The 44,151-nt window shown below is 68.7% G+C and carries 25 protein-coding genes and 2 pseudogenes; 6 read left to right on the top strand and 21 right to left on the bottom strand.

Features of this window, described 5'->3' with window-relative positions:
* Positions 1-525, bottom strand: a pseudogene (locus NM2_RS09125) (hypothetical protein); the annotation flags it as partial.
* A gap of 1,078 nt (positions 526-1,603) precedes the next feature.
* Between NM2_RS09125 and NM2_RS09115 the strand changes: the two are divergent.
* Complete coding sequence (locus NM2_RS09115; RefSeq protein ID WP_169816144.1) at positions 1,604-2,500, top strand: DMT family transporter; 897 nt, start codon at positions 1,604-1,606, stop codon at positions 2,498-2,500.
* A gap of 2 nt (positions 2,501-2,502) precedes the next feature.
* On the opposite strand, the gene NM2_RS09110 is transcribed toward NM2_RS09115, so the two are convergent.
* The 10 genes from NM2_RS09110 to NM2_RS09065 all read right to left on the bottom strand — a co-directional run bounded on the left by NM2_RS09110 (position 2,503) and on the right by NM2_RS09065 (position 16,152).
* A complete protein-coding gene (locus NM2_RS09110) occupies positions 2,503-3,246 on the bottom strand; it encodes an SDR family NAD(P)-dependent oxidoreductase (RefSeq protein WP_067666597.1) in 744 nt (247 codons plus the stop codon).
* Positions 3,247-3,300: 54 nt separating this feature from the next.
* Positions 3,301-5,706 carry a RelA/SpoT family protein gene (locus tag NM2_RS09105; RefSeq protein ID WP_067666595.1) on the bottom strand — a complete coding sequence of 802 codons (2,406 nt, stop codon included), beginning with the start codon at positions 5,704-5,706 and terminating at the stop codon, positions 3,301-3,303.
* A 261-nt stretch (positions 5,707-5,967) separates the two neighbouring features.
* On the bottom strand, positions 5,968-7,554 hold the full coding sequence (locus NM2_RS09100; protein WP_067666593.1) for an ABC-F family ATP-binding cassette domain-containing protein: 1,587 nt from the start codon (positions 7,552-7,554) through the stop codon (positions 5,968-5,970).
* A 257-nt stretch (positions 7,555-7,811) separates the two neighbouring features.
* Positions 7,812-8,222: a hypothetical protein gene (locus tag NM2_RS09095; RefSeq protein WP_067666591.1), complete on the bottom strand. Its 411-nt coding sequence runs from the start codon at positions 8,220-8,222 to the stop codon at positions 7,812-7,814.
* Between the two features lie 137 nt (positions 8,223-8,359).
* The gene (locus tag NM2_RS09090) at positions 8,360-8,932 is read right to left on the bottom strand and encodes an adenine phosphoribosyltransferase (RefSeq protein ID WP_067666589.1); all 573 of its coding nucleotides are present in this window, start codon (positions 8,930-8,932) and stop codon (positions 8,360-8,362) included.
* Positions 8,933-8,992: 60 nt separating this feature from the next.
* Positions 8,993-10,732, bottom strand: a complete 1,740-nt coding sequence (locus NM2_RS09085; RefSeq protein ID WP_245717919.1) for an ABC transporter substrate-binding protein — start codon at positions 10,730-10,732, stop codon at positions 8,993-8,995.
* Between the two features lie 74 nt (positions 10,733-10,806).
* Positions 10,807-12,018 carry a protein translocase subunit SecF gene (secF, locus tag NM2_RS09080; protein ID WP_067666587.1) on the bottom strand — a complete coding sequence of 404 codons (1,212 nt, stop codon included), beginning with the start codon at positions 12,016-12,018 and terminating at the stop codon, positions 10,807-10,809.
* On the bottom strand, positions 12,018-13,877 hold the full coding sequence (gene secD, locus NM2_RS09075) for a protein translocase subunit SecD (protein WP_067666604.1): 1,860 nt from the start codon (positions 13,875-13,877) through the stop codon (positions 12,018-12,020). The genes secF and secD overlap by 1 nt, the downstream gene beginning before the upstream one ends.
* A gap of 136 nt (positions 13,878-14,013) precedes the next feature.
* The gene (gene yajC / locus NM2_RS09070) at positions 14,014-14,430 is read right to left on the bottom strand and encodes a preprotein translocase subunit YajC (protein WP_067666585.1); all 417 of its coding nucleotides are present in this window, start codon (positions 14,428-14,430) and stop codon (positions 14,014-14,016) included.
* Positions 14,431-14,664: 234 nt separating this feature from the next.
* The gene (locus NM2_RS09065; RefSeq protein ID WP_067666583.1) at positions 14,665-16,152 is read right to left on the bottom strand and encodes a flavin-containing monooxygenase; all 1,488 of its coding nucleotides are present in this window, start codon (positions 16,150-16,152) and stop codon (positions 14,665-14,667) included.
* Between the two features lie 153 nt (positions 16,153-16,305).
* On the opposite strand from NM2_RS09065, the gene NM2_RS09060 reads away from it, so the two are divergent.
* Positions 16,306-16,863, top strand: a complete 558-nt coding sequence (locus tag NM2_RS09060) for a DivIVA domain-containing protein (RefSeq protein ID WP_169816143.1) — start codon at positions 16,306-16,308, stop codon at positions 16,861-16,863.
* A gap of 44 nt (positions 16,864-16,907) precedes the next feature.
* On the top strand, positions 16,908-17,837 hold the full coding sequence (locus NM2_RS09055) for a hypothetical protein (protein WP_067666579.1): 930 nt from the start codon (positions 16,908-16,910) through the stop codon (positions 17,835-17,837).
* A gap of 81 nt (positions 17,838-17,918) precedes the next feature.
* Here the strand turns inward: NM2_RS09055 and NM2_RS09050 are convergent, their stop codons facing one another.
* Both NM2_RS09050 and NM2_RS09045 read right to left on the bottom strand, forming a co-directional pair.
* Positions 17,919-18,464, bottom strand: coding sequence for a DUF8020 domain-containing protein (locus NM2_RS09050; RefSeq protein ID WP_067666577.1), 546 nt, complete (start codon positions 18,462-18,464; stop codon positions 17,919-17,921).
* A 300-nt stretch (positions 18,465-18,764) separates the two neighbouring features.
* A complete protein-coding gene (locus NM2_RS09045; RefSeq protein WP_067666575.1) occupies positions 18,765-19,202 on the bottom strand; it encodes a DUF1707 SHOCT-like domain-containing protein in 438 nt (145 codons plus the stop codon).
* 404 nt (positions 19,203-19,606) lie between these two features.
* Between NM2_RS09045 and NM2_RS09035 the strand changes: the two genes are divergently transcribed.
* The 3 genes from NM2_RS09035 (at position 19,607) to NM2_RS09025 (ending at position 23,831) form a co-directional block, all read left to right on the top strand.
* The gene (locus tag NM2_RS09035) at positions 19,607-21,001 is read left to right on the top strand and encodes an ATP-binding protein (protein ID WP_067666572.1); all 1,395 of its coding nucleotides are present in this window, start codon (positions 19,607-19,609) and stop codon (positions 20,999-21,001) included.
* Entirely contained in the window at positions 20,998-22,953 is a 1,956-nt protein-coding gene (locus tag NM2_RS09030; RefSeq protein WP_067666570.1) for a vWA domain-containing protein, read from the top strand. Before NM2_RS09035 ends, NM2_RS09030 begins: the two co-directional genes overlap by 4 nt.
* 248 nt (positions 22,954-23,201) lie before the next feature.
* Positions 23,202-23,831: a DUF4352 domain-containing protein gene (locus NM2_RS09025; protein ID WP_245717918.1), complete on the top strand. Its 630-nt coding sequence runs from the start codon at positions 23,202-23,204 to the stop codon at positions 23,829-23,831.
* A gap of 33 nt (positions 23,832-23,864) precedes the next feature.
* Here NM2_RS09025 and ruvB read toward each other — a convergent pair whose 3' ends face one another.
* From ruvB to NM2_RS08985, 8 genes and pseudogenes are all read right to left on the bottom strand, one after another.
* Entirely contained in the window at positions 23,865-24,947 is a 1,083-nt protein-coding gene (ruvB, locus tag NM2_RS09020; protein ID WP_067666566.1) for a Holliday junction branch migration DNA helicase RuvB, read from the bottom strand.
* Between the two features lie 6 nt (positions 24,948-24,953).
* Complete coding sequence (gene ruvA, locus NM2_RS09015; RefSeq protein ID WP_067666564.1) at positions 24,954-25,559, bottom strand: Holliday junction branch migration protein RuvA; 606 nt, start codon at positions 25,557-25,559, stop codon at positions 24,954-24,956.
* Positions 25,556-26,125, bottom strand: a complete 570-nt coding sequence (gene ruvC / locus NM2_RS09010) for a crossover junction endodeoxyribonuclease RuvC (protein WP_067666562.1) — start codon at positions 26,123-26,125, stop codon at positions 25,556-25,558. Before ruvC ends, ruvA begins: the two co-directional genes overlap by 4 nt.
* Before the next feature lie 306 nt (positions 26,126-26,431).
* Complete coding sequence (locus tag NM2_RS09005; RefSeq protein WP_067666603.1) at positions 26,432-27,211, bottom strand: ABC transporter permease; 780 nt, start codon at positions 27,209-27,211, stop codon at positions 26,432-26,434.
* Between the two features lie 92 nt (positions 27,212-27,303).
* On the bottom strand, positions 27,304-28,296 hold the full coding sequence (locus NM2_RS09000) for an ATP-binding cassette domain-containing protein (protein ID WP_067666560.1): 993 nt from the start codon (positions 28,294-28,296) through the stop codon (positions 27,304-27,306).
* Positions 28,293-41,993 (bottom strand): non-ribosomal peptide synthetase, encoded by a 13,701-nt coding sequence (locus tag NM2_RS08995; RefSeq protein ID WP_084530632.1) that lies wholly within the window; start codon positions 41,991-41,993, stop codon positions 28,293-28,295. The genes NM2_RS09000 and NM2_RS08995 overlap by 4 nt, the downstream gene beginning before the upstream one ends.
* 271 nt (positions 41,994-42,264) lie before the next feature.
* Positions 42,265-43,866 carry an apolipoprotein N-acyltransferase gene (lnt, locus tag NM2_RS08990; protein ID WP_067666601.1) on the bottom strand — a complete coding sequence of 534 codons (1,602 nt, stop codon included), beginning with the start codon at positions 43,864-43,866 and terminating at the stop codon, positions 42,265-42,267.
* A 70-nt stretch (positions 43,867-43,936) separates the two neighbouring features.
* Positions 43,937-44,151, bottom strand: a pseudogene (locus NM2_RS08985) (amidohydrolase); the annotation flags it as partial.

Below are 44,151 nucleotides of genomic sequence, written 5' to 3'. Positions count from 1 at the left end.
GAGCCAGTCGGCGGAGTTGCCCGGCCAGTCGTCCTCGTCGAGCGGGGCGGGACGGCGCGAGGAGGACTGGCGGGCACGGGAATCCCCGTCCTGCCGATCAGCATCCTCGGTGCCGGATTCGTCCCGCGCGCGGCGCTCGTACTGTCCGGCCGTATCGTCCGCGGCATCGCCGGAGCGCGTCCGACGGGGGCGGCGGGCCGGCGCGTGCGCCTCCTCGTCCCACGGGAACTGCACAAGCTCGGCGTTGCGCACGGGATAGTCGTCGTCCGGCCCGGGGGCGTGATCGCCCGCGACCCAGTCCGACCAGCCGCCGACGAATTCGGCGCGGCGCGTGCCGGTCTCCCCCGCGAACGGGATGTCGAACGGTTCGGGTTCGGTCTCCTGGATGTAGTGCGGGTACTGGCCCGCGCCCGCTTGGCTCAGCGCCTGCTCCAGCTCGGGATCGGCGGCCTCCCGCGATGCCGCGGGATCCTGCGGCTCGAGGGCCGGGAACCAGTGCTGCACATCTTTGTACGAGTTCAACATTCCCCCGTCCCCGCAGAGCCAGGCACCTCGTGCGACATCGTCGGACCTCTCGGCGATCAGTTCGTGGTGAACGGGCAGTTCGTGGTGAACGGGCATGGAAATTCTCCCGTACCCGACGAATTCGGCGAACTCGACGCGCCGGACACGCCGGCCGAGATTCCGCCGACCAGGCCTTTCACATTCTCATACCGGTGCCCGACGTTGCGATTTCCGCTGGTCGAGGCGGTGCGGCGAAACGCGGATTCGCCGGGCGGCCAGGTCCGATGACGCATCTCACGCCGGAGCGCCGAAAAGTGAAACGCCACCGGGCCAACGACCGTGGCGACAGCACCACGCCGATCCGGTCGAATGTCCAAGGCGGACAACGCCGCAGCGTCGCCGACGGAGCTGGGGAGGGTTACCGGGAGCCGCGGGTACGCCTGCGCTCGCGTGGTGCTCGCCGAGGCGTCACCCGCTATCGCGACCAGCCTGCTCCAGGTTGTGCGCGCGGTCAGCATCGTCCGACCCCCTTAACCAGCTGTGTGCAAGGCGTTCGGAGGGCCGAGAGCCTCGGCGGGCGAGAGTAGTCGGTGATCGGTTCGAGTTGCCGCCGTTGCCGTGTAAGCCCCGAAACGCAATAGACCGTAACAGAATCCGGCGAACTCCGCAGTGCATCCCGCGGGATGCGACCTCGAGACGGGAAGGATCTGTGTCTCTCAGACCGCCGCGCCGGAAGAATTTTCGAGCATCACATCGGCAGCACCGAGCAATCAGCAACAATTAGGCAATCAAACCTGGCCGCCGAACGAGCTGATCACACGCGAATCAACCCGCGCCGCAACCGGATTGCACGCCAGAAAATTGCCATAACTCGAACATTTCTACATATACGGTCGAATTACCGCGTAGATACACATAGTTCGCAATCGCCGATATTTCGCTGACTGCTATTGCGGCATTCGGACCGACGGATACTCGCGGGCCGCCTGCGCGACCCGGACGACGGCCCGACGATGTCGACCACTCCGGGGTCGGTCTCTGATGGCGCTCGCCGGGGGTCTCGAGCGAGTTGCCAGGGTCGTCCGGGCAGACTGTCGGAGTGGCTCAACTACCCCTGGCAGCCGTGGGCTGCGCATTCATCGGCGCGGTGATGTTCGCCGTGTCCGCCGTGGCGCAGCAGCGAGCGGCGGCCGATGTGCCCGAGGGCGACGCCCTGCTCGCCCGGTTGATCCGCAATCCGCGCTGGTGGGCGGGGATCGTCGGCGATGCGGGCGGATTCGGTTTCCAGGTCGCGGCCCTGGCCATGGGGTCGGTGCTGGTCGTCCAGCCGATTCTGGTGACCTCCCTGGTCTTCGCGCTGCCGCTGGCCGCGCACTACAGCGGGCGGCGGGTGACGCCGATGATGTGGGCGCAGGCCGCGGCGCTGTCGGCCGCGCTGGCGGTCTTCCTCGTCATCGGCGACCCGACCGAGGGAAACACCGACGCGCCCTGGCATCGCTGGATCGGCCCGCTGGGCCTGCTGGGCGGCATGATCGTGGTGGGTGTCGTGATCGCCATCACGGTCCGCATTCCCGCCCTGCAGGCGCTGCTGCTGGGCACCGCCGCCGGTCTGCTGTTCGGCATCTCCGCCGCCCTCACCGAACATGTCACCGAGTTGTTCGGCCGCGGACTCGGCCCGGTCCTGACCAGCTGGCAGCCCTACACCCTGGTGGCCGCCGGAATCGCCGGACTCTACCTGCAACAGCGCGGCTACCAGGTGGGCCCGCTGTCCGCCTCGCTACCGGCCTTCACCGTGGCCGAACCGCTCGGGGCGGCGTTCATCGGACTCACCGTCCTGAACGAACGGCTGCGCAGCGGCCCGGTCGGCACGGCCTTCGTGCTGGCCTCGGTGATCGTGATGTGTGTCGGGGCGGTCCTGCTGTCCCGGGCTCAGGCGGCCGAGACCGTCTCGGAGACCGTGGCCGGACAACGCTCGGCCCGGCACCACCCGGCCTGAGTTCAGGTGAAGATCCGGCCCCCGTTGACGGCGATGGCCTGTCCGGTGAGGAAACCGTTCCGCACCACCATCAGCACCGCGTCGGCCACCTCCTCGGGCGTGCCCATCCGCCCGACCGGGAGCGACGCGGCGACACCGGCGGCCTTCAGCGGTGCCGCCATCTCGGTGTCGACGGGTCCGGGTGCGACGGCGTTCACGGTGATCTGCTCGGCCGCGAGCCGGGCAGCGTAACCGCGGGTCAGCCCCTCGAGTCCGGCCTTGGACGCGTTGTAGTGCACGCCCAACGCCCCGCCGCCGCGCGCGGCCACCGATGACATGTTGACGATGCGGCCCCAGCGGCGCGCCCGCATCCCGGGCACGACCGCCTGGGTGCACAGGAACGCCGATTTCAGATTCACCGCCAGGGTGCGGTCGAAATCCTCCTCGGTCAGCTCGTCGATATCCCGGACCGGACCGATCCCCGCATTGTTGATCAGGATGTCGACCGGACCGAGCCCGGCGACCACCTGTCCGACCATCGTGTCCACGTCGGCGGCCACCGAGACGTCGCCGCCCACCGCCGAGCCCCGTCCGCCGGAGCGTTCGATCTCCGCGACAACGGCCTCGGCCTCGTCCTTGCGGCTGCGGTAGTTCACCGCGACCGCGGCCCCGGCTCCGGCCAGGGCCACCGCGATCGCCCGGCCGATCCCCCGGGACCCGCCGGTGACAAGCGCAACGCGACCACTGAGAGTGTTGTGTGCGTCCATGTCATCGACGGTAAAACCTGGAGCACACTCCATGGCAACTCCGCCGAATTGCGATCACGCAGCCGAGGTCACCCGGTAGACGTCGTACACGCCCTCAACGTTGCGGACCACGTTCAGCAGATGGCCGAGGTGTTTGGGATCGCCCATCTCGAAGGTGAACTTGCTGATCGCCACGCGATCACCGGAGGTCATCACCGAGGCCGAGAGGATGTTCACCTTCTCGTCGGCGAGCACCTTGGTGACGTCCGAGAGCAGGCGGGTGCGGTCCAGCGCCTCGATCTGGATGGCGACCAGGAATACCGAGGACGGTGACGGCGCCCAGGTGACCTCGATGATCCGTTCCTGTTGCGACTGAAGCGAATCGGCGTTCGTGCAGTCGGTGCGGTGCACGCTCACCGCGCCGCCGCGGGTGACGAATCCCATGATCTCGTCGCCGGGCACCGGCGTGCAGCACTTCGCGAGCTTCGCGACAGTCCCTGGGGCGCCGGGGATTTCGACACCCGCATCGCCGCCGGATCGCTGACGCAGCGGCAGCGTGGAGGGCGTACTGCGTTCGGCCAGTTCGTTTTCCACGTCGCCGACGCCGCCGAGCTGCGCCATCAGACGCTGCACGACGTGATGCGCGGACACCTGGTTCTCGCCCACCGCCGCGTACAGCGCGGAGATGTCCGAGTAGTGCAGTTCGTGGGCCAGCGCGGTCATCGCGTCGACGCTCATCAACCGCTGCAACGGCAGACCGGACCGGCGGACCTCCTTGGAGATCTGCTCCTTGCCGGCCTCGAGCGCCTCCTCGCGACGCTCTTTGGCGAACCACTGCCGGATCTTGGCCTTCGCCCGCGGCGAGACGACGAAGTTCTGCCAGTCGCGGCTCGGCCCGGCGTTCTGCGCCTTGGAGGTGAAGATCTCGACGACCTCACCGTTCTCCAGCTGCCGTTCCAGCGCGACCAGTCGCCCGTTGACCCGCGCGCCGATGCATTTGTGCCCGACCTCGGTGTGCACCGCGTACGCGAAATCGACCGGAGTCGACTTCTGCGGCAACGTGATCACATCGCCCTTCGGGGTGAACACGAAGATCTCCGGCGACTTGAGGTCGAAGCGCAGCGATTCCAGGAACTCCGCCGGATCCGCGGCCTCCCGCTGCCAGTCCAGCAGCTGACGCATCCAGGCCATATCGTCGACCTCGGCGATATCACCGGAGTGCCTGCCCTTGGTCTCCTTGTAGCGCCAGTGCGCGGCGATGCCGAATTCGGCGGTGCGGTGCATGTCCCGGGTGCGGATCTGCACCTCGAGCGGCTTGCCGTCCGGGCCGACGACGGTGGTGTGCAGCGACTGGTACACCCCGTACCGCGGCTGGGCGATGTAGTCCTTGAACCGGCCCGCCATCGGCTGCCACAGCGAGTGCACCACGCCGACCGCGGCGTAGCAGTCGCGCACCTCCTCGCACAGGATGCGGATGCCGACCAGGTCGTGGATGTCGTCGAAGTCCTTACCCTTGACGATCATCTTCTGGTAGATCGACCAGTAGTGCTTGGGTCGCCCCTCGACGCTGGCGTTGATCCGGCTGGCGGCCAGGGTGTTCACGATCTCCGCGCGAACCTTGGCCAGGTAGGTGTCGCGGGACGGCGCGCGGTCGGCGACCAGTCGCACGATCTCGTCGTACTTCTTCGGGTGCAGGATCGCGAACGCGAGATCCTCCAACTCCCACTTGACCGTGGCCATACCCAGCCGATGTGCCAGCGGCGCAATGACTTCCAGCGTTTCGCGGGCCTTCTTGGCCTGCTTCTCCGGCGGCAGGAAGCGCATCGTGCGCATGTTGTGCAGACGGTCGGCGACCTTGATGACCAGCACGCGTGGATCGCGCGCCATCGCGATGATCATCTTGCGGATGGTCTCGGCCTCGGCGGCCGCACCCAGATTGACCTTGTCCAGTTTGGTGACGCCGTCGACCAGGTGGGCGACCTCCTGGCCGAACTCCTCGGTCAGCTCGTCCAGGGAATAGCCGGTGTCCTCGACCGTATCGTGCAGCAGCGCGGCGACCAGGGTCGTGGTATCCATCCCGAGCTCGGCCAGGATATTGGCCACGGCCAGCGGATGGGTGATGTACGGATCGCCGGACTTGCGGAACTGGTGCGCGTGCTTCTCGTCGGCGACGTCGAAAGCGCGCTGCAGCAGTTGCAGATTGGCCTTCGGATACAGCTCGCGATGCACCGTGGCCAGCGGCTCGAGCACCGGCTTGACGGCCGCGATACCGCGCTGGCCGGTCATCCTGCGGGCCAGCCGGGCGCGCACCCGGCGCGAGGCCGAGGTCGACACGACCGCGGGGCTGCCCGGCTGACGCGGTGGCATGGCGCGCGGGGTCGGCGCCGCCGCGGATTTGGCGGGCGCGGGAGACGACTCGGGCTTGACTCGATCGCCAGCGATCGTTTGCTCGGCATTCGCCTTTTCCAGATGCTGAGTCATGCCACCACCTCTCCCGCCTCGACCGGAACACCCTAACCGATGTTCCGGCGCGGCTCAGACCACCAACTTTAATCCCCGTCACCGGCGACCGCCGCATCCTGGGCGCATACGACATCAGCCGACCATCCGGCCGCCGGGCGATACCGCCATCCTTGCAGAACGCGAACCGCTCCCGGACAGTTCCCGCGAAGATGCCACGAGTTCGCAGACGCCCGGCCAGCAGCCTCACCGGCATGACCGAACTGAGCCACCGCCCGCCCGTCACGGATCCTCGACCAGTCCCTCCTCGGTGAGTTCCAGCCATCGGGTGACCCCGATCTCCTCGAGGAATCGACGATCGTGACCGACCACCATCAGCGCCCCCTCGAAGCCGGTGAGCGCCTCGGTGAGATGGGCGAGGCTGGGCAGGTCGAGATTGTTGGTCGGTTCGTCCAGGAGCAGCAGCCGGGGTGCGGGATCGGCCAGCAGCAGCATCGCCAATGCCGCCCGCAGACGTTCCCCGCCCGAGAGCGCACCCGCCGCGACGTCGGCGTCCGCGCCGCGGAACAGGAAGCGGGCCAGCTGGGCGCGGACCCGCTCGGCGGTCGCGTGCGGCGTTGCGGCCGAGACGTTCTCGAACACCGACCGCCGCTCGTCGAACACATCCAGACGCTGCGGCAGCATCCGCCACGGCACCTTCGGCGGCTCCGCGGCGATGCGGCGCAGCAGCGTGGTCTTACCCGCGCCATTGCGTCCGGTCAGCGCGATCCGCTCCGGGCCGTTCACCCGCAGGGTGACCACCGGACCGTTGGCCAGGCGCACCGCGTCCAGCTCGATGACGTCCTGTCCCGGATACAACCGCGTTCCGGGCAGATCCACCCGGATCTCCCGATCGTCACGCAACTTCTCGCCGGCCCGGTCCAGGGTCTGCCGCGCCTGCTCCACCTTCGCGATGTGGTTGTTGCGCAACTTGCCCGCGGAGACCTGGGCCTGCCGTTTACGTTCGCCCATAACGATTTTCGGCTCGCGCTTCTGCTCGAACATCTTCTGCCCGTACCGCTGGCGGCGATCCAGTTTGATCCGCGCCTCCACCAGTTCGCGCGACTGTTTGCGAACATCGCTGCGCGCGTCGCGAATCGCGGCACGCGCGGCCTCCTGCTCGGCCTCGATGATCTCCTCGTAGACGGCGAAATTCCCGCCGAACGAACGGATCTCGCCGTGCCGCAGCTCGGCGATGACGCCCATGCGATTGAGCAGTTCACGATCGTGGCTGACGATCAGCACGGTGCCGGAGAACTGCTCGACGACCTCGTAGAGTCGTTGTCGCGCATGCAGATCCAGATTGTTGGTGGGTTCGTCGAGCAGCAGGACGTCCGGTTCGGGCAACAGTTCGGCGATCAAGCCGAGCAGGATCGTCTCTCCGCCCGACAGCGTGTCCAGGCGGCGGTCCAGCCGGCACACGTCCCCGGCCAGGTAGTCCAGGCCGAGACGGCCCAGCAGGGCGATCGCGGATTCCTCGACGTCCCAGCGACCGCCGACGACGTCGAAGTCCGCCTCGGTCCCTTCCCCCGATTCGATCCGGTGCAGCGCTCGCCGCACCCGGTCGATACCGAGCACCTCGTCCACGCGCCGACCCGCGGCGAGGCCGAGATCCTGGCGCAGATATCCGAGGCTGCCGCCGACGGTGATGGACCCGCGCGCGGGTCGCAGCTCACCGGCGATCAACCGGAACAGGGTGGACTTCCCGACGCCGTTACTGCCGACCAGTCCGAGGTGACCGGGCCCGAGTACGGCGTCCAGGCCGTCGAAGACCGGGGTGCCATCGGGCCAGGAGAAGGTGAGATCGGACAGCGAAACAGAGGTAGACATGTGCACACTCCTGCAGAGGTCGCGAGAATGCGGCGCGCGGGATGCGGGCCACTCGACGGCTACCTCAGAAGAGCAACGGCACGACTCCGATCAACGGGAATGAGACTCGATCACATTAGCCGAGCGGATGGGTTCACGCAATGAATTCTTCGCACGCGGCGATGCCGGCTATCACCACACGGATCGAGGTGAATTCGACATATCAAGGGGCCCAACGGTTTCAGCGCCCGACACACCGATCGATGCGGCGTGGGTCTCTACTCGCGCGGGGTCAGGAAGTCGAGCCTGTGGTGCTGGAGGAATTCGAAAGCCGGCGCCCACTGCCCGGTGAACACGTCCTGCTCATGCCCGACGGTGTACGCCGAGGACACCCCGGCCCGCGGATTCTCGCAGACCACGCGCGCTTCGTGACGCCCGTGCCGCACCGGCCCGCTGTCCAGGCTAACCGTGCCGTCGCTGTTCACCGTCCGCCAGGGCATCTCGATACCCGTGGCGGCGATCCGGCAGGACTGCCCCGGCTTCTCGCCCGACACCCGCGCGGTGATGGTGTTCCCGCCGTGCACGTCGACCGACGGCGAGGCCGAGGCGGTCGCCGCACCGACGGCGAAGACTACTCCCACCGCGCCCACGGCGGCGATGCTGATTCTGGTGTTCTGCGCTCGGCTCATGAGTCCTGTTGTGGATCCGAATCTCTGTGCCTCGATGGAGTCCGACCGGGATGGGCCGGACGTACGGCTCCGCTCCGCGCCGCCGCGCGCACGAGTGTATCGACCCACTCCGCGACCCACAACCGCAACCCGGGAATCTACAGGCGCACAATCGAAGTCAGCGGATAATCACCCTGGCGCGACCGGCCGTCCAGAAGGCCCAGTTCGAGTACCACCGCCGCGGCCACCACCTGCGCACCGGCCGACGCGAACAGGCCCGCCGCCGCGGCGAGGGTACCGCCGGTGGCCAGTACGTCGTCCAGCAACAGCACCTTGCGACCCTGCAGATCGATGCCGTCGGCGGGGATTTCCAGTGCGGCCGAACCGTATTCGAGGGTGTACTCGCGCGAGAGCACCGGCGGCGGGAGCTTACCGGCCTTGCGGACCGCGACGACGCCGGTGCCCAGTGTGGCCGCGACACCCGCGCCGAGCAGGAAACCGCGCGCGTCCACCCCGGCCACCAGATCCGCGTCCGGCGCGCACGCACCCAGGCAGTCGATCACCGCGTGGAATCCCTCGGCGTCGGCGAACACGGGTGTCAGATCGGCGAAACGCACACCGGGAGTAGGGAAGTCGTCATGCCAGCGGGTCAGCCGCTGCACCGCCTCGGCGGCCCGCGCGACGCGCTCCCCCACGGCGTCGGCCGACTCGGTCATACCGTGTTTACTCATCCGCACCCACTCCACTCATCCAACGCCCGGTACCCGGGGCCGCGCCGACACCGGCGACGCTCACCGCCGCAATACCCAGCGATCCATATTCCACCCCGCACCAGCCTCGGTGGGGTTCACGATTCCGCTCTGCATACCGTTGCCGAACGCGATCGTCCGCGGTGTGTCGAACAGCGGAATCGTCGGCATCTCGCTCCACAGCAGATTCTCGGCCTCGGTGTTCAGGTCGAGCACGTTGGTCGAATCGTCGTCCGCCGCAAGCTGATCGGTGATGGCATCGTAGCGACCGTTGCCGTAGTGACCGAAATTCAGGCCCTGACCGGTGTACAGCGACGCGGCGGCGGCGATACCGGACAGCGATCCGGCCGGACCGGGCGCACCGGCGGTACCGCCCAGCACCGCGTCCGCGCCGGAGCCGAGCTGGGTCGGCACGAAGGTCGGCGATCCCGCGTCCACCACGGTGATCCCGGCCGCGCGACACGCGGCGGTGATCATCGCGACGGTCTGTGCCCGCCGATCGTCGGGTGCGCGGTACCCGATTCGCACGGTCGGGTTGTTCACCCCGGCGGAGGTCAGCACCTGCTGCGCCCCGCCGGCGTCGCCGCCGTTGTACTTGCCCGCCGCGCCGGTGCTCGGCGTGTAGTACAGCGAATCCGCCTGTGTCGTACGGGAATTCAACGGGCCCGAGCCCAGGCCCGACTTCTGGTCGAAGCCGGGATGCCCCAGCTTGTCGAACAACGCCTTACGCGGCACGCACAGCGCGAAGGCGCGGCGCGCGTCGGGCGAGGCGAAGACGCCCGTCGTGGACAGCGCCAGTTGCTCCGCGCCGCGACCGGGCACCTGATTCACCGAGAAGCCGCTCAGATCCAGATCCTTCACCGACCCCGCGCCGATGTCGACGACACCGACCGCCTTGTCCGACACCTTCTGCTTCAGGTCGGTGTTCTTGGGCCACACCACGATTCGCGGCGTCCGAGGCGGCAGACCCCACCACTTCTCGTTCTTGACCAGGACCAAGCCGTCACTGTCGCTGTACGATTCGATTCGGTACGGCCCCGAGGACGGGAAGAGTTTGGTGTCGACCTTGCCGGACTGGAGATTCCAGCCGGTGTTCCAGAACTCGGCCAGTTTGCCCATCATGGCGGGATCGGCGGTCTGCACCGCGGAGACCACATTCGGCACTCCCGCGGACTGCGCGACGATGTGCGCGGGCATCAGATCCGCGGCGTCGAACAGGGTCTGCCAGGACAGGAAGTGCCGTCCCGGACGGAAGACCACCGTCGCGTCCTTGGAACCGGGCTGACACTCGACCTTCTCGATATCGCGGTAGCCCGCGGTGGAGGCCGCGTCGAACATCGGCACCTGGCCGCCGCCGGCCCCCGCCTTGGTGAATCGGCCGCTGCGCGCGGCCCACTCCAGCACCAGATCGTCACAGGAGGTGGGCACCCCGTCGGAGTACACGCCGTCCGGATCGAGCCGGTACTGGATGGTCTGCACGTCACCCGGCACCTGCTTGGCCGTGCCGTAGTCGGTGTCCGCGACCGGCTGACCGTCCGGGCCGGTGTAGAAGAATCCGGTCAGCACTCGCGAGAACACCGCTGCCGCACCGCCGTTCGCGCCCAGCGTGCTGCCGCCGTTGTAGCTCAGCGGTACCGCGTCCACGGCATAGCCGATGGACGGAACCTGATTCTTCGCCGAACATCCGGCCAGAGCGCCACCGGCGAGCACGCCCGCCGTCAGCACACCGATCGACCGCAATATCCACCGATGACGCGCGCCGAGCTCTCCGTGGTTACGCACGCTGCCCTCCGTCGTTACGCAAGCTCTTCCTCCGCTGAATTGGCCGCGTCCGCGGCAGGGCAGCGCCCGCATGATCAGTGCCTGTTCTTGTGCCGCTTTCCGGTCGGCCGGGCGCCCGGCCTGGGTGCGGCGGACCGGGGCGCATCGCGCACCGGTTCGCGGCGACGGGGGGCACCGTCCGGGGTCGCCGCCCGACGCGGAGCCGCGTCGTCGGCGATGGTCCTGCCCCGGCCGGCGCGTTTGTTCAGCACCTTCTTCGTGTGCGCGGCCACGGGCCCCCAGCGTTCCTTGATCGAGACCAGCAGCGGCACGGCGAAGAAGATCGAGGAGTACGCGCCGACGATCATGCCGACCAGCTGCACCAGCGCCAGATCCTTCAGCGTGCCGACGCCCAGCAGCCACACCGCGATGACCAGCATGCCGATGATCGGCAGGATGCCGATGATGGTGGTGTTGATCGAACGCATCAGCGTCTGGTTGGCCGCGAGGTTGGCGAATTCCGCGTAGGTGCGGTTGGTGCGGTGCAGCACGCCGCGGGTGTTCTCCTCGACCTTGTCGAAGACGACGACGTTGTCGTAGAGCACATATCCCAGGATGGTCAGCAGGCCGATCACCGCGGCCGGGGTCACCTCGAACCCCACGATGGAGTAGATGCCCGCGGTCACGATCAGGTTGAAGAACAGCGAGGCGATCGCGGCGATGGACATGTCGCGCTCAAACCGGATCGCGATGTAGATCATCGTCAGCAGCACGAACACGCCCAGCGCGATGAGCGCCTTGCGGGTGACCTGACCGCCCCAGGTGGAGCTGATCTCCGCGATGCTGATCGCGTTGCGGCTCACCGTGCCGGTCGTATCCTTCGGGTGGAACGCGTCGAACAGCGCGCTCTGCACCTTGTCCTGCTGCGCGGCATCCAGTGTGTCCGAACGGATCTCGTACGAGGACGCGGCGCCCGAGCCGACCTTCTGCACCGTCACCGGAGCGTGCCCGAGCGCCCGGGCGTAGGTGTCGGAGACCTGCGAGGTGGTCGTCCCCGCGACGGCGGGCAGCTGGATCCGGGTGCCACCGGCGAAGTCGATGCCGAGGGTGAACCCGCGCAGTCCGATACTTCCCAGCGCGATCACGATCAGCACCAAGGCCACGACGTAGTACATCCGGCGTCGCCCGACGATCCGGAATCCGCCGGTGCCGGTGTACAGCCGTTCGAAGAATCCGTGCTGGGGGGCGGCGGCAGCGGCCTGATCGTTCACGGTGTCGGTCTCCATGACGGAACTCGGGTTGCTCATCACGCCTCCTTGCCGGCCGGAACGCCGGCGGCGGCCTTGCGTTCACGGGCGTACTGCGCCACCGCGCCCAGGCCGTTCACCGAGGGCTTGGCCCAGAACGGCGAGCGCGAGGCCAGCATCATCAGCGGCGAGGTGACCAGGTAGAGCACGATGACGTCGAGCACGGTGGTCAGGCCGAGAGTGAAGGCGAAGCCCTTCACCTGCCCCGCGGCCAGGATGTACAGCACCGCCGAGGCGATCAGGCTGACCGTCTTACCCGACAGGTTGGTGCGCTGGGCTCGCGCCCAGCCGCGCGGCACCGCCGAACGGAAACTCCGGCCCTCGCGCATCTCGTCCTTGATGCGTTCGAAGAACACCACGAACGAGTCCGCGGTCATACCGATACCGATGATCAGACCGGCGATACCGGCCAGGTCCAGGGTGAAATTGATCCACCGGCCCAGCAGCACGATGATCCCGTACACCGCGAAACCCGAAGCGACGAGCGAGAATCCGGCGAGGAAGCCGAGCATCCGGTAGTAGAGCAGGCAGTACAGCAGCACCGCGATCAGACCGATCGCACCGGCGATCAGGCCCGCGTGCAGCGAGGACAGGCCAAGCGTCGCGGAGACCGTCTCGGCCTCGGAGGTGGCGAAGGACAGCGGCAGCGAACCGTACTTGAGCTGGTTGGCCAGATCCTTGGCGGTGGTGGCGTTGAAGTGTCCGGTGATCGAGGTGTTGCCGCCTTGCTGCGGACCCTGCTGCACCACCGGGGCGCTGACGACCTTCGAGTCGAGCACGAACGCGATCTGCTGGTTCACGTAGTCACCGGTGAGCTTGGCCCACGGATCGGAGTGCTTGAAGGTCACATCCACCGACCACTGTGACTGCTGCTGGTTGTACGAGGCGCTGGCGTCCTTGATGTCCTGGCCGTCGATATGGCTCTTGTCCAGCAGGTAGGTGCCGGTGCCGTCGGTCGCACAGGTGACCAGCGGCAGATTCGGGTCGTCGTTACCGGCCAGCGGATCGGGCTTGCTGCAATCCAGGGTCGCCAGCGCGTACTGCTGAATCTGCTGATTGGTGCTCTGGCGGATGGCCTTGGCCTCGGCGATGGCCTTCTTGGTCTGCTCGGCCGGGCTGAGCGTATTCGCCGGAGCGGGAGTGGCGGGCGTCGGCGTTGTCGATGCACCGGGCTTCGGCGTCGCCGAGGGCGTGGGCTTCTTCGGCGTGGTGGGCGGTGTGGTCGGGGCCTGCTGGTGGCTCAGGTCCTGTGCCCGCGGCACCTGATAGTCCGCCGGGAACACGCGGTTCTGCGTGGCGTGGTTGGCCGTGGCGGGCTTCTGGCTGCCCGGCGCCAGCGCGCTGGGCTTCTGCGCGCCCGGGGCGGGCGCGGGGGTGGCGTTGCCCGGCTGCTGGCTGGTGCCCGGCGGCATCAGGCCGCCCGGCAGACCTGGAGTGACATTGCCGGTCGGTCCGCCCGGCAGACCGCCCGCGCCGCTCTGCTGACCGGATTGCAGAACCGGGCGGATGTAGAGCTTGGCGGTGGTGGCCAGTGACTTGGCCTGCTGACCGTTCTGCCCGGGCACCGTGATCACCAGGTTGTCACCGTCGATGACGACCTCCGACCCGGCGACGCCGAGGCCGTTCACCCGGGACTCGATGATCTGCTGGGCCTGCTTGAGGCTGTCCTGACTCGGCTTGCTGCCGTCCGGCGTGCGCGCGCTGAGCGTCACGCGGGTACCGCCCTGCAGGTCGATGCCGAGCTTGGCCGCCGCGGTCTTCGCATCGGTGAAGAACACCAGGCCGTAGATCACGATCAGCAGCAGCGCATAGACGCCGAGCAACCGCAGCGGATGCCCCGTTCCCTTGGAAGGTGGCACAGTTCTTATCTCCTGGACGGTGTTGGGCCGGACAGTGGACAGGGTGGGCAGGCGGATGCCGGTCGAGCGATCGACTGCGGACACGCCGCAGCGCCGTCGCACACGGCCGGTGCGGCCGGGCGACGACGCGGGTGGGTCATTCCTTGGTCAGCCGGGTGTTGGTGTCCTCGGCGGACTCCTCCACGGCGGAGCCGTTGACCGCGCTGTGCGGGGCCTGGGCCTCGGTCGCGGAGTCCTGCGGCTCGGCCGCCTCGACTTCGGAGTCGTGCGACTCGGCCTCGGCCGCCTCCGAGGCGTCGTCGGCACGCACCTCGCGCACCGCGGCGCGCAGCCAGGTGGTCACGACGTCCTCGGCGATCTCGAGGTCGATGGTCGTCTCGTCGAGATCGACCACGGTGCCGTACAGGCCCGAAGTGGTGGTGACCCGATCGCCGACCTTCAGGTTCTCCTGCATGGAGGTAGTGTTGGCGGCCTCGCGCTTCTGACGGCGGACGCCGAGGAACATCGGCACCAGCAGGGCTACCAGCAGCAGGGGAAACAGCAGTTGCGCCATCGTTGTCGTCGGTCCTAGGTCTGTCGGTGGAAGCGGTCCGGCGGACGCCGAACTGCCAGCGTAGTACCCCAGTCTGCCATCAGCTCGCCGTTACCGCCCACTGCGGTCGCTTCGAGCACCCTTACCGACGCCGACGCCGTCGCGACCGGGCGGCCGTCCCCGGGGTCGGGCGAACACTACCCCACCGCACACCCCTCGGCCCGAGCGGCCCGCGGCGGGAACGACGCGGCGGACTCAGGCGTGTTCGTACACGTAATCGTCCAGGGGGAAACTGACCGCCTCGCGATGGGCGTTCAGGGTGCTCGTCGGGCGCAGCAGGGCCGCCTCGCCGTGCTGATTGAAGTAATAACTGCGCGCGGTCGAGCAGTGCCCGTCGTAGAACACCGAGGACTCCAGCTTCTCGGTGACCCGATCCAGGAATTCGGTGTTGGCCCGCTCGGTCACCTCGAACACCTGGGCGTCGCGGCGGAACATCTCCCCGAACAGCCGGCCCATGTGTTTCATCTGCGCCTCGATGGTGGTGAAGTACGACAGGCCGCTGTAGGAGTACGGACTGTTCAGGCTCAGGAAGTTCGGGAACTTCGGCACCGTGATGCCCTCGTATGCCTGGAATCGGTTGTCCCGCCAGAACTTTCCGAGATCCACCCCGTCCCGTCCGATGATCTCGACGGCCGGGAAGTTCACATCCCACAGATTGAATCCGGTGGCCAGGATCAGCGTATCGATCTCGGTGGTGCGGCCGTCGGCGGTGACGATGCCGCCGGGTTCGACACGTTCGATCGAGTGCGTCTCCAGATGCACGTGCGGTTCGTTGAACGTCTTGAAATAGGTGTTCGAGAACGTCGGCCGCTTACAGCCGAAGTCGTAGTGCGGGGTGAGTTCGCGCCGGGTCCGCGCATCGCGCACCTGGGTCCGCAGATGGGCCTTTGCCAGCAGGCCCGCACCCCGGTTCAGCAGTTTGGCCTGCCGGAAGTGCAGGACGCCGATCACCATCAGGGCCTCGAGCGCCGTGGTGTTGGCCAGGCGGGCGGCCTGCTGGGTGAGCGGCACGCGGTCGAAGAGGTTCTGCACCACGGGCGGGATCGGCATATCTATCTTGGGCACCACCCAGATCGGGGTGCGCTGGAACACCGTCAGCTCGTTCACCACCCGCGCGACCTCGGGCACCAGCTGCACCGCGGTCGCGCCGGTGCCGATGATCGCCGCCCTGCGCCCGGTCAGGTCGTAGTCCTGGTCCCAGGCGGTGGTGTGGATGATCTTGCCGGCGAAGGTCTCGATGCCCGGGAACGGCGGGGTGTACGGCTGGGACAGGAACCCGGTCGCGGTGAGCAGATAGCGCGCGGTGAGCGATTCACCGCCCTCGATGCTCACCACCCACTGGTTCTGTTCGGCGTCCCAGCGGGCGCCGGAGACGACGGTGTCGAAGCGCATCCGGCGGCGCAGATCGTATTTGTCCGCGACGTGTCCGGCGTACCGCTTCAGTTCCGCACCCGGCGCGAACAGGCGCGACCAGTGCGGATTGGGTTCGAAGGAGTACGAGTAGGTGACCGAGGCGATATCCACGGCAAGTCCGGGATAGTGGTTGACGTGCCAGGTCCCGCCCAGGTCGCTCTCCCGCTCCAGAATCACGAAATCACCGAGCCCGAGCCGGTCGAGCTCGATGCCCGCACCCATGCCACCGAACCCGGCTCCGACCACGATCGCATCGAATCGAGGCGCCACGACGAACCTCCCGTTACGCAAAGTATCTGATACAGAATGACACATCATTTGCCCGCAGCACACCCGCACCGGAGCCGGGTTCGGACTCCGGACCCGGTCGAATAACTGTGACCCGCCCTACCGCCGCCCCGACCCGTAGTAAGAATGTTCGGTGTGACGATCGAGGACGTGCGGATTCCCCGCTTCGCCAGGACCCCCGCGGGGTATCGCGGCTACGACGCGGCCGAGGTGGACGCCTTCTGTGAGCGCATCGCCGAGGCGTTCCGGGGCCGGACGATGCTCACCGCCGCGCAGATCCGTGAGCACGAATTCGCTTCGGCCGCATTCGGACTCGGCGGCTACGACCGCGACGAGGTCGACGACTACCTGGATCACGCCTGCGTGGATCTCGAATACGCGCGACGCGGGGACACACCGCATCCCGGCCCGGAGCGGCTGAGCCCGCGCGATGTCCAGCGGCTCCGATTCTCCGCGCCCCCGGCCGGACGCGACGGTTACGCCGCCGCCGAGGTCGATAATTTCCTGGACGTCGTCGCCGCCGCCCTCGCGCACGCCGGTCCGACCGGATTGAGCAGCCAGGACGCGCGGGCGATCGACTTCGGTCCGGCCGAACCCGGTGGCGCGGCCTATTACGCCGACGAGGTGGACGCCTTCCTGGACGTCGTCGTCCGGACGCTGGCCGAGCAGGAGCGGACGCACGCCGCATCGTGAGTAGTGTGGCACCCGGCCCGGCCTGCCGAGCGGAAAGGTGATGCATGCACTGGGATCAGATGACGGCTACTCCGAACGACCTGCGCAAGCGGGCCACTCGTCTGCGACGGGGCGTCGGGCAGCTCGGCGTCATCGAATCCATCCTCGACGCCGCGGACGGGCCGTGGCTGGGTGTGATGGACGCCGACGGCCGCGGCACCGCGGAACTGCGCATGCACCTGGCGGGCCGCTACCGCCTGACGGCGGTGGTGACCAGCGCCGGGAAATTGAGCATGGTGCAGATGCACGCGCCCACGGTCGGCGAACGGGTGATCTCGGGCAAACCCGCGCTGCGGCAGGGCTGGGATGAGAACGTCACCATGCCCAAACAGCCCGATTGGCTGGACTACGTCATCGACTGGGTCGGCACGGCCAGCGCCGACGTGGACCGCCGCACCGTCATCGCCTGGCAGCTCGAGGGTGCGGACCGCCGCCTGGCCGCCATGGACGACACCCTCGAGGGTATGCGCGCCAGCCTCGCCGAACGCGAACAGCTCCGCGACGACCTCGCCGCCGAGATCCGCCACCTCCGCGACGAATTCGACTCCCTGCCCGAAACCCGGACCGCCACAGCCGATCTCCCACTCGAAGATCGCCCCGAAGGACCTGGCGAGACCGCACCCGAACTCCTTACCGACAACCGCCTCACCGAACCCGGTACGGCCACACCCGAACTCCCCGATCACAAGCACCCCGCCGAACCCGACACCGCCACGCACGAACTGCCCAACGACAACCGCCTCACCGAACCGGGCACGGCCACAAGCGAACTCACCAACCACGAGCACCCCGCCGAGCCCGGCACCGCCACGCACGAGCCCCCTAACGACAACCACCCCGGCGAACCCACAAACGCACCCGAAATCTCCGGCGCGGCCGAAACTTCCGAGGTCGGCGGTGCTGCGGACGCCGGGTACGTCGCGGATCGGGGCTGAACACGACGCAGCGCCGTCCGGTTGTCCGAACGACGCCGCGCGAGGAGAGATCCCGGCGAATACCAGCCGGGCGGTTCCGAATTACGGGGTGGAGTAACCGATCAGAGCGCCGATACCCGCGCCGATCGGGATGGTCACCAGGGCGCCGACGCCGCCGAGGAAGAAGCCGATCACCGCGCCGATCCCGGCGCCGATCAGTGCGCCGACACCGGCGTTGTACTGCTTGCGCGCGTTCGTCTCGGCCTCGTCGATCGACTGCACGACGTTCGACGACGCGGATTGCGGTGTGAGGGTGAGGGTTCGGCCGTCGTTCGCGATGCGCGGGGTGAGGACGACGAGCCCGGCAGCGGACCGCAGGCCCAGCGGAACCGTGGCCACGACCGTGCCCGAAGCGTCGGTGAGCGTGACCGTCCGAGCGTCCGGTCCGAGTGCGAACCGGCCCGCCGCGACGGTCGTGGCCACACCGGTGTGGTCCGCGGTCGGCGCGACCGAATACTGCACGCCGTGATCAGCACCCTGGATGCCGGTCGCGGCAGGTGTGACGGGCTGTGCTTGTACGACGCCCGCGGTGACGCCCGTGGCGCCGATCGCGAGTATCGCGGTAGCTGCGAATTTCTTGGCTCTCATATGCATTCCCCTCGATCAGTCGGTGATTTACCGACACGTCAGACCCCCGACGTTTCGACCGGATCCATTCTGGCGGAAGCCTCGCGAGGGCGGTCGATTTTGGATCACATTGCCCGACAAGGCTTCCCTCGATGAGAGTGCCCGGAACCGCCGCGGTGCGCCACCCCTGCTGGGCGCACGTTGTGGTCACCGCGGACAACCAACAGGTAGACCGCATCGGTGATCTGGATCACGGCCGGGCGGAAGCGCGGGAAATCGTTGCGCGGCAAGCGGATCGCCCATCACGGCGCACGAGGTGGATCACATCCGGTGGTACCGCCCCGGCCGTCCGCGATACTGCTGACCCCAACCGCGGCGACCGCGCAGAAAAATGAAGAACAGCACCGGGAACACGAAGAACGGCACGAAATGAGTCGTCGCGACGAGCACGACGGCCAGGATCAGCAGGGCGAGCAGGGCCACCGGCAGCAACGACCGGCCCGGTCGGGCCGTCGGCGCGGGCGGCGGCGTCTGCGCGGGCACCGGGCGCGGCAGATCGCTGAACAGCACCGCGAGGTCCGCGGCCGTCTTCGCGGCATAGGCGCGGGCCACCCGATCGTCGTATTCGTCGACCTCCAGCCGCCCCGCCGCGAAATGCTCCCCCAGCGACGCGGCCGCCTGTTCACGTTCTGCCGTGCCGATCCGCACGGCCCCCGATGCCGCGGACGCCCCGAAGCCCACGGAGTCTGAATCGGCCATCTCTACCGCCTCACCGGAAATTACGACTATCGAGCTGCCACCAGGGTAGATCGCGCGCGGACCGCCGCGCCTGCGCCGCGATGCGTATTCGCTCGTACGCCCGGCGGCGCAGTCCGTCGCACTCGGCGCGCATTTCCGCGAATTCATCCAATGTCCGTGCGCGCTCGCCATTTCCGCATATCCGGCGGCATTGCGCGGCACATTCGTCGAGAAGATGTTCGCGCAGAGCCGAATTCACCCGCCGCGACACCCGGAAAACCACTCTGGCCAGGCAGTTTCCGGAATATCATGCGGGCGTCGGCCCCGCGCGAATCCGACGATGCACACCCGTCAACCTGTTTTCCGCGCAATGGCGGAGCCCGGTCGCGTCGACGGGACCGCAGGATCGTCGTAGCGTCGATACGGTGACCGCACCGGAGAACCTCCCCACCACCGCGGGCGAGCTGCGCGCCGCCGGATATCTGCCGCGCAGCGTCAAGTCCGAGATCCGCGAGAATCTGCTGGCCCTGCTCAGCTCAGGCGGCGACCCCTGGCCCGGCATCGTCGGCTTCGACCGGACCGTTCTGCCGCAACTCGAACGTGCCCTGCTGGCCGGACACGACGTCGTCCTGCTCGGTGAGCGCGGTCAGGGCAAGACCCGGCTGCTGCGCACGCTCATCGGCCTGCTCGACGAGTGGACGCCCGTCATCGCGGGCGCGGAATTGGGCGAACATCCGCTCGAGCCGATCAGCCCGGCCGGACGACGCCTGGCCGCCGAACTCGGCGACGATCTGCCGGTCGCCTGGCGGCATCGCTCGGAACGCTACGCCGAGAAATTGGCCACCCCCGACACCTCGGTCGGCGACCTGATCGGCGACGTCGATCCGGTCAAGGTCGCCGAGGGCCGCAGCCTGGGCGATCCGGAGACGATTCACTTCGGGCTCGTCCCGCGCGCGCATCGCGGCATCGTCGCGGTGAACGAGATGCCCGACCTGGCCGAGCGCATCCAGGTCGCCCTGCTGAACGTCATGGAGGAGCGCGACATCCAGGTCCGCGGTTACACGCTGCGCCTGCCCTTGGACGTGCTGCTCGTCGCCACGGCCAACCCCGAGGACTACACCAACCGCGGCCGCATCATCACTCCGCTCAAGGACCGCTTCGGCGCGGAGATCCGTACCCACTACCCGCTCGACGTCGAGGCCGAGGTGAATCTGGTCCGCCAGGAGGCCGAGCTGGTCGCCGAGGTCGGCGATCCGCTGATCGAGGTGCTCGCCCGGTTCGTGCGCCAATTGCGTGAATCGCCCGCGATCGATCAGCGCTCGGGTGTGTCGGCGCGTTTCGCCGTCGCCGCCGCGGAGACCGTGGCCGCCGCTGCCCTGCGCCGGTCCGCGATCACCGGGGAGAGCCCGGCGGTCGCGCGTCCGGTCGATCTGGAATCGGTGCCCGCGGTGTTGCGCGGCAAGCTGGAGTTCGAATCCGGTGAGGAGGGCCGCGAACAGGAACATCTCACCCATCTGATGCGCCGCGCGTTCTCCGAGACCGCCCGCGAACGCCTCGGCGGGATGAACCTGCGCCCGCTGGCCGGCGCGGTCGGCGACGGCAATCTGGTCACCACCGGTGAACGCGTCCCCGGCAAGGACGTGCTGTCCGCACTGCCCGAACTGCCGATCCTGCACGAGGTCGCCGAGCGCCTCGGCGTGGCTCCCACCGAACCGCCCACCCGGATCGCGGCAGCCGTGGAATTCGCCCTCGAGGCGCTGTTCCTGGCCCGGCAGGTCGCCAAGGACACCGACGACGGCATGGCGGTCTACGGATCATGACCGCCCCTGATCGGTACTCCTACGGCCCATATCACGACGGCCCGGATCCGCTCGCGCCGCCGCTGGATCTGCGCGACGCGCTGGATCAGATCGGGCGCGAGGTGATGGAGGGCAGCTCGCCCCGGCGGGCGCTGGAGGAGCTGCTGCGGCGCGGGATGCGCGATACGCGCGGCCTGGACGAGCTGACCCGGCAGGTCTGGCAGCGCCGCGCCGAGATCACCCGCCGCAACCGGCTCGACGGCACCTTGCAGGAGGTGCGACGGCTCCTGGACGAGGCGCTGGACGCCGAACGTCGGGCGCTGTTCCCCGATCCGTCCGACGACGCCCGTTTCGCCGAGGCCCAGCTCGACGCGCTGCCGCCCAGCACGGCGGCCGCGGTGGGCGAACTGTCCGAATACGACTGGCGTTCGGAGACCGGCCGGGAGAACTACCGCAAGATCCGCGACATGCTCGGCCAGGAACTGCTCGAATCCCGCTTCCAGGGCATGAAGCAGGCGCTGCAGAGCACCACGCCGCGGGATGTCGAACGCATCAAGCGGATGATGTCCGATCTCAACGATCTGCTGGCCGCACACGCCCGCGGCGAGGACACCGAGCAGCAGTTCGCCGAGTTCATGGCCGAACACGGCGAGTTCTTCCCGGAGAATCCGCGCAACACCGACGAGTTGATCGATGCGCTCGCCGCCCGCTCGGCCGCCGCGCAACGCATGCTCAATTCGATGTCCGAGCAGCAGCGCGCCGAACTGTCCGAGCTGATCGGGCAGGCGTTCGGCGATCCCGAGGTCGCCGCGCAGGTCGCCGCGCTGGATGCCAATCTGCGGGCGTTGCGGCCCGGTGAGGACTGGGAGTCCGCGCAGCGATTCCGCGGGCAGGACCCGCTGGGTATGGGCGAGGGCGCGCAGGCCATGCAGGATCTGGCCGAACTCGACGCCCTGGCCGAACAACTCGGCCAGTCCTATCCGGGTGCACGGCTCGAGGACATCGATCTCGACGCGCTCACCCGCCAGCTCGGCGACGAGGCCCGGGTCGATGCCCGGCGTCTGGCCGAGCTGGAGCGTGAGCTGCGCCGGCAGGGCCTGTTCGAGCGCGCCCCGGACGGATCACTGCGCTTGACGCCCAAGGCATTACGCCGTCTGGGCGAGACCGCGCTGCGTGCGGTCGTCGGGCAGTTGCGGTCGCGGCGTGGCCAGCGCGATACCGCTCTGGCGGGTGCGGCGGGCGAGCCGACGGGCGCGTCGCGGCCGTGGCGGTTCGGCGACACCGAACCCTGGGACGTCTCGCGGACGGTGCGCAACGCGGTGCTGCGCTCGGCCTCGGCGGGCAGCCGCACCGTCCGGCTGGACGTGTCCGATGTCGAGATCGTCGAGACCGAGCAGCGCTCGCGCGCGGCCGTGGCGCTGTGCGTGGACACCTCCTGGTCGATGGTGCAGGAGGGCCGATGGGTGCCGATGAAGCGCACCGCGCTGGCCCTGCATCAGCTGATCACCACCCGATTCCGTTCCGACGCACTGGAAGTGATCACCTTCGGCCGCCACGCCGGAACGGTGGACGTCTCCGAATTGACCGCGCTGGAAGGGGTTTGGGAGCAGGGCACGAATCTGCACCACGCCCTCCTGCTGGCCGCCCGGCACCTGCGACGGCATCCCGACGCGGTCCCGGTTGTCCTGGTCGTCACCGACGGCGAGCCCACCGCCCACCTGGAATCCGACGGCGAGGCGTATTTCAACTGGCCGCCGCAGCCGCGAACCCTGGCCGTCACGATGACCCAGGTCGACGCCCTGGCCAAACTGGGCGCCTCGATCACGGTCTTCATGCTCGGCGACGAGCCGCGCCTGGCCGCCTTCGTCGATCTGGTCGCCCGCCGCAGCGGCGGCCGCGTCATAGCCCCCGACCTCGACGGACTGGGCGCGGCCGTCGTCAGCGACTACCTCCAGGGCCGCCGCAGACGCTGACCGTGCACGCGCCCGCCCGCGGACCTACACCCGGTCCGCCGGGCGGGCAAGTGGCACAAAGTCCCGGGCCGTCGGGATGAACAGGCACCCTTGTGTTCTCGAATGTCATCTCCCGCATGTTCTTTCCCAGTTCGATGTGATCTCGGCGCAACACTGTTGCTCCGCCGAGAGTTTCGGTATGCCGCTTCAGTCATCACCGAGCGAACTCTCGATTCATCGAATCGGACAGAACAGGAGGGGCGGTCTCTATGTCGAGTATGCCTCCGCCACAGGATATTCAGTCCCCTGGCCCGTACGGGCGGCCGCCCTACGGCGGTTACCCGCACCGGCCGCCGAGGCAGCGCCGGAAGTGGCCGTGGGTGCTCGGTGGATTGTTCGTCGTCTTCGTCGCGGTGGTCGGGGGCTGCAGCGCGCTGTTCGCCGGGGCCGCCCATGATGTCGCGCAGGAGGCGAACAACGGCGTCTCCGCCCGTGCCATCGACAACGCGGCCGCGGCGGGCACGCAGGTCCGCGACGGAAAGTTCGCCTTCACCGTCACCCGGATCGATCCGCCGACGAAATCCGTTGGGACCAATGAATTCACGAAGCGGGACGCTCAGGGTGAATACATCCTCGTCCACGTCGATATCAGCAACACCGGGACTCAGCCGCAGACCTACTTCGCCGACAACCAGAAAATGATCGACAATCAGGGCAAGGTCTACAGCGACGACTCGACCGCCGAGGTGAATCTCAACCCGAATCTCGCGACGACGATCAATCCCGGCAACCACATCTCCGCGATTCTCGCCTACGACGTTCCCGAGGGCACGACCCCGGGCATCATGGAATTCCATGATTCGGCATTCTCCGGAGGTGCGAAGGTTGCCCTGCACTGAGTGAGTCAGCGCCGAGAACACCCGGCGCACAACTCATTCGAACAGATCCAGGGTGGGGTGCGGTTCTCGGCCGCGGACCTCGATCGAACCGAAGACGAGGTCCGGGGGCGGGACCAGGCCCAGGTGCTCCCAGGCGGCGGCGGTGGCGACGCGGCCGCGGGGGGTGCGGGCGACCATTCCGGCGCGGACCAGGAACGGCTCGCACACCTCCTCGACCGTCGCGGCCTCCTCGCCGACGGCCACGGCCAGCGTCGAAACACCCACGGGCCCACCGCCGAAGCTGCGGACCAGTGCGCCCAGTACCGCGCGGTCCAGGCGATCCAGGCCCAGGCCGTCCACGTCGTAGACCGCCAGCGCGGCTTGCGCGATCGCGACGGTGATCAGGCCGTCGGCGCGGACCTCGGCATAGTCGCGCACCCGACGCAGCAGCCGGTTGGCGATGCGCGGCGTCCCGCGCGAGCGTCCGGCGATCTCGGCTGCCGCGTCCGATTCCAGGCGTACCCCCAGAATCCGCGCCGAACGTTCCAGAATGCGTTGCAGCTCATCGGCTTCGTAGAAATCCATGTGCCCGGTGAATCCGAAGCGATCGCGCAGCGGCCCGGTCAGCGCACCCGAACGCGTGGTCGCCCCGACGAGTGTGAACGGCGCGATATCCAGCGGGATGGATGTCGCCCCGGGCCCCTTGCCGACCACCACGTCCACCCGGAAATCCTCCATCGCCAGATAGAGCATCTCCTCCGCCGGCCGGGCCATGCGATGGATCTCATCGATGAACAGCACATCGCCCTCGACGAGGTTGCTCAGCATCGCGGCCAGATCACCGGCCCGCTCGAGCGCCGGACCGGAGGTGATGCGCAGCGCGGAGCCCAGCTCCCCCGCGATGATCATCGCCATACTGGTCTTGCCCAGTCCGGGCGGACCCGACAGCAGCACGTGATCCGGTGTCCCGCCACGCAGTTTCGCGCCACGCAACACCAATGCCAGCTGTTCGCGCACCCGCGGCTGACCGATGAAATCGTCCAGGGACTTCGGTCGCAGACTGGCCTCGACCTCACCGTCCGAGCTGAGATAGTCTGCGGTGACCGGGGATTGGTCCTGCTCGAACTCCTCACCCATACGCCGCTACCGGTTCTTCCCGAGCATGCTCAGCGCCGCGCGCAACGCCTTGGATGTGTCCAGGCCCGGATCCTCGGCCAGGATGGTATCCACCGCGGGCTCGGCCTGTTTGAGGCCGAATCCGAGTCCGACGAGGGCCTCGATCACCTGATCGCGCACCGGCGTGACCACCGGCACGGGCGTTGCGCCGGGCGGACCCGATTGCACCGGAACGAGATTCACCTTGTCGCGCAGTTCGACCACCATCCGCTCGGCCCCGCGCTTGCCGATGCCGGGCACGCGGGTCAGCGCGGCCACATTGCTCTCGGCCAGGGCCTTGCGCAGCGCTTCGGGTTCGAGCACGGCCAGCACCGCCATCGCCAGCCGGGGCCCGACGCCGGAAACGGTCTGCAGCAGACCGAACAGCTCCCGCGCCTCGGTGTCGGCGAACCCGAACAGGGTCATCGAATCCTCGCGCACGATCATCGCGGTGAACAGCCGCGATTCCTCGCCGCGAGTGAGCGTGGACAGTGTCGCGGGTGTGGCGTTGAGCCGATAGCCGACCCCGGCGGCCTCGATGACCACATGGTCGAGGCCGATCTCGAGCACCTCACCGCGTACCGACGCGATCACCGGTTCACCGCCTTCCGTTGCCGGGCAAGTCGTTCCGCATATCTGCGCCGCTGTTCTTCGGCCATGGCCTCGGCCTTGGCCATCCGCTCCTGCATCGGCGCCCGCCAACAATGACAGATCGCCAGCGCGAGCGCATCGGCGGCATCGGCCGGTTTCGGCGCGGTCGCCAGGCCGAGAATGCGGGTCACCATGGCGGTGACCTGCGCCTTGTCCGCGGAACCGTTACCGGTGACCGCCGCCTTCACCTGACTCGGCGTGTGGAACGCCACCGGGATGCCGCGCCGCGCCGCCGCCAGCGCGATCACGCCACCGGCCTGCGCGGTGCCCATCGCGGTGCGCACATTGTGCTGGGAGAACACCCGCTCGATCGCGACCGCCTCGGGCTCGTGCGTGTCCATCCACCGCTCGGCCGCATCGGAAACCGCCAGCAACCGATGCGCGAGATCCATGTCCGCCGGCGTCCGCACCACGTCCACGCCGACCGCGCTCACCTGCCGCCCGAGGCCCCCCTCGACGACACTGAGACCGCACCGGGTGAGCCCGGGATCGACACCCATCACCCGCACGTAAGCACCCCTACCCGATTCGCGAACAGTTGTTCGAAGTCTAGAGGACGACCCGCACCGCACCCGACACCGACACGAACCCCCGCTCGGGCACCCCGAGCACCGCTGCCACAACCCTGACGGGCGGTGCTGCGCGAAAACGATCCGATCCTGCGCAGGTACACCTCCTGTATGAGCGGCGCACGCCGACCCGCCACGGATCCGATCCTCGAGCGAGCGAGCTCCGGGCAGCACAGCACAGCGCCCGGCGGACGCCGTGCGGGGCCGTCGCAGCGACGGCCCCGCACGAATTCGAGAACTTCGAGATCAGCGAGAAACCTTGCGGTACTGGACAAGTGCCAGCGGCATAGCGACCACCAGGATCACCACCGAACAGATGATCGCGTACTCGACACAGTGGTCGGCGGGCCAGCCGTGCGGGGTCTTGAACGACGGCGGCGAACCGTTGACGAACAGTTTGCGGCCCGCGGCCGAAACCGCCGTGATGGGATTCCACTCGGCGACCGCGCGCAACGGGCCGGGGAGGGTCTCCGCGGAGATGAAGGCCGAGGAGATGAACGTCAGCGGGAACATCCAGATCAGGCCCGCGCTCTGGGCCACCTCGACGTTCGGCGACATCAGGCCGGTCAGCGCGCCCACCCACGACATGGCGAAGGCGAAAAGCAGGATCACCGCGAAAGCCGCTACCGCACCGAGGAATCCGCCGTTGATCCGCCAGCCGACCAGATATCCGCAGCCGACCATCACCGCCAGCGACAGGATGTTCACCACGGTATCGGACAGCGTGCGCCCCATCAGCACCGCCATCCGGGACATCGGCAGCGTGCGCATCCGATCGATGATGCCCTTCTGCAGATCGTTGGCCAGGCCGACCGTGGTGAACGCGGCGTTGAACGCGACCGTCTGCGTGAAGATTCCGGCCAGCAGGAATTCCCGGTACTGACTGCCGCCGAGAGACGCGCCGAAGATGTAGGCGAACAGGAACACGAACATCAGCGGCTGCACCGTCGCGGTCACCAGCAGGGTCGGCACCCGCACGATCGTGATCAGATTCCGGTACGCGACGATGGCGCTGTCCCGGAACACCCGCACCGGGGCCGGGATCGAAGGTACGCCGGTCGCCGGATCATCTTGCGCCGCAGCCGTTTCAGATGGCGCCTGCGCGAGTTCGACGGTACTCACGACATGATCTCCTCTGCTACTTCCTCATCGGTTTCGGACGCCTGTTCGGACGCGGCGGGCGCACCGGTCAGCGACAGGAACACATCGTCGAGGCTGGGCCGGTGCACGACGGCGTCGACCACGCAGACGCCCGCGTCGTCCAGCCGGCGCAGCGCCTCGACCATGGTGCGTGACCCCTCGCCCACCACGATCGCCACCTCGTCCGTCCCGGCCTCGTGCGAGGGCTCGCCGATACCCACCTGGGCCAGAATGGATTTCGCCTGCTGCGGATCCTGCCCGGCGGCCAGGGTGACGGTGAGCCGGTCACCGCCGATGGAGGTCTTCAGCTCGTCGGCCGACCCGCGCGCGATCACCCGGCCGCGGTCGATCACGGTGATGCGATCGGCCAGCAGATCGGCCTCCTCCAGGTACTGCGTGGTCAGCAGGACGGTGGTTCCGTCGTCGACCAGGTCGCCGATGACGCGCCACATGTCCAGGCGGCCACGCGGATCCAGACCCGTGGTCGGCTCGTCCAGCACGACCACCGTCGGACGGGCCACCAGTGCGCCCGCCAGATCCAGGCGGCGCGCCATACCGCCGGAGTAGGTGCCCGCCCGCCGTCCCGCGGCATATTCCAGGCCCAGCGCCGAGAGCAGTTCGGTGGCGCGCTCGGCGGCCTGCTTGTGCGACATCCCGTACAGCCGCGCCACCATCCGCAGATTCTCGAACCCGGACAGATTGGCGTCCACGGCCGCGTACTGCCCGGACAGGCCGATGCGGGTGCGGGCCCGCGCGGGATCGCCCAGTACGTCGAATCCCGCCACCCGCACGGATCCCGCGGTGGGTTTGAGCAGCGTGGTGACGATCCGCACCGTCGTGGTCTTCCCGGCCCCGTTGGGACCCAGCAGCCCCATCACGGTGCCGCTGGGTATCTCCAGGTCGATTCCGTCCAGGACGCGGACCCGCCCGTACTGCTTCACCAATCCGGCGACCTCCACCGCCAGAGTCACAGCGTCTCCTTCGCATCGTCGGCTCGTGCGTCGTTCGCACGCAAAGCCTTGTCGGCCAATCGTTCTCGCAATACCGGACCGATCACGGCCAGGGCCTCCGGATTGGTCATCCCCGAGTGGCGGCAACGCACCTTCTGGTCGTGGATGACACCGGTCACGTGTGGCTCCCACGCCTGCGCGCAGCGGGTCGGGTCGGCCAGGTTGATCTCGTCCTCGGCGGCGGTGAAGAAAACCAGATCGCCGTCGAAGACCCGCGGCCGGAATCCGTGTGCCAGATCCGCGCCCGCGGCGTAGCCGGTGTAGAGCCGCCGTAGATGGTCCACCGTCAGCGCCGCGAACGGGCCCGGGCGGTTGCGCAGCAGCTCCGCGGCGTCCTCCAGGGTCAGGCGCGGATCGACCGCGTGGTCGCCGCCGAGCAGGTCGCTGCCGAATTCGCCGATGATGTCGGCCACTCCGGGCACGGCCTGATCGAGCCATTGGTCGGTGAGCCGGTAGCTGTCCATCATCGCCAGCAGCTCGACCCGCTGTCCCGCATCCTGCAACTGCACCGCCATCTCGTGCGCGATGAGCCCGCCCAGCGACCAGCCCAGCAGATGGTAGGGCCCGTCCGGCTGCACCGATCTGATCTGTGCCACATAGTCTTTCGCGGTCTGCGTCAGGGTGGCGCGGGATTCGGCACCGGTGACGTGCGGAGCCTGCAGGCCGTACACCGGCCGATCGGCGGGCAGATGCGCGAGCAGCCCGGAGTAGCACCACGACAGCCCGATCGCCGGATGCACGCAGAACAGCGGTTCGGCGCCGGCCCCGGCGGGGATCGCGGCATCGGACACCGTCTCCTCGCGCGCGGCGCTGCGCGCGGCCGCATCCACCGATCGGATCGGCAGCAGCGGTTGCAGGGCTGCGGCCAGAACCTCACCGGCGTCGGCATCGAGCCGCTGCGCGATGGCCGCGGGGGTGGAATCGCCGAACATCAGCTGTACCGGCATCTCGATCCCCGTGGACCGCAGCTGCGCGACGACCTTCGTGGCCAGCAGCGAGTTGCCGCCCAGATCGAAGAAACCGTCGTCGACGCCCACCGAGTCCACGCCGAGCACCTCGGCGAATGCCGTGCACAGCGCGCGCTCGGCCGGGGTGGTCGGCGGCCGGTAGCTGCTGCCCGAACCGAACACCGGTTCGGGCAGCAACCGGCGATCCAGCTTGCCGACCGGTGTCAGCGGCACCCGGTTCAGCAGCATGATCGACTGCGGCACCATGTAATTCGGCACAAGCTCGCGCAGATGCGCGGTCAGCTCGGCCACCGTCGGAGCGGTTCCGGCGAGCGGCTTCACGTAGGACACCAACGCGGTGGCCCCGGCCGGGGTCCGATGGCCGACGGTCAGCGAGAACTCCACCGCGCCGTGCCGGGACATCGCCGCGTCGATCTCGCCGAGTTCGATACGGAAACCGCGGATCTTGACCTGATGGTCGGTACGGCCGACGTACTCGAGCTCCCGGCGACGACCGTGCACGCACCACCGCGCCAGATCGCCGGTCCGGTACATCCGCTCCCCCGGCTTGCCGTACGGATTCGCCACGAAGCGCTGCGCGGTCAGGCCCGGACGATCCAGATAACCGCGGGCCAGCGCCGGACCGCTCAGGTACAGCTCACCGGTGACGCCGCCGGGTGCGGGATGCAGCCGCCGATCGACCACGACCGCGTTCACGCCGCGGATCGGACCGCCGATGTTGATCGGCATATCCGGGGCCATGGGCTGGGACATCAGCGTGACGATGGTGGTCTCGGTCGGGCCGTACACGTTGTACAGGTTCCGGCCGCGGCTCCAGCGCGTCACCAGTTCCGGCGGCAGTGCCTCGCCGCCGACCAGCACGTGACGCATCTCGGTGATCCCGGACGGATCCACCGTGCCCAGGGCCGCGGTGGTGATGAACGCGTGCGTGATGCGCTCCTGGACGAGCACCCGCCCCAGCTCCGCGCCGCCGTACACACCCGGCGGCGTGATCACCAGCGTCGCCGCACCGCCCAGCGCGAACAGCAGATCCAGCATCGCCGCGTCGAAACTCGGTGTGGCGAAGTGCAATACGCGGTCTCCGGGCTTGACGTCGAAGCGCGCCGCGGTCTCGGCCGCGAAATTCGACAGACCCGCGTGCGTGACGACCACACCCTTCGGGGTACCGGTGGATCCCGAGGTGTAGATCACGTACGCCGGATGTTCCAGCAGCAGCTCACCCCGGCGTTCGGCCGCGGTGATGGGCGCGTCCGAGGTGGCCAGCACCCGCCGCCGGAACGAGGGCGCGTCCAGCACCGTCCAGCTCACCCCGTCGGGCAGGCTCTCCCGATGCGCCGAGAGTGTGATCCCCAGTGCCGCACCGGAATCGGTGAGCATGTGCGCGATGCGGTAATCCGGGTAGCCCGGATCGATCGGCACGAATGCCGCGCCCGCCTTGGCCACCGCGAGCGTGACCGCCACCGATTCGGCCGATCGCGCGACGCCCAGCGCGACCAGCGTCTCCGGCCCCACGCCCTGCTCGATGAGCACCCGTGCGAGCCGGTTCGTCCAGCGATCCAGCGCGTCATAGGTGATCTGGGTGCCGTCACCGCGCACCGCCACCCCCTGCGGGTCGAGCCGCACCGCCGCGTCGAACACCTCCGCCAGCGTCAGCGGACGCCCCGGGTTCGCACCGCGCACCGGCACCAGACTCGACCACTCGGCGGGTTCGAGCCAGTCCAGATCGCCCACGGGCGTGGCCGGATTCGCCGCGGCCGCACTCACCAACCGGACCAGCCGGTTGCCGAGCCGGGCCGCGGTCGCCTCGTCGAACAGGTCGCGGGCGTAGTTCACCGCGACGGTGATGCCATCCGGTTCCCGGTCCGCGGTCCGGGACTCGGTGAGGGTGAACTGCAGATCGAACTTCGCGATACCCGGATCGGCATCGCACGCCTCGATCTGCAGACCCGGCAGTTCCAGTACCCGCACGGGCTCGTTCCGGACCGAGAGCATCACCTGGAACAGCGGGTGGTGCGACTGCGAACGAGCCGGATTGAGCACCTCGACCAGGCGCTCGAACGGCACATCGGCCTGGGCGAACGCCTCGAGGTCGGTTTCGCGCACCGAGCGCAGCAGTTCGGCGAACGAGGCGTCGCCGTCGATTCCGGTGCGCAACACCAGGGTTCCCACGAACATGCCGATCAGCGCGTCCAGCGCCGGATCGCCGCGACCGGCGATCGGCGTGCCGACCGCGATGTCGTCACCTCCGGTGATCCGGTGCAGCAGCGTCGCGAGTGCGGCATGCAGCACCATGAAGATGGTGACGCCGTGCTCACTGGCCATCGCCTGCAGTTCGCGGTGCGTATGCGCATCGATCGCGCATTCGACCGTCCCGCCGCGATAGCTCGGCGCGGGCGGGCGCGGGCGATCGGTGGGCAGCGGCAGCAGTTCGGGCAGCCCGTCCAGCGCGGTGCGCCAGTAGTCCAGCTGACGACTCACCGCGGAATCCGGATCGTCCTCGCTGCCGAGCGTTTCCTGTTGCCACAGTGTGTAATCCGCGTACTGGACGGCCAGCTCGGACCAGTCCGGGGACTGTCCGGTGTGGTGCGCGCGGTAGGCGGTGGCCACGTCCGTGGCCAGTGGCACCAGCGACCATCCGTCCATCGCGATGTGATGCACGACCAGCACCAGCACATGGTCGTCGGCGGCGACGCGCAGCAGATGCGCGCGCAGCGGAACCTCGTGCGCCAGATCGAATCCCGGACCGGACAGCCGCCGCACCGCCTCCTCGATCTCGCCCTCGGCGACCTCGCTCATCCCGATCGCGATCCGCGCCGCGGCCGGGTCCAGCACTCGCTGGAAGGGCTCGCCCTCGAGTTCGCCGAAGACGGTCCGCAGCGTCTCGTGCCGGGCCTGCACCGCGTTCAGCGCGGACTGCATCGCGACGACGTCCAGGGTTCCGCGCAACCGCAGCGCGGCCGGGACGTTGTACACCCCGGACCGATCGCCCGTTCCCCCGGACTCGCTGAACCGGTTCAGGAACCACAGCCGCCGTTGCGCCGCCGACAGCGGCACCCGCTGCGGACGCGTGCGCCGGCTCAGCACGGGCGCGTCGTCGCTCACCCGGCCGCGACCGTCGAGCCGGGCGGCCAGTTCGGCCACCGTCGGGGTGGCGAACACCGATCGCACCTCGAGCCGGGTACCGGTCGCCGCGGCCAGCCGCGCCACCAATTGTGTTGCCAGCAGCGAATTTCCGCCGACATCGAAGAAGTTGTCGCCCGCGCCGATCGTCTCGGCGCCGACCAGCTCCGAAATAACCTGCGCGACAATACGTTCGGCGTCGGTGCTCGGCTCGCGCCGCTGAGTCGCGACCGCTTCGGGCTCGGGCAGTGCCGCTCGGTCGAGCTTGCCCACCGGCGTGAGCGGAATGCGGTCGAGCATGGTCAGGCTGGCCGGAACCATATGCGACGGAAGCCGTTCGGCCACATGAGCGCGTACCGCCGTGACGTCCAGCGTCGCCGTGCCGTCCACCGGCAGGACGTACGACACGATGCGCTTGGTCCCCGCGATGGCGCGAACCTCGGTGTGCGCGAACCGGATCGATGAATGGCTGGTCAGCGCCGCGGTGATCTCGCCGAGCTCGATCCGGAACCCGCGCAGCTTGACCTGGTCGTCGCCGCGGCCCAGATAGACGATCTCGCCCTCGTCGTTCCAGCGCACCACGTCACCGGTGCGATACAGCCGCGTGCCGACGGGACCGAACGGGTCGGCCACGAAACGCGCGGCGGTGAGCCCGAATCGGCCGAAGTACCCGCGCGACACCCCTTGGCCGCCGAGATAGAGCTCACCGGGCACCCCGACCGGAACCGGCCGCATCCGCTCGTCCAGCACCACCGCGCGGGCCCCGCGCACCAGGGTGCCGATCGACACCGGCAGGCCGGGCCGCAGCGGACCGGCGATCGTGGTGACGATGGTCGTCTCGGTGGGGCCGTAGCCGTTGAACACCATCCGGTCCGTGCCCCAGCGGTCCACCAGCTCCTGCCCCAGCGCCTCACCGCCCAGCATGATCGCCGCGAGATGCGGCAGCGGCCAGCGATCGCGATCGATGGTGGCCAGCGCCGCCGGGGTCATGAAGGTGTGGGTGATGCGCTCGCGGTCCATCAGCGCGGCCAGTTCGTCGCCGCCGTACACATCGGGCGGGGTGATGACCATGGTCGCGCCGGACCCGATGGCCAGCAGCAGATCGAGCACCGCCGCGTCGAAGCTCGGCGACGCGAAATGCAATGTGCGCGAATCGCGGTCGACCTTCATCCGATCACGGAGCTCGTCGGCGAAATTGGACAGCCCGGCGTGGGTGACGGCCACGCCCTTGGGGGTGCCGGTCGAGCCCGAGGTGTAGATCAGATAGGCCAGATCCGAGGTCCACACGGTGCGCAGCCGATCGGCGTCGCTGATCGCGGCCGGGTCGTGGTCCTGGATCTCGGCCCGCTGATCCGGGTCGTCCAGCAGCAGCCACTCGGTGTCGCAGCCGCCGACTCCGGCCTCGCGCAGACGCCCGATGTGTGCGCCGACCGTCACACCCGACCGGCAGCCGGAGTCGGTGAGCATGTGCCGCACCCGCTCGGTGGGATAGTTCGGATCCACCGGAACGAAGGCCGCACCCGCCTTCGTCACCGCCAGCACCGTCGCCACCGATTCGAGCGACCGGGTCAGGCCAAGGGCCACCCGGTCACCGGGACCGATACCGCGCCGGATGAGCTCGCGCGCAATACGATTCGAGTACACATCCAGTTCGGCGTAGGTCAGCTCGGAGATCCCCGACTGCACCGCGGCGCGTTCGGGATGCAGATGCGCGGTGACCGCGAAATAGTTGGCCAGGCTGCACTGCGGGGTGGCGATCGGGCCGTACGCCGGGGCCAGCCGGGCACGTTCGTACTCGGTGCGAGCGTCGATGTCGCGCACGCGGATTCGCGGATCGGCGGAGATCGCGGCCAGTACCAGCCCGAGCCGCTCGGCCAGTGAGCGCACCGTCTCCTCGTCGAAAAGCTCTGCGGCGTAGACGAATTCGAAGCGCCGCTCGGGAGCCTCGGCGGATAGGCCCGGCTTCACCCGCAACTCCAGATCGAACTTCGCCAGCGCGATGTCGAGCTCCTCCGCGCGCAACGCCAATCCGGGCAGGCGCAGCGCGGGAATCGGGCCGTCCTCCACGGTCAGCGCGACCTGCAACAGCGGACGTAGGTTAGCGTCGCGGCCGCCGAGCGACTGCATCTCGGCCACGATCCGCTCGAACGGCAGATCCGCATGCGCCATGGCCGCGAGTTCGCCGTCCCGATCCACGGTCAGCTGCTCGACGAACCGGCGGTCCGGATCGATCTGCGAACGCAGCACCAGGGTGTTGACGAACATGCCGACCAGGTCGTCCAGGCGGGTGTCCGCGCGTCCGGCCACCGGTGTGCCGATGACGATGTCGCGACCGCCGGTGACCGAGCGCAGCAGCACCGCCAGCGCCGACCGCAGCACCATGAACAGGCTGACGCCGCGTTCCCGGGCGAGTTCGTCGATGCCCTCGCGGACATGTTCGGGCAGCGCGAACCGCACCGTGCCCGCGCGCTGAGTGGGGCGTTCGGGCCGCGGCCGGTCGTACGGCAGCGGCATGGCCTCGGGCAGTCCGTCCAGGGTCTCGCGCCAGAACCGCAGCTGGGTGGCCGCCAGGCTGACCGGATTGTCCTCGTCGCCGAGGCAATCGCGTTGCCACAGACTGAAATCCGCGTACTGCACGGGCAGCGGCTGCCACGCCGGGGCGGATCCGGAGCAGCGGGCCGCGTAGGCCATCGCCAGATCGCGGGTCAGCGGGATCAGCGACCAGCCGTCCGCGGCGATGTGATGCAGCACGATGCCGAGCCGGAACTGCTGGGAACCCGTGCGCAACAACGTCATTCGCACCGGAATCTCGCGGGTGAGGTCGAATCCGCGCTGTGCCAGGGTCCGCAGCGCCAGGGCCGCGTCCGCCTCGTCCGTCTCGACCGGTTCCAGCACCGGCATGCACCGGTGGGTGTCGAGGATCAACTGATACGCGCCGGAGCGATCCTCCGGGAACACCGTGCGCAGCACCTCGTGCCGATCCACCAGATCCGTGAGCGCCGCACGCAGTGCGGCGATGTCCGGATCGCCGTCGATTCGTATCACGAAAGCGATGTTGTAGGCGCTGGATTCGGGAGAATAGCGGTTGAGGAACCAGACCCGCTGCTGCGGCAGCGACAAGGGGAGACGTCCCGGACGCGGGGAACGCACAGCCAGCGCAGTCCGCTGCGTCCGGGGCGTTTCGATCAGGCGCACGGCCATGTCCGCGACCGTCGGCGCCTCGAACACCGCACGCACCGGCAGATCGACGCCGAACTCGTCGTAGAGCGCCGAGGACAGCCGCGTCGCCAGCAGCGAGTTGCCGCCGACCTCGAAGAAGCTGTCCTCCGCACCGGGCATGGGATGTCCGAGCACCGCGCCGAAGACCTCCGCGACCCGCTCCTCGAGTCCGGCCGCGGGCGCGCGGGAGCCACTCACCGACGCGAAAACCGGTTCCGGCAATGCTTTTCGATCCAGTTTGCCCGACGGCGTCACCGGCACCTCGTCGAGGACGATGATCGCGGCCGGAACCATGTAGGCGGGCAGCTGCCGGCGCACCGAGTCGAGGACGGCCGCGGTGTCGATCGGTCCCTCGGCGGTGACGTAGGAGGCCAGCCGCATCGTGCCGTGCTCACTGGTGTGCACGACGGTGTGCGCGAACCGCACTCCGTCATGCGTGCGCAGCGCGTGGTCGATCTCGCGAAGTTCGATGCGGAAGCCGCGGATCTTGACCTGATCGTCCGCCCGGCCCAGGAACCGCAACTGCCCGCTCATGTCGGCGACCACGAGATCGCCTGTGCGGTACATGCGTTCACCGCGCCGGCCGTGCGGGTTGGCCGGGAACCGCTGCGCGGTCATCGCGTGCCGCCCCAGATAGCCGCGGGCCAGGCCGGGCCCGGACAGGTACAGCTCGCCCGGGACGCCCGGCGGCACCGGATGCAGTCGGTTGTCCAGGACGAACAGCCGCATTCCGCGCACGGGCATGCCGATCGGCACGGGACGGCCCGGGACCATCGGCCCGGTGGCCGTCGCGGCGACGGTCGCCTCCGACGGGCCGTACATGTTGTGCATGCGACGTCGCCCAGCGGTCCAGGTGCTCACCAGCTCCTCGGGGCAGGCGTCCCCGCCGACGATCACCGCCTCGAGATCGCCGAGTCCCTCGCTGGGCACGGTCGCCAGCGCGGCCGGAGTGATGAAGGCGTGGGTCACCCGCTCGGCGCGCAGCAACTGGGCGAGTTCGGATCCGCCGTAGAGCCCGGCCGGAGCCACCACGATGGTCGCGCCCGCGGCGAATCCGAGCAGCAGCTCGAGTACCGACGCGTCGAAGGACGGCGACGAGAAGTGCAGTGTGCGTGCGGAATCCGTGACGCCGAACAGATGCCGCTGCTCGTGGGCGAGGCAGGCCAGCCCGGCGTGGGTGACCACGACGGCCTTGGGCGTTCCGGTGGATCCGGAGGTGTAGATCAGGTACGCCGGGTGCGCCACGCGCAGCGGCTGATGCCGATCCACATCGGTTACCGGGGCCCCGGACTGGCGCATGGTCTCCGCGGCCAGCTCCGGAGATCCGGCCAGCAGCCAGTCCACATCCCGCTTGCGGTGCCGCCCCCGGCGCGTCGGCCATTCCGGCATGACCGCATACGATTTCGCGTCGGTCAGGCCAAGCATCGCGCCGGAATCGTTGAGCATGTGCGCGATCCGCTCGGCCGGATAGCCCGGATCGATCGGGACATAGGCCGCGCCCGTCTTGGCCACCGCCCAGATCGCGGTGATCGCGTCGAGCCCGCGCGGCAGCGCGACCGCCACCACGACCTCGGGTCCGGCGCCGCATCCGATCAGCACGCGCGCCAACCGGTTCGACGCCTCGTCCAGTTCCCGATAGGTGGTGTCCTCGCCCAGGTAGCGCACCGCGACGACGTCGGGAACGCGTTCGGCGGTCTCGGTGAGCAGGCGGGTCAGGGTGATCGGCGGTTCGGCGGGCGCGCCCGTGATCGGCACCAGCCGCGCCTTTTCGCGCGCGTCGAGGATGTCCAGATCCCCGACCGGCGCACTGGGTGCGGTGACCGCCGCGGAGACCAGGCGGACGAACCGCTGCGCGATGGTGCGCACCGTCGATTCGTCGAATACATCCGTGGCGTAACCGAATTCGGCGTGCAGCGGGCCATCCGACGCATCGCCGCTCTCCTGCACGGTCAGCTGCAGATCGAATTTGGCGACACCGGATTCGATCGGCAGGACGCGAGCGTCCATGCCCGGCAGGCTGATTCGCAGGTCCGGATCGTTCTCGTAGGAGAGCATCACCTGGAACAGCGGGTGCCGTCCGGCATCACGCGCCGGGTTGACGACCTCCACCAGCCGTTCGAAGGGCACGTCGGCGTTGGCGAAGGCGTCCAGATCGGTTTCCCGCACCCGGTCCAGCATGCGATCGAAGCCCGCGGCCGGATCGACCTCGGTACGCAGCACCAGCGTGTTGACGAACATGCCGACCAGGTCGTCCAGCGCCGGATCCGAACGTCCCGCGATCGGGGTGCCGATCGCGATGTCGGTGGTGTTGCACAACCGCGAGAGCAGTACGGCCAGGCAGGCGTGCAACACCATGAACGCACTCACCCCGCGGTCCGCGGCCAGCGCGGCCAGCGCCTGGCGTACGTCGGCCGGAATCGTGACGCTCACTCGCGCGCCCTCGGTGGTGCGCTGCTGCGGACGCGGACGGTCCAGCGGCAGATCGAGCTGATCGGGCAGATCGGCCAGGGCGGTCCGCCAGTAACTCAGCTGCCGACCGAGCGCACTGGCCGGATCCTCCTCGTCGCCCAGCAATTCGCGCTGCCACAGCGCGAAATCCGCGTACTGCACCGGCAGCGGCTTCCAGAGCGGTTCGTGCCCCGCGGTGCGGGCGGCGATGGCCGTCATCAGATCGCGCGCCAGGGGCGCGACCGACCAGCCGTCACCGCAGATGTGATGCAGGATCACCAGGAAGACGTACCGATCCGGCCCGGTGCGGTACAGCGCGATGCGGAACGGGGCCTGGGTGCGCAGATCGAAGCCGTACCCGGCGTATTCGGCGGCCAGGGCCAGCACGTCCGCGCCGACGGCATCGATCGCCTCCAGGGCCAGCGGGATCTGCGCGGCCGGATGCACGAGCTGGCGCGGACCCTGCGGCGAATCGGGAAAAGTGGTGCGCAGGCTCTCGTGCCGCTCCAGCACGTCCAGTACGCCCGCGCGCAACGCGTCGAGATCCACCTTCCCGGTCAGTTCCACGGCCAGCGGCATGTTGTAGGCCGAGGCATGCTCGGCGAACCGGTTCAGGATCCACAGCCGCTGCTGAGCCAGCGAAAGTGGAATGCGTTCGGGCCGTTCGGCGGTGACGAGTTTGGGTTGCGCGGACAGCGGGTAACGATCATCCAGACGAGTGGCTAGTGCGGCCACCGTGGCCGATTCGAACAGGTCGCGGATGGTCAGCTCCCCGCCCAGCGCGCTGTTGACCCGGGCGATCGCGCGCGCCGCCGAGAGCGAGTTGCCGCCCAGTTCGAAGAAGCTGTCCTCGACGCCGATCTCCTCGACGCCCAGGATCTCCTCGAAGATCGCGGCGACGCGGCGCTCGACCTCGGTGCGCGGCGCGGTGGTCACACCGTCGGCGCGCTGCGCACCGGCTTCGGGCGCGGGCAGGGCTCGGCGATCCACCTTGCCGTTGGCGCTCAACGGCATTTCGTCCAGCACGATCAAATGAGCCGGCACCATATATCCGGGCAGGGTCCGATGCAGCGCCCGGGTCAACTCGGTGACATCCAGATCCGAATCCGGTGCGGCGACCACATATCCGACGAGTTCGTCACCGCCGCGGGTGTGGCGCGCCACGCAGATCGCCCGCGCCACACTCGCTTCGGCCAGCAGCGCGGCCTCGATCTCGCCGAGTTCGATGCGCAACCCGCGGATCTTCACCTGGAAGTCGCTGCGGCCCAGGTATTCCAGGGCTCCGCCCGTGGCCCGCCACCGCACCAGATCACCCGTGCGGTACATCCGCGCACCCGCGGTGAACGGGTTCGCGACGAACCGGCCCGCACTGAGCTCGGCACGACCCAGATAGCCGCGTGCCAGCTGTGTCCCGGCCAGATACAGCTCACCCACCACGCCCGGCGGGACCGGCTGCAGGCGCTCGTCCAGCACGTAGACCTGGGTGTTCCAGATCGGCGCGCCGATCGGCACGGAGTCCTGTCCCGCGGCGCAGGGCCAGGACGTCACGTCGACCGCCGCCTCGGTGGGGCCGTACAGATTGTGCAGCCACGGCGAGCCGTCCCCATGCGGCGCACCCGGAGCCGAATGCCCCAGTGCCGCATGGAAATCGCGCACGGTCGCGGCGGGCAGCGCCTCACCGCTGCAGAACACCCGGCGCAGGGCGGTGCACCCGGCGACCTCGGTGTCGGTGACGAACACCGACAGCATCGATGGAACGAAATGCGCTGTGGTGACGGACTTCTCGGCGATCACCCGGGCCAGGTAGACCGGATCGCGATGGCCGTCGGGCGCCGCGATCACCAGCCGGGCCCCGATCTGCAAGGGCCAGAAGAACTCCCACACCGACACGTCGAACGTGGCCGGCGTCTTCTGCAACACCACATCACTGCCGTCGAGCCGGTATTCGTGCTGCATCCAGCGCAACCGGTTCACGATCGCGGCATGCGAGACGCCCACGCCCTTGGGGCGGCCGGTGGACCCGGAGGTGAAGATCACGTAGGCCAGGTGCTCCGGACGCAGCCGGGTGTGACGGTCGGCATCGGTGATCGGCGCGCCGGAGATCGCGGACAGATCCGTCGCGCGAATGTCCAGCCGCGCCTGAGCCTGCGGCAGCTCGACGCTGTCGGCGCCGGCGGTCAGCACGCACAGCGGGCGCGCCTGCTCGAGGATGTCGGCGTTGCGTTCGGCGGGATGGTCCGGATCGATCGGCAGATACGCGGCGCCGGCCCGCACGATGGCGTACATGCCGATCACCAGGTCCAGGCTGCGCCGCATGGCCAGGCCGACGACCGTATCCGGGCCCGCGCCGCGCGAGATCAGTAGCCGGGCCAGCCGATCGGCCTGCTCGCGCAGCTGCGCGTAGGTCATCGTCTCGTCGCCGAATTCCAGCGCCACCTCATCCGGGCAGGCCGCGGCCCGCTCGCCGAACGCCTCGGACAGCGTGCCCGGCCACTGCGGCATCTCGGTGCAATTCCATTGGCGCAGAACAAGATCCCGCTCCACGTCGGTGGTGACCGGCACCTCGGCGACGACGTCGTCCGGTTCCGCGGTCAGCAGCCGGGCCAGGAAATCCACGAAACGGCCGTGGTGGACCGCCAGCTCCTCGACGTCGTACAGGTGCGGATTGCCCTCGAAATCCACGTGGATGCGGTCGCCGGTGCCGTTGTAGAGGTTGATCGACAGGTCCTCGACCGGACCGGTGGACAGCACGTTCAGCGAGCCGACCAGACTGCCGAAGTGCAACTCGCTGTGAAACAGCATGATGTTGACCATCGGCCCGAAGAATCCGCGCGAATCCCGCGAGTATCCGCAGTCGCGGCGGATGTCGTCAGCGCGGTACCGCTGATGCCGCAGTGCCCCGGTGATCTGCAACTCGGCCGCCTTGACCACATCGCGCAGGGTGGTGGTGGCATCGAATCGGATACGAATCGGCACCACATTGGACACCACGCCCGCCGAGCGGCGTAGCGCGACGGTGGTGCGCGCGGACACCGGAAGACTCAGCACCACATCCTGATTGCCGGTCACCGCGCGCACATAGCAGGCCAGGGCGGCGACGAACAACGTGGAGTTCTGCGTGTCGAAAACCCCTGTGGCATTGGTCAATTCGGCCTGGACCTCGGGGCCGAGCTTATGTGTCGCGCGATGCCGTCGCGAATCGGATCCGGGCGCGGCGGCCGCCGAGGCGGACAGGCTCATGGGCGCGCCGACCCCGGCGAGCTGTTCGAGCCAGTACTCGCGGTCCGAGCGGAAACGGCTGGTGTCGCGGTAACTCGACTCCCCCGCATAGATATCGGCCAGCGGCGTGGCGCGCGAGGCCACCGGTTCGGTGCGGTTCTCCAGGGCGGTGTAGATCTCGGCGGTACGGGTGACCGCGTTCATCGCACCGTAGCCGTCGATAACGATGTGGTGACCCCGGGAATACCACATGTAGTCGAACTCGCCGATGCGCAGCACAACGTTCGTCGTCAACGGGTCGCGCTCGAGATCGATCTGGCTGCTGGCGTGGTCGTTCATCCAGCGCAGGGCCGCCGCGCGGGGATCGGCCTCGTGCCGCAGGTCCACCCGCGCCCAGCCGGGCCGTACCGAGGGATCGATCAGCTGATGCGGGACACCGTCGATCTCGACCAGCCGCACCTGCCCGACCTGGGCCTCGGCGCCGAATCGCTCGATCGCGTACAGCAGGCGGCCCACATCCAGATCACCGTGGATCTCGACGTACTGGGCGATGGTGAGGGGAACGTCGGGACGTATCCGCTGGGCGTACCAGAGGGCGGTCTGCGCGGGCGACAGGGCGAAGGGTTGTGCTGATAATTCGCTAGAAGAGCATTGGTCTACACGATCGGTGGCCAATGACCTCATCAATTACTCCGTTCTGCCGCTGTTGACGCAACTCCCCGAGCATCGCCACGGCGGGCACGCACGTGCCGACCGTGGGACCTGATCCACGCCCTACTATTCGGAGCATCAGGACGTACGGATCGGTACCGATCTCGTAATGTTTCACTTCGAACAACGTTGGCGGATAGGCCCTTTAGCTAGCTATCTCTTCGCAAACTTCGCGACCACATCTGATCGCGCAGGGAAAACGGGTGACGCCGGGAGCCAGATCCGGAAACGCTTACATCCGCAGCTAGCGGCGCACCCGGTCGTCGACGGCCTCATCATCCGCCGGTTCCGGGGACGGCATAATTCGCCGCCGAATAGCCGAAGCCACAACAGCAATCCCGGCCACGATACACAACACCCACTCGGGCCACGGCCCCAGCGCGGTCGCGGGTGTCGTGGTGTGCCGCAGCGGCAATTCTGCCTCGAGCCATGCGGGCACGAATTTCGAGGTCTCCTGGCGCACCGCGCCGTCGGCGGTGATGATCGCGCTGACCCCGGAAGTTGCCGCCACGACCAGCGCGCGACCGTGTTCCACCGCGCGCACCCGGGACATGGCCAGTTGCTGGTAGGTCATTTCGCTGTCGCCGAAGGTGGCGTTGTTGGTGGGCACGGTCAGCAGCTGCGCGCCCGCGTGCATCGAATCCTCGAACGCGCGGTCGAAGGCCACCTCGTAACACGTGGCCACGCCGATCGCGACCGGCCCGCCGCGTCCATCGGGCTGTGCGTGCACCACGCCGTCACCGTGGCCCGGGACGAAATAGCCTGCTCGATCGGCATATCTCGAGAAGTGCCGGAAGAAATCGCGGTAGGGCAGATATTCGCCGAACGGCTGGATGATCTTCTTGTCGTGCCGCTCCCCCGGCCCGTCGGCGCCGTTCCAGACGATGACCGAGTTGGTGGTCGTGTCGTCGTCGTTCACCAGCACCGCGCCGACCAGGATCGGCGCGTGGATCCGCTCGGAGACCGCGGTGATCTCCGCGTACGCGTCACTGTTGCGTAACGGATCGATATCGGACGAGTTCTCCGGCCAGATCACCACATCCGGTTGCCGCGCGCGGCCCGCGGCGACGGCGTCGGCCAGCGCCGCGGTCTCGCGGACGTGATTGTCCAGCACGGCGCGACGCTGCGCGTTGAAGTCCAGGCCCAGGCGCGGCACGCTGCCCTGGATGGCGGCGACCGTGATCGTCCGGTCGCCGTCGGCCGGCGCGGGCAGGACGGTCCGGAAGATCAATCCGGCGACGGGGACGGCGACCACAATCGCTGCGGCGGCGGCGATTCCGGTGCGCCACCGCGCACCGCGCCGCTCGCGCAGCCCGATGACCAAGGCCGCCAACGCCGTTCCGGTCAACGCCACCGCGAAACTCACCCCGGGTGCGCCGCCGAGCCAGGCCAACGGCAGGTACCAGCCGTCACCCTGCCCGAATGCCAGTCGGCCCCAGGGAAATCCGCCGAACGGGAAACTCGAGCGACCCCACTCGGTGAGCGTCCACGTCGTCGCCACCCACAGCGGCCAGCCCGGCAGCGCGCTCACCAAGCGAGCCAGCAGGCCGAACAGCCCGACGTAGATCGCACACGCCAGCGACAGGCCCAGCCACGGCGCGGGGCCGACATAGATACCCGTCCACGGCAGCAGTGGCACGAAGAAGGCCAGTCCCGCGACCAGCCCGTGACCGAACCCGCCGCGCAGCCCGCGACTCGACCGCACGACCAGGGTCAGCAGCGCGATGCCGAGCGGCGCGAGGTACCAGCAGGTGCGGGGCGGAAAGCTCGCGTAGATCAGCAGACCCGCGACGATCGCGCCCACCAGGCGCGCGAGCACCGGATACCGCGTCGCCGTTGCGGTCAGCCGCGTGCGCAGACCCGTTGCGGCGCCGGGAGTCTCGTGGTCCTGTCGCACGTCCACGAGCTCGTCCTTCTCACGCCGCATAAATGGTGGTTCCCCGGTGCACGGTACGCAGGCAACGCGGCAGCGGCGCGCCCGGGTCGAGCGGGGGCAGCCCCGGAACCCGGGACCGGGGATCGGTGGACCAGCGCTGCACCGTATCCGAGGCCGCGGCCACCACCAGATCGGCCGCGTCCCAGATCGCGTACGAGGCGGGCGCGCCGGGCACGAGAGTTCCGGCGACGCCGT

It is taken from the genome of Nocardia miyunensis NBRC 108239 (assembly GCF_001613065.1).
Lineage (GTDB): Bacteria > Actinomycetota > Actinomycetes > Mycobacteriales > Mycobacteriaceae > Nocardia > Nocardia miyunensis.
The sequence above is the reverse complement of the archived record's forward strand: the minus strand, read 5'-3'. Positions and strand labels throughout refer to the sequence as shown.

Bases quoted from the DNA above. Each gene is read 5' to 3' on its own strand.
- NM2_RS09090 (WP_067666589.1), bottom strand. From the start codon at position 8,932: ATGAGTAAACACGGTATGACCGAGTCGGCCGACGCCGTGGGGGAGCGC.
- NM2_RS08995 (WP_084530632.1), bottom strand. From the start codon at position 41,993: ATGAGGTCATTGGCCACCGATCGTGTAGACCAATGCTCTTCTAGCGAA.
- NM2_RS09105 (WP_067666595.1), bottom strand. From the start codon at position 5,706: ATGACTCAGCATCTGGAAAAGGCGAATGCCGAGCAAACGATCGCTGGC.
- NM2_RS09045 (WP_067666575.1), bottom strand. From the start codon at position 19,202: ATGGCCGATTCAGACTCCGTGGGCTTCGGGGCGTCCGCGGCATCGGGG.
- NM2_RS09110 (WP_067666597.1), bottom strand. From the start codon at position 3,246: ATGGACGCACACAACACTCTCAGTGGTCGCGTTGCGCTTGTCACCGGC.
- NM2_RS09050 (WP_067666577.1), bottom strand. From the start codon at position 18,464: ATGAGAGCCAAGAAATTCGCAGCTACCGCGATACTCGCGATCGGCGCC.
- NM2_RS09100 (WP_067666593.1), bottom strand. From the start codon at position 7,554: ATGTCTACCTCTGTTTCGCTGTCCGATCTCACCTTCTCCTGGCCCGAT.
- secF (WP_067666587.1), bottom strand. From the start codon at position 12,018: ATGAGCAACCCGAGTTCCGTCATGGAGACCGACACCGTGAACGATCAG.
- NM2_RS09095 (WP_067666591.1), bottom strand. From the start codon at position 8,222: ATGAGCCGAGCGCAGAACACCAGAATCAGCATCGCCGCCGTGGGCGCG.
- NM2_RS09030 (WP_067666570.1), top strand. From the start codon at position 20,998: ATGACCGCCCCTGATCGGTACTCCTACGGCCCATATCACGACGGCCCG.
- yajC (WP_067666585.1), bottom strand. From the start codon at position 14,430: ATGGCGCAACTGCTGTTTCCCCTGCTGCTGGTAGCCCTGCTGGTGCCG.
- ruvB (WP_067666566.1), bottom strand. From the start codon at position 24,947: ATGGGTGAGGAGTTCGAGCAGGACCAATCCCCGGTCACCGCAGACTAT.
- NM2_RS09055 (WP_067666579.1), top strand. From the start codon at position 16,908: ATGCACTGGGATCAGATGACGGCTACTCCGAACGACCTGCGCAAGCGG.
- NM2_RS09025 (WP_245717918.1), top strand. From the start codon at position 23,202: ATGTCGAGTATGCCTCCGCCACAGGATATTCAGTCCCCTGGCCCGTAC.